42 protein-coding genes (2 of these 42 running past the window's edge) are annotated in these 57,671 nt (G+C 55.3%); 27 read left to right on the top strand and 15 right to left on the bottom strand.

Annotated features, from left to right (window positions below; all coding sequences use genetic code 11):
- The 4 genes from NHH03_RS07135 to NHH03_RS07150 all read left to right on the top strand — a co-directional run.
- Window positions 1–148 carry the end of an arylsulfatase gene (locus tag NHH03_RS07135; protein ID WP_253155069.1) on the top strand. The gene continues 1,283 nt to the left of window position 1, outside the view, so 148 of the gene's 1,431 nt are visible here — the last part of the coding sequence; its start codon lies off the left edge, out of view; it ends in the stop codon at window positions 146–148.
- Between the two features lie 1,146 nt (window positions 149–1,294).
- Window positions 1,295–3,055 carry an amidohydrolase gene (locus NHH03_RS07140; protein ID WP_253155070.1) on the top strand — a complete coding sequence of 587 codons (1,761 nt, stop codon included), beginning with the start codon at window positions 1,295–1,297 and terminating at the stop codon, window positions 3,053–3,055.
- Between the two features lie 138 nt (window positions 3,056–3,193).
- Entirely contained in the window at window positions 3,194–3,613 is a 420-nt protein-coding gene (locus tag NHH03_RS07145; protein WP_253155071.1) for a hypothetical protein, read from the top strand.
- Between the two features lie 106 nt (window positions 3,614–3,719).
- A complete protein-coding gene (locus NHH03_RS07150; protein ID WP_253155072.1) occupies window positions 3,720–4,433 on the top strand; it encodes a hypothetical protein in 714 nt (237 codons plus the stop codon).
- 56 nt (window positions 4,434–4,489) lie between these two features.
- Here the strand turns inward: NHH03_RS07150 and NHH03_RS07155 are convergent, their stop codons facing one another.
- A complete protein-coding gene (locus NHH03_RS07155) occupies window positions 4,490–6,022 on the bottom strand; it encodes an arylsulfatase (protein ID WP_253155073.1) in 1,533 nt (510 codons plus the stop codon).
- Between the two features lie 742 nt (window positions 6,023–6,764).
- Window positions 6,765–8,222 carry a hypothetical protein gene (locus tag NHH03_RS07160; RefSeq protein ID WP_253155074.1) on the bottom strand — a complete coding sequence of 486 codons (1,458 nt, stop codon included), beginning with the start codon at window positions 8,220–8,222 and terminating at the stop codon, window positions 6,765–6,767.
- Between the two features lie 501 nt (window positions 8,223–8,723).
- Between NHH03_RS07160 and NHH03_RS07165 the strand changes: the two genes are divergently transcribed.
- Window positions 8,724–11,195, top strand: a complete 2,472-nt coding sequence (locus tag NHH03_RS07165) for a patatin-like phospholipase family protein (RefSeq protein ID WP_253155075.1) — start codon at window positions 8,724–8,726, stop codon at window positions 11,193–11,195.
- Window positions 11,196–11,341: 146 nt separating this feature from the next.
- A complete protein-coding gene (cls, locus tag NHH03_RS07170; protein ID WP_390895532.1) occupies window positions 11,342–12,862 on the top strand; it encodes a cardiolipin synthase in 1,521 nt (506 codons plus the stop codon).
- Window positions 12,863–13,365: 503 nt separating this feature from the next.
- Here the strand turns inward: cls and NHH03_RS07175 are convergent.
- Window positions 13,366–14,781 carry a sialidase family protein gene (locus NHH03_RS07175; RefSeq protein ID WP_253155077.1) on the bottom strand — a complete coding sequence of 472 codons (1,416 nt, stop codon included), beginning with the start codon at window positions 14,779–14,781 and terminating at the stop codon, window positions 13,366–13,368.
- 355 nt (window positions 14,782–15,136) lie between these two features.
- On the opposite strand from NHH03_RS07175, the gene NHH03_RS07180 reads away from it, so the two are divergent.
- The 3 genes from NHH03_RS07180 (at window position 15,137) to NHH03_RS07190 (ending at window position 20,372) form a co-directional block, all read left to right on the top strand.
- On the top strand, window positions 15,137–15,706 hold the full coding sequence (locus NHH03_RS07180) for an ECF-type sigma factor (RefSeq protein ID WP_253155078.1): 570 nt from the start codon (window positions 15,137–15,139) through the stop codon (window positions 15,704–15,706).
- A 129-nt stretch (window positions 15,707–15,835) separates the two neighbouring features.
- Complete coding sequence (locus tag NHH03_RS07185; RefSeq protein ID WP_253155079.1) at window positions 15,836–18,118, top strand: serine/threonine protein kinase; 2,283 nt, start codon at window positions 15,836–15,838, stop codon at window positions 18,116–18,118.
- A gap of 337 nt (window positions 18,119–18,455) precedes the next feature.
- A complete protein-coding gene (locus NHH03_RS07190; protein WP_253155080.1) occupies window positions 18,456–20,372 on the top strand; it encodes an outer membrane protein assembly factor BamB family protein in 1,917 nt (638 codons plus the stop codon).
- A gap of 82 nt (window positions 20,373–20,454) precedes the next feature.
- Here the strand turns inward: NHH03_RS07190 and NHH03_RS07195 are convergent, their stop codons facing one another.
- Window positions 20,455–21,324, bottom strand: a complete 870-nt coding sequence (locus NHH03_RS07195; protein ID WP_253155081.1) for a hypothetical protein — start codon at window positions 21,322–21,324, stop codon at window positions 20,455–20,457.
- A gap of 230 nt (window positions 21,325–21,554) precedes the next feature.
- Here NHH03_RS07195 and NHH03_RS07200 point away from each other — a divergent pair, with 230 nt between their 5' ends.
- The 5 genes from NHH03_RS07200 to NHH03_RS07220 all read left to right on the top strand — a co-directional run bounded on the left by NHH03_RS07200 (window position 21,555) and on the right by NHH03_RS07220 (window position 27,148).
- On the top strand, window positions 21,555–22,022 hold the full coding sequence (locus NHH03_RS07200; protein ID WP_253155082.1) for a hypothetical protein: 468 nt from the start codon (window positions 21,555–21,557) through the stop codon (window positions 22,020–22,022).
- A 45-nt stretch (window positions 22,023–22,067) separates the two neighbouring features.
- Window positions 22,068–23,075: a hypothetical protein gene (locus NHH03_RS07205; RefSeq protein ID WP_253155083.1), complete on the top strand. Its 1,008-nt coding sequence runs from the start codon at window positions 22,068–22,070 to the stop codon at window positions 23,073–23,075.
- 45 nt (window positions 23,076–23,120) lie between these two features.
- Window positions 23,121–24,863, top strand: coding sequence for a purine-cytosine permease family protein (locus NHH03_RS07210; protein ID WP_253155084.1), 1,743 nt, complete (start codon window positions 23,121–23,123; stop codon window positions 24,861–24,863).
- 17 nt (window positions 24,864–24,880) lie between these two features.
- The gene (locus NHH03_RS07215; protein WP_253155085.1) at window positions 24,881–26,365 is read left to right on the top strand and encodes a mannitol dehydrogenase family protein; all 1,485 of its coding nucleotides are present in this window, start codon (window positions 24,881–24,883) and stop codon (window positions 26,363–26,365) included.
- A gap of 102 nt (window positions 26,366–26,467) precedes the next feature.
- Window positions 26,468–27,148, top strand: coding sequence for a peroxiredoxin-like family protein (locus NHH03_RS07220; RefSeq protein ID WP_253155086.1), 681 nt, complete (start codon window positions 26,468–26,470; stop codon window positions 27,146–27,148).
- On the opposite strand, the gene NHH03_RS07225 is transcribed toward NHH03_RS07220, so the two are convergent.
- On the bottom strand, window positions 27,088–28,326 hold the full coding sequence (locus tag NHH03_RS07225) for a S1 family peptidase (RefSeq protein ID WP_253155087.1): 1,239 nt from the start codon (window positions 28,324–28,326) through the stop codon (window positions 27,088–27,090). The two genes, NHH03_RS07220 and NHH03_RS07225, sit on opposite strands and share 61 nt — an antisense overlap.
- A gap of 250 nt (window positions 28,327–28,576) precedes the next feature.
- On the opposite strand from NHH03_RS07225, the gene NHH03_RS07230 reads away from it, so the two are divergent.
- From NHH03_RS07230 to NHH03_RS07255, 6 genes are all read left to right on the top strand, one after another.
- Complete coding sequence (locus NHH03_RS07230; RefSeq protein ID WP_253155088.1) at window positions 28,577–30,970, top strand: alpha-L-fucosidase; 2,394 nt, start codon at window positions 28,577–28,579, stop codon at window positions 30,968–30,970.
- 242 nt (window positions 30,971–31,212) lie between these two features.
- Window positions 31,213–34,140, top strand: a complete 2,928-nt coding sequence (locus tag NHH03_RS07235) for a beta strand repeat-containing protein (RefSeq protein ID WP_253155089.1) — start codon at window positions 31,213–31,215, stop codon at window positions 34,138–34,140.
- 226 nt (window positions 34,141–34,366) lie between these two features.
- Window positions 34,367–34,756 (top strand): hypothetical protein, encoded by a 390-nt coding sequence (locus NHH03_RS07240; protein WP_253155090.1) that lies wholly within the window; start codon window positions 34,367–34,369, stop codon window positions 34,754–34,756.
- Between the two features lie 299 nt (window positions 34,757–35,055).
- Window positions 35,056–35,709 carry a DUF1559 domain-containing protein gene (locus NHH03_RS07245; RefSeq protein WP_253155091.1) on the top strand — a complete coding sequence of 218 codons (654 nt, stop codon included), beginning with the start codon at window positions 35,056–35,058 and terminating at the stop codon, window positions 35,707–35,709.
- Between the two features lie 466 nt (window positions 35,710–36,175).
- Window positions 36,176–36,283 (top strand): GxxExxY protein, encoded by a 108-nt coding sequence (locus tag NHH03_RS07250; protein ID WP_253155092.1) that lies wholly within the window; start codon window positions 36,176–36,178, stop codon window positions 36,281–36,283.
- Window positions 36,284–36,791: 508 nt separating this feature from the next.
- On the top strand, window positions 36,792–37,904 hold the full coding sequence (locus tag NHH03_RS07255) for a hypothetical protein (RefSeq protein WP_253155093.1): 1,113 nt from the start codon (window positions 36,792–36,794) through the stop codon (window positions 37,902–37,904).
- Between the two features lie 213 nt (window positions 37,905–38,117).
- Here the strand turns inward: NHH03_RS07255 and NHH03_RS07260 are convergent, their stop codons facing one another.
- Window positions 38,118–41,021, bottom strand: coding sequence for a carboxypeptidase regulatory-like domain-containing protein (locus tag NHH03_RS07260; RefSeq protein WP_253155094.1), 2,904 nt, complete (start codon window positions 41,019–41,021; stop codon window positions 38,118–38,120).
- Window positions 41,018–41,392, bottom strand: a complete 375-nt coding sequence (locus NHH03_RS07265) for a BlaI/MecI/CopY family transcriptional regulator (protein ID WP_253155095.1) — start codon at window positions 41,390–41,392, stop codon at window positions 41,018–41,020. Before NHH03_RS07265 ends, NHH03_RS07260 begins: the two co-directional genes overlap by 4 nt.
- A 277-nt stretch (window positions 41,393–41,669) precedes the next feature.
- Here NHH03_RS07265 and NHH03_RS07270 point away from each other — a divergent pair, with 277 nt between their 5' ends.
- Complete coding sequence (locus NHH03_RS07270) at window positions 41,670–42,224, top strand: FKBP-type peptidyl-prolyl cis-trans isomerase (protein WP_253155096.1); 555 nt, start codon at window positions 41,670–41,672, stop codon at window positions 42,222–42,224.
- Window positions 42,225–42,243: 19 nt separating this feature from the next.
- Here the strand turns inward: NHH03_RS07270 and NHH03_RS07275 are convergent, their stop codons facing one another.
- From NHH03_RS07275 to NHH03_RS07305, 7 genes are all read right to left on the bottom strand, one after another.
- On the bottom strand, window positions 42,244–42,558 hold the full coding sequence (locus tag NHH03_RS07275; RefSeq protein WP_253155097.1) for a TMEM14 family protein: 315 nt from the start codon (window positions 42,556–42,558) through the stop codon (window positions 42,244–42,246).
- A gap of 204 nt (window positions 42,559–42,762) precedes the next feature.
- Window positions 42,763–43,245: a hypothetical protein gene (locus NHH03_RS07280; RefSeq protein ID WP_253155098.1), complete on the bottom strand. Its 483-nt coding sequence runs from the start codon at window positions 43,243–43,245 to the stop codon at window positions 42,763–42,765.
- Between the two features lie 141 nt (window positions 43,246–43,386).
- Window positions 43,387–44,283, bottom strand: coding sequence for an FHA domain-containing protein (locus NHH03_RS07285; RefSeq protein WP_253155099.1), 897 nt, complete (start codon window positions 44,281–44,283; stop codon window positions 43,387–43,389).
- Between the two features lie 79 nt (window positions 44,284–44,362).
- Window positions 44,363–46,432: a type VI secretion system Vgr family protein gene (locus NHH03_RS07290; protein WP_253155100.1), complete on the bottom strand. Its 2,070-nt coding sequence runs from the start codon at window positions 46,430–46,432 to the stop codon at window positions 44,363–44,365.
- A 113-nt stretch (window positions 46,433–46,545) separates the two neighbouring features.
- On the bottom strand, window positions 46,546–47,880 hold the full coding sequence (locus NHH03_RS07295) for a tetratricopeptide repeat protein (RefSeq protein WP_253155101.1): 1,335 nt from the start codon (window positions 47,878–47,880) through the stop codon (window positions 46,546–46,548).
- Window positions 47,881–47,937: 57 nt separating this feature from the next.
- On the bottom strand, window positions 47,938–48,540 hold the full coding sequence (locus NHH03_RS07300) for a hypothetical protein (RefSeq protein WP_253155102.1): 603 nt from the start codon (window positions 48,538–48,540) through the stop codon (window positions 47,938–47,940).
- Window positions 48,537–49,127, bottom strand: a complete 591-nt coding sequence (locus tag NHH03_RS07305; protein WP_253155103.1) for a hypothetical protein — start codon at window positions 49,125–49,127, stop codon at window positions 48,537–48,539. The genes NHH03_RS07300 and NHH03_RS07305 overlap by 4 nt, the downstream gene beginning before the upstream one ends.
- Window positions 49,128–49,184: 57 nt before the next feature.
- On the opposite strand from NHH03_RS07305, the gene NHH03_RS07310 reads away from it, so the two are divergent.
- The 5 genes from NHH03_RS07310 (at window position 49,185) to NHH03_RS07330 (ending at window position 54,485) form a co-directional block, all read left to right on the top strand.
- Entirely contained in the window at window positions 49,185–49,523 is a 339-nt protein-coding gene (locus tag NHH03_RS07310) for a hypothetical protein (protein ID WP_253155104.1), read from the top strand.
- Between the two features lie 283 nt (window positions 49,524–49,806).
- Entirely contained in the window at window positions 49,807–51,168 is a 1,362-nt protein-coding gene (locus NHH03_RS07315) for a tetratricopeptide repeat protein (RefSeq protein WP_253155105.1), read from the top strand.
- 60 nt (window positions 51,169–51,228) lie between these two features.
- Window positions 51,229–52,755, top strand: coding sequence for a methyltransferase (locus NHH03_RS07320; RefSeq protein ID WP_253155106.1), 1,527 nt, complete (start codon window positions 51,229–51,231; stop codon window positions 52,753–52,755).
- 161 nt (window positions 52,756–52,916) lie between these two features.
- Window positions 52,917–53,303 (top strand): hypothetical protein, encoded by a 387-nt coding sequence (locus tag NHH03_RS07325; RefSeq protein ID WP_253155107.1) that lies wholly within the window; start codon window positions 52,917–52,919, stop codon window positions 53,301–53,303.
- 213 nt (window positions 53,304–53,516) lie between these two features.
- Window positions 53,517–54,485, top strand: a complete 969-nt coding sequence (locus NHH03_RS07330) for a glycerophosphodiester phosphodiesterase family protein (protein WP_253155108.1) — start codon at window positions 53,517–53,519, stop codon at window positions 54,483–54,485.
- A gap of 27 nt (window positions 54,486–54,512) precedes the next feature.
- On the opposite strand, the gene thrS is transcribed toward NHH03_RS07330, so the two are convergent.
- Window positions 54,513–56,738, bottom strand: a complete 2,226-nt coding sequence (gene thrS / locus NHH03_RS07335) for a threonine--tRNA ligase (protein WP_261364129.1) — start codon at window positions 56,736–56,738, stop codon at window positions 54,513–54,515.
- Window positions 56,739–56,980: 242 nt separating this feature from the next.
- On the opposite strand from thrS, the gene NHH03_RS07340 reads away from it, so the two are divergent.
- On the top strand, window positions 56,981–57,671 hold the 5' end (the start) of the coding sequence (locus tag NHH03_RS07340; RefSeq protein WP_253155109.1) for a serine/threonine-protein kinase. Its footprint extends 2,141 nt past the window's final position; only the first 691 of its 2,832 coding nucleotides appear in the window; the start codon lies at window positions 56,981–56,983; its stop codon lies beyond the right edge, outside the window.

Consider the following 57,671-nt stretch of genomic DNA (forward strand, 5'->3'; position numbering starts at 1 on the left):
CCTTGTTGAAAAGGGCGGAGAATGGGGTGAAAAGAATTTTTGGGTGATGCCGCCGATCAGCAAGCTCGTTAATGAACACGCAAAGAGCCTAATGGATGAACCACCAATTAAGCTCGGCACTCCTGAACCGTACAGACCTGGGAAGTAAGCTGACGATGCAAATCTGCTAGGCGTTTGTTACAAAGCAATTGACCGTAGCAGGACTTGCGTCCCTGATTGCGTTGTTCAAGTTGCGGCACTCGTTTTCTTTTGGGGAATTTTCAGGGTTTCCTTGCCAATCAAATTTGCTTTGCGACGCTGCTAGAAAAGCTGTCTGGTGAACCGCTTGAGCCCCGCTTTGAAAGGTGACTAGCGATTTACTTCAGCTGTTTGCGATATTCTCCGACCAGCCCGTTTAGCCCGGCAAAAGTCTCTGGATCGGATGTTTGCAGGTCAGAAAGAGCAGAGAAAAAAGTTCTAACCGTGTCCTGTCGCCCCGCCTTTGTTAATGGCAAGGTTCTTACGGGTTATCAACGCATCGTAAATCGTTGGTTTCCCCGTCGTTATGCAAGCTAATGTCGTCGATGGGACTTGCCTGAGGATGCCATAAGCAGTAGGCCTCGCAGCCTCGATTTGTCTTTTCAGCGATCTACGATCACGGCTTGGAACGCGGCGCAGAAAGCTGTTTGGCGAACCATCTTGCAGGCATCGCGCCTGGTATTTGGAACTACTAAAAACGCAACTCCCTGTGATCAGGAAGATTGCTGGATCATTCCAGTCGCCAGATCGCTAAAGCGCGTCGCTAGCGAGTATCAAAAGCGGTTCTGTGCCGCACTTCGTGATTGCATTTCATCAGGCAGTAACAGAAAATATGGTCTCGCAATTGGTGAAGGTACAGGCCGTCGTCCTCAGCCCTTGTCTGCGATCGAATTGAATGATTCGAAGGAAAGGCCCATGTGCAGGTTAGTTGGCGGCGTGATCAAAGCTTAGGGTACAAACAGTGCCAGCGAGGGACTGACGACTCGTGACGACCGATCCAGCACTTGATGGCCGCACATGTAATCATGCTGACGGATTACCCACCGATGCAGAAGGCTGCAACCCTTGATTCAGCGCCCTGATGCAACAGCTTATGCCCGACAAGCAGTAAGCCCTCAACTATTCACAAGGAAAACGACCTATGTGCCTGCAACGATCGCCTGAGAAATCTGCATTGTTACTTGCGGCAATCCTTTCCATTCTCGTATCCAATAACGTACCAAATGCCGCGGCTCAGACAGCAGACTCCGTCTACCACAACGGTACCATCGTCACTATGAACGACACTCAACCAACCGCTGAAGCCGTGGCGGTCAAGGACGGCAAGATTCTCGCCGTCGGCACAATGGACGAGGTCCTTGAGACCAGGGGCGACGCCACCAAACTGATCGATCTCGGCGGCAAGACGATGCTGCCCGGTTTCATCGACTCGCACGGCCACACCTACATGGTCGGAATCCAGGCGAGCACGGCCAATGTGCTTCCGCCGCCCGACGGAAACGGCAGTGATATTCCCAGCATTCAGACGCTCCTCTCCGACTGGGCAGAGAACAACCAGGAAGCCGTTAAGAAGGTGGGTTGGATTGCCGGCTTCGGCTACGACGACTCGCAACTCGCCGAGAAACGCCATCCCGCCAAGGAGGACCTCGACAAGGTCTCGACGGAGCTTCCGGTGCTGATCATCCACCAATCCGGACACCTCGGGGTGGCCAACAGCAAGGCGCTGGAACTCGCCGGCATTGACGCGAGCACTGAAAACCCGAACGGCGGCGTCTTCCGCCGCAAGGAAGGCACGAATGAGCCCAACGGAGTGTGTGAGGAATACGCTTTCTTCATGCTCGTCGGCAAGCTGGTCGGGACCTTCGACAATAATATTAACGACGCGTTGGTGGTCGAGGGCGCGAAGCTCCAGGCCTCCTACGGCTACACCACCGCCCAGGAAGGCCGGGCGATCGGTTCCGGTCTTGCCGCCATGGAGCGGGTAGCCGATTCGGGAGAGCTTCCGATCGACCTTGTCTCCTATCCCGACGTACTGGAGGTGGAGAATCCAAAGCCGACAATGGAATACAAGAACCATTACCGCGTGGGCGGCGTTAAGCTGACTATCGATGGCTCGCCGCAGGGCAAAACGGCATGGTTAACGAAGCCCTACTTTGTTCCACCCGACGGGCAGGACAAGGACTACGTGGGCTACTCGGCCATCGACCAGGAGACTACTCTTGCCGCGGTTGAAAAGGCCTATGCCAATGGCTGGCAGATCCTCTGCCACTGCAATGGTGATGCAGCCTCCGACCGCTACATTGCCGCGATCGGCAAGGCGAAGGAGAAGCACCCGGACGTGGACAACCGCCCGGTCCTCATCCACGGCCAGGTCCTGAGGGAGGAGCAGGTCGAGTCGCTCCACAAGCTCGACATCTTCCCGTCACTGTTCCCCATGCACACCTACTACTGGGGTGACTTTCACCGTGACTCGGTGCTGGGCCCCGAGCGTGCAACCAACATCTCACCGACCGGATGGGTGCTGGAACGCGGCATGATGTTCGGCAGCCACCATGACGCCCCTGTCGCGTTGCCCGACTCGATGAGAATCCTATCGGCTACCGTCACTCGCAAGACCCGCACTGGAAAAGTGCTCGGTCCAGAGCATCGAGTGCCTGTTGCGACCGCGCTTAAGGCACTTACGATTTGGGCGGCCTGGCAGCACTTCGAGGAGAAGACTAAAGGCAGCATCGAAGTCGGCAAGCTTGCCGATTTTGCTGTGCTTTCCGATAACCCGCTAGAGATCGACGAGGACAAGCTCGCTGACATCAAGGTCTTGGAGACCATCAAGGAAGGGAAAAGCGTTTACAAACGTCCGGTCGGAAACGCTTCGCTTTCCAATCCCGCCGTCTTCGGGATCACTCTCGACCACTCGGGCGATAGGCATTGTGAAGGAAGCCAAATCCCGGGCTTCAAACCTGTCTGCGGCGACGGCTGTTTCAACCACGGCCTCAGCGTCATGCTCCGCGCGATTGAAAGCGCGGCCGTTGCAAAATGAATATTCTTAAAGTCCTAGACTTCAATCAAGCGAGAGCCTGATTTAGAGAAACAAAAGGAACTCGAAAACCCTCAGCGTTTTGCGGGTGTATTGGAGGTTACCAAGCTTCCGATCTGCTCACTCAACGGAGGGTTTCGAGTGAACGCCAAAGTACGCCAGCAGCTGCGAAAACGCAAACAGAAATTTTTACGTCGAATCTCAGTCGAACATGGCAAGTGGCAATCGCCCCTAATCCGTCCGGCGACAACCAAGCTCGAGTTGGCCGAGAAGCAGCAGGCTGTCGCTTGCGGTGGTCTCGCGGCGATCGTCGAGCTCATCAAAACGCTCGGGCTTCGAAAGGAGCTGAATCGGTCGGCCAGCGTCTTAAAACTTCATCTGCCCTATGACGAAGCGGATCACATCCTCAACATTGCCCTTCACTTGCTCGCCGGTGGAACATGCCTTGATCACATCGAACATCGACGCAATGACGAAGCCTATCTCGATGCCCTTGGATCCGAACGCATCCCCGACCCGACGACAGCGGGTGACTTTTGTCGACGATTCAGCCACATGTAGCTGATCCTGGTGATGCAGGCGATCGATCGTGTTCGACAAATGGTCTGGAGACAGCAGGAAGACAGTTTCTTCGACCGAGCACTTGGATCGCTGGGATGATTCGGGCGTGAAGTTTGTCCTCGGCTACTCGGCGCATCAAAACCTCTGCCAAATAGCCGATTCCTTGCCAAAAACCGCATGGAAACGCCTCGATCGATCCTCAGCGAGTGCGACAGATAAGGCGACACGTGCGAAACGTCCCAAAGTCAAGGAAGCCATCGTGGTAGCGGGTGGGTACAAGAACAAACGGCTGGCCGGTGAGAGCTACGCCGAATTCGAGTATCGTCCCACGGCATGCGAGAAGTCGTACCGGATGGTCGTCGTACGCAAAGACATCGATGTGACCAGTGGCCAGCAACTATTGTTCTCCGAAGAAAAGTACTTCTTTTACGTCACCAATGAATCGGCAGGCGATGTCCCCACTCGCGAAGTGATTCGTGCGAGCAACAAACGTTGCGACCAAGAAAACACGATCAGCCAGCTGAATGCCAGCGGCGCACTGAGCGCACCGCTAGACAACCTCGAAAGCAACATGGCGTACATGGTGTTCGCGTCATTGGCTTGGACGTTGAAAACGTGGAGCGGAATGTTGATCCGGATCAAAGGCTACGAAGGTCAACGACGAGTGCGTCGGGAAGCACGCAACCGCATCGTTCGGATGGAATTTTGGACCTACTTGAACTCACTGATACTCCTTCCGGCACAGGTCATTCGTTCATCACGTCGGCGAATCTTCCGCCCGCAAAAAGCTCAAAATCTCAATCAATGCTCGCTTGATTGAGGACTAGCCCTCAGAATAATCGTGTGCCTAGTTGGTTTGAGATTGGATCGAGCTAATTATTTGCCTGGTGCCATTGGTGAACTGAGAGCCTCCAAAGCATCGCCGACCGTGAAGCTGGCAGGCTTTTGACGCGGTGGGAACTCTTTGAACGTCTCCATCACCTTCGCGACCTGCTCTTGGACCGGTACGAGGACGTAGGCGCGGCGATACCACCAATCGTTGTAGTTCATCCCCTCCTGAGCTCGCTCGCCCGGATCGATCTTGAGATCGAAGATGATCGGTGCTCGGAGGATGGTGAAAGGGTGCCGCCATACGTCAAGACCGGTGGCCTCCTGGATCATGAAGTGAGCCTTAATTCGCTTGCCTCGAACCGCGAGCAGGTCACCGTCGTCACTGAAGTAGAAGAACCCGGGACGGGCACTCTTCCCGCTCTCGCCAGAGAGGTAATCCGACTGGTCGAATCCATCCAAGTGAACTTTGAAAGTTTTATCGCCCGCCTGATGTCCCTCGAGGAGCTTTTCCTTGATGCCCGACTCGCCGGCAGCAGCAAGCAAGGTCGGCAGCCAATCTTCCCCCGAAACGAGGTCGTCGAACTTGCTGCCGGGTTTGACGGTTCCGGGCCAGCGGATCACGGCGGGGACACGCCAGCCGCCGTCCCAGTTGGTGTTCTTCTCGCCGCGAAACGGCGTCGATCCTGCATCCGGAAACAAACAGACCATCGGTCCGTTGTCGGTGGTGTAGACAACGATGGTGTTTTCAGTGATGCCGAGTTTGTCAACGTAGTCAAGCAGCTGGCCGATGACGGCGTCGTGCTCGACCATCCCGTCGGCGTAGAAGCCAAGCCCCGTCTTTCCTGAATTCTCTTTCTTTACATGAGTGAAATTATGCATCCGAGTGGTGTTGAACCAACAGAAGAACGGTTTGTCTGCCTTGGTCGCTCGGTCTAAAAAGTCCTTGGCGACGCCTAGCACTTCTTCATCGATGGTTTCCATGCGGTTCTTGGTTAGCGGCCCTGTGTCCTCGACCTTGCCGTCGGCGAAGCTGTGAATCACACCGCGCGGACCGTATTTCTTTTTAAATTCAGGATCTTTCGGGTAGTCATCGTTCTCGGGTTCTTCTTCAGCGTTCAGGTGATAGAGGTTGCCGTAGAACTCGTCGAAACCATGGTTGGTTGGCAGAAATTCGTCTTTGTCGCCCAGGTGATTCTTGCCGAATTGACCGGTCATGTAGCCGAGTGGTTTGAGCAACTCGGCGATGGTCGGATCTTCCTTCTGCAGTCCCAAGTCAGCCCCGGGGAGCCCTACCTTCGACAGGCCCGTTCGGAACGGCATCTGACCAGTGATGAACGCCGAGCGTCCGGCAGTGCAACTCTGTTGGGCATAGTAGGCCGTGAATTGACCGCCTTCTCTGGCGAGGCGGTCAATGTTTGGCGTGCTGTACCCCATGAGGCCCTGATTGTATGCGCTGATATTCCAATACCCCACATCGTCTCCCATGATAAACAAGATGTTTGGTTTGGCTTGAGCGAAGGTCTGTACCGACCCCAGTAGGACCAGGGTGACGACCAGAAACCGGCGGATGTGGACCATGGTGACTCCAAAACAATTGAGAGAATTAGTCCGTCCGTGAAAGCAATCGTCCGAAGTCTTCCTTGAAGTCGCATATTCTAAAGCCCCGGCAGGTGATGCGCAGCTATCTACCCACCGAAATCCAGAAATTTCCATCCGCCCCTGTCCAAACGCGACTTCGAGTGACGCGTGTCCAGTGGATTGGAGCAAGAGTCAGGAACGAATCTTAAACGATTGTGCTGATTTTGGTGGCATCACGACTTCGCACTTGATAACTCATTTGGTCGATGACGTTCGAGAGTCTGATTGAGTCGACGGGCGATACGAAGCGGCGCGAAATCAGATGTCGAATGTCCAGATTCCCCCTGTTATCGCACAATGGGTTGTCTGTGGGCAATCAACGAACGATTGATGGTGAGGGTCGAGGGTGGAATGGGAGGACGAAGTGATGTCATTACGGGGTTTACGTTACGACACTAACACCAAAGTTGAGTTGATCGCGCCGATGCAATGCAATCATGTTTCGTCATCGAGGTACTTGTTCGATGGGCAACCGCTAGACGCGTTCTTTACACATCGAGTTGCCGATTGATCGGACAGGCTTGAACCACAGCGCATCAACAGATGGCACAAACATTGCGTCCCACTTTCAGTGCCGTGAGCCGAGGCGAATCAATAGTTCCTAAAACGACGTGGTAAAAATCAAGCGACATTCGTCGCATCGACTTCGACAGACTGCAGGCATGATAAACTCGCCATTCGGCTAGAATGACCACTGCAGCTGAGTGTGGAAGCCTGCGCCTTGATTGTCGCGAAGGAGCGTTGACTTGTACTCGGTGTCGCGATAGGCGAACTCGAACCCGATGCGGAATGTCTGATTCACGTCCCACAGCAGGTTAGTGTAATACGTCTGGTTTTTCGTTCTCGCCGCGGCAGCCAAGGTGTCTGGTAGGTCATCGTCGTTCGGGTCATCGATACCGTATCCGATGTGCGTATGCAATCGCCGGGACAGGTAAAGATAAGTCTCGATGAATCCGCCGCTTGAACGGACGCCTTCCAGCGTGACGCTATTGATATTCTGCAAAATCGCGCCGTTGTAGGTACCCAACGCCTTTCCGGTGTAAACTTCGCCCAACACGCCAAAGCTCTTGTTGAACGCCGCACGGAAGTCGACCGCTCCGCCCCAGACATCGGCAAACACTGGTGGATTTGGCACAGCGGTTGAGCGGAGTTCCCCGACGACTCCTGACAAACCCATTTCGAAGGGACGCAGACTCAGCGCTCCCGAACGCTCTCCCAGGCCCAACGCAATTCGTCCCTCCACGTTTGGCCAGCCATTGTCTTCCAGCAACCGGAATGTCGGGTCGATGGTCGAGTTAACCGGCTCACTCAACGCCATCTGTGCGGTCCACTGAACTTCGCTGGACGGATTGAAGAATCGCTCCAGCCGCAATTGTCCTCGGAAGCTGTTGCCGACGTTTCCCGACGCTGCAAGTGCTGAGAATGGCAGCACGGTTGGAATACCGGGAGCGAAGACATCGAACTGAAGACCGGCCGAAAATCGCCACTGTTCGTTTTTTAATTCACCGTAGGCTTGCAAAGGAAGAAATCCGTAAGTGTCTTGAATCACATTGTCGTTGAAGAACATCGCGATCATTTGGCCGCCCGATTGAAAGCCACCGAACTCGGGTCCGGAAAAGGCTGCCCCGATCGTGCTCTGCCGAGCATGGATGCTGACGGTGCTCTCCTCGTAACCACTCGCGGACGTCGGAGCGAGGAAGAACGGAACGCTCTCCGAAACGGAACGAGGGTTACTGAAAATCATGTCCAACTTCAATGCTCCGAAAACGTTGATGTTGAAGTAGGGACTGAGCATGGTGACGCGAGGACAATCGACACACGGGGCGGGGCAGATCGGTCGCACGCAACCGTGGCAAAGGCATCCACAAAGGCCGCCTTGGGAATCGCAGTCCGCCATGCGGCATGCGTCGCAAGCAACGCAAGGACTGTCGCAGGTGGCAGATTCGCAGCCGACATGACACGGCGAGTCTAGAAACGATGCAACGGTTAGCGGCGTGTTCTCGCGAGTCGAGCGTTCGGCTTCCTTCTCCCTGAGGTACGCAAGTTCCTGTTGGATTTGTCTCAACTGCTCACTCGGCACTGCGACCAGCGTGTCACCTTCCGCGGCGACCGTCAGCGGAGCGATCGATACGGCGAGCATGAGAATCGCGACGGAGGCCAAAAATCGACCTCGATGCATTGAAGGTTTTGTAGGTGACACGACTCTATTTCTCCATCGCTTGTCAGCGCAGATTGAAACAATTGTGCGGACGGATTTTTCGTCAGAATACGGTTGACGAGGATGCTCGGACGAATCGACACAAAGGGTGCAATCGATCCGCCGTTCCCACTTCGATGAGGGTTCTCAGAAAAGGTCCGGTTATTCCGGCCGCGCAACGGGAAAAATCGTCAAGCTTTACCAGGGGAATCAAGCTGTGGTGACGGTTCCGTTCGCGCACTCATCAACCGGCGGCACCCAGGCTTGTCCGCTGGTTCATCGTGATGACCGGTCCGCTTGTCGCGAAACAGCCGAAATCAAGCGTTTGGATCGCGTTAATTGGGCATTGGTGTGGTCGCGGCCTGAGAAATCCGGGATTGACTCAAATTACACTGGGGGCGGGGAGGGATCGACCGAGGCATTCGCAACGATAGCAGACACAAGATGAACCGAATTGGACTAGCACTTTCCGGAGGCGGATTCCGCGCCACGCTTTACCATCTGGGCGTGCTCCGCTTTCTTCGCGACGCCGGTCGTCTGACCCAAGTGAGCCATATCACATCGGTTTCAGGAGGGAGCATCGTCGCGGCGCACCTGGTGCTCAACTGGGATCAATACACCGGCTCGGACGAGGACTTTGACCAGGCTGCGAATGACTTGCTGGATTTCATTCGCATGGATATCCGCAATCGCGTGGTGCGACGTTTCCCGATGGCTGCAGTGACCAACGCGGTTCGAGTCGTGATACGCGCGGGGAGATCTCGCCGACTCACGCGGCCGGGGCTGTTGGAATCACATTACGAGAAGTTCTTGTACGGTGACAAATGTCTCTACGAACTACCCACCGTTCCTCAGTTGCACATTCTTGCCACCAATGTGAATGAGGGCTGCCTTTGTTCGTTTACACGGCAAGGGTTGTTGGTTCAGCATCGCCAGCCCGATGGAACGACACGGTTCCAGCCTGTTCCCAGCGCGTTGGCGACCGTTCCGATGGCCGTAACCGCGTCGAGCGCGTTTCCCGGCTTCTTCCCACCCCTGCTGCTGAACGCGTCTGATGTTGGTGCGGATGATAGCCAGTTTCCTCCGCATTTGTTCACCGATGGAGGCGTCTACGACAACTTGGGTGTTCGCATGTTTCGGTACATCCAGGATTCTTGGATGGGCCAGGACAGCCCGCTTCACCGAGACGATTTTATCGATATAACACTGGCGGCACAGTCCATCGATCAGGCGAGCGACGAGGGGGCACCCGGCCTTGCAAAACTCGCTCGAATGATTCGCATGCGAACCGAAAGCAAGGGTTCCGAGATCTCGAGCGAAACGCTTTCCGATGCGCTTTGGAATGTAATTGTCTTGGATAAACTCTACAAAGAACCAATGTTCGACTCGGTGCTGACGGATCATCCGAAGGCGGGCGATTTGCATCGCTTGGTTCGACACGGCCGAGAATTAGATCGTGGCGACCACTTGTGGCTGAATCGCTATCTTGCCAACGACGTCTACAAGGCAGCGACAGGCTCGGATCTATTTCACTCGCTGGAACCCAGTTTTGATGCCGTGCTCGTTAGCGATGCCGGAAAGCAATTCACGGTATCGCGTCGCACCAAGGGAGGTGGGCTTGTCGGTACGGCGATGCGTGCCTCAGACATTGTGATGAATCGTGTGTGGGAACTTGAGTGCGACCACTTTCAAAGCGAACCCGACTTCATCTTTGCGCCGATGAAGACGATGGTCCATCTGGCGGATGACCCGCATGCATTACATCCCGAGCTCCAACGTCAGGTCACGAATACTCGCACCGATCTTGATCGCTTCAGCGAATTGGAGATCAGTGGACTGATTCAGCACGGATACGGCGTGATGCGAAAGATCAGCCGATCCCGGCCCGATCTGTTTGGCGACGATCTGCCGACGGGGCCGCCCTGGGATCCAACTTCGTCGCGCGACGGAAAGTCAGCGACCTCGAAGGGGCCAAGTCAAACGACCCGTGACGCACGTCAGCTCCAAAGCTCGTCGCAACGACAGATCATGGGACACTTATTCAACCTTCGGGACTGGCCGACGTACGTTTACGTTCCACTGCTTTTGTTCTTGTTGCTCGGTGTGCCTATTTTTTTCTACCAGCAATACAAGGTATCTCATCGGTCCGAATTGATCGTGGACGCAATCACGTTCAGCAATCCTGACTTTCAATTGGTGCTTCAGTTGGCCCGCCAAAATCCCGTTCCCGGTCAATGGGAGTCGTTGATTGCAGATGAAGTACCGGCATTGGAACCCGAGGAGTTCTCGGGCTTTCGCATGATTACGGACACACGAGTTTTGGATGCTCGTGCTTGGCGTCCTGGATCGACTTCTCCGCAGAATCGGATTGTGACGTATCGGCGAATGTTGGTGCGTCGAATCAAGAAGGAGATCGATGTGGAGGCAATTCGCAACCAAGATCCGGGGCGTTTCCGCATCCAGCAGTTCACTCCTGCATCAATAGTTTCCGTGCGCAGCAGTTCCGGCCAACTGAATCCGACCCTGAGGTTCACGCCTCAATCCGTAGCAGGCGAAGTTGGCTTCATGTACGAAGCGGAGTTTGATCTATCGACAGTCCCTACCGGCGAGGACTTTGAGATCGGGTTCGAGGTCACCAGTCCAGGCATTCAAGGCCGCGAGGACCAGCGGGCAAGACTCACCTTTCCCATCATTGCACCGACGGACGTCGCAACGATGTGGGTTTTGCTTCCGCCGAAAATGCCCTACCGCAACGTGGAAATCGTTGCCTACGAGCAGGCGAAGCCTAGTTTAGTCGAAGCGATCGAGCCGACCTATCGTTTTGACATGGCCGATGGATCCCTGTTTGGCTGGATGCTGGTCGCACCAAGGGAAGACTACATCTATGAAAGCCGCGTGAGCTGGTTGGACGATTAGAGATTTGCCGAACTCGGCAATTCTTTGGTTTTCGGGCGTGTGTTTGCCAGCGAAACTCATTGGCCTTATGGTTACAGATTGCTGGGCGAATCGCGTGCTCTTTGCCAACCGCAAACTCTTTATCCGAAATGGAAACGGTGACACAGATGGCCTCACAGGAGTCCAAAGACGACCCTCAGCAAGCCGATCCTGACGGTTCGCCTGGCAAGAGAACCAAGCCCACCAGGAAGCGAACTCGAAGAATCAGGCTGATTGCTTTCTTTGTGGCACACACACTCGGTGCAATCACATCCGTCCAAGCAATCATGTCAACGCGGACTGCACAGGGATCCATCGCCTGGGCCATCTCGCTAAACACGGTTCCCTACGTTGCCGTACCTGCCTATTGGATCTTTGGCCGATCCAAGTTTGACGGATACCACTTGAAACGACACACATCCGTCTTGGCCGAAAGCAAGGTCGAACAAAATGCGATCCGATTGCTTCGCGAAGGTGGCATGCTGTTTGAGGCACAAACACCGGCTGCGCAAAACCGCAAGAGACTCTTGGAAAATCTGGCTCAGATGCCAGTCACCCGATACAACGACGCAGACCTGTTGATCGATGGCGAGGAAACCTTTGACGCCATAATCGCAAGCATCAATCGAGCGACCGAATATGTGCTGGTTCAGTTTTACATCATTCACGCCGATGGTCTGGGAAACCGCTTGAAAGATGCGTTGATTGCCAAGGCAAATGAGGGCGTGCGAGTTTGTCTGATGTTCGATGCGCTGGGAAGTCACAGTTTGCCCGCCGCGTATCTCCGACAACTAACCGATGCTGGGGTCAAGACTGCGGCTTTCAGTACAACCAAAGGGCTACAGAATCGCTTTCGTATCAATTTTCGCAATCACCGCAAGATTGTGGTGCTCGATGGCAAGGAGGCTTTTGTCGGCGGGCACAATGTCGGCGACGAATATCTAGGAAAAGATGATGTCTTTACGCCATGGCGCGACACCCATGTCTGTGTACGTGGTCCAGTCGCGATGGAGGCGCAAGTGGCATTCAATGAAGACTGGAATTGGGCGACTGGAGAGCACTTGGAATTGAATTGGACTCCTCAACGCGCAAGTGAAGGAGACGTGCTCGCACTCTGTCTGCCAACTGGCCCTGCCGACACTTTTGAGACTGGGACATTGCTGCTGCTGGACCTGATCAACTCGGCGAACAAAAGCGTTTGGATCGCAACACCCTATTTTGTCCCCGACCAGCAGTTCGTTTCCGCTCTGCAACTTGCATCGCTTCGAGGCGTCGACGTTCGCATCCTTGTTCCCGAACAATACGACAACATCGTCGTGGGATTGACGACCTACTCGTACCTGGAGGAGTTGGAGAGAGCAGGCATCAAATTTCACTGGTACACAGGTGGTTTTATGCACCAAAAGGTGATCTTGGTCGACGAACTCACCGCCGCGATTGGGACAGCCAACTTCGACAATCGTTCGATGCGATTAAACTTTGAGGTAACCATGCTGCTGGAGGAAGAACAATTTGCTCAAGAAGTGAAACAGATGCTAGAGGCGGATTTGAAGAACAGCCGCCATGCCTCTGCCACCGAATACAGTGACCAAGCCTTACCATTCCGATTCGCAGTCCGATTCAGCCGACTGTTTGCGCCCATTCAATGAATGGGTGACGCTTGCTTTCTCCTCAAACTTAGGCGGCGATGTCCGTTATAACATTAAGCAATCGACATTGCACATCATGGCAGTCCGCTGTAATTCTTTAACCCCTATCGCATGTAGGTCAGTCTGGAGATTTGCTCGGTCTGCAAACCTGGCAACGGTCGATGAGACTGGCAATCTTCATCTTCCCGCAGCATTGCGTGCACTCCAGTACATCGACCTTGCAAGCCCACTTATATCCATCGGGTCATTTTGAAATCGCCCTTTGACTCTTGCTTTATCGCCCTAATTAACGATAGATCGACTGTCCTTCGACGAGCCCTAGAACCCTGATGCTTCGGTCACGGGGGGCAACAATCCAATGTTCCCTGATGCCCGCCGTTGCGTCGACATCGGCTTGGTCTTCCGTGGCATTTCAGGCTCCTTGAGTTCCTTTCATTTTTAGGACTCGCGTGGCCCCCAAAACCCAGGCCACCTCAGTCCTATCGCCAACCGATGCGGCGATCTTAGAGCTTGTCGCCTTCGCGGCGCCCGCCGCCCTGGTCGCTGGGACGGCTGACGATGTTGTTCAAGAAACTCTCACCGTTGACAGGTTTGCCTGCCAGGATGTCCGCTTCGGTTATCTTCGACAAGAAGATCGTGTGCTGGCCGATCACGCCGCGCCCCTGGTCGTAAACGATGTAGATGGACCCGTCATTGCTGAGTGTCGCCGAAGGGTAACTGATTTGACCATCGTCACACAAAAGCATTCGATGGGGAAAGGTCTTGCCATCATCGTCACTTAAGTAGGCCGTCATGCGAGTCCGCGCCGTCTTGTGTTTTTCCAGTTTGCGTTCCGTCCCGTTTTCGTCGGAATAGTAGTAGGTTTTCTTGCCGCTTTCCTCTTTCATCTGGACGTCATTTGCGACCAGCAAGACTCTTCCGGACGGGAGTGTTTTGAGGATGCACTTGGTGTTGATTGAGAATTGCATCGGGTAGTAACCGCCGAGATTCCAAGTCTTGCCGCCGTCGAAGGACTCGGCAAATTTTTGCCCCTTCTTGGCGCGATAGAACGTGAACAAGCTGCCGTCCCGGCGGATGATGGGCATTTGCTCGGCAAACACCGCATCGTTATCAGCGGGGAATTCGGAAACAAAAATCGGCTTGCCGTCGACGCCTTCTTTCAGGAAGCGAATTCGCACTTTGTCGGGGACGCCGACAAGCTTAAAGTCGTCCATGGAACGCATGATGGTTCCGTCAGGGAAGACCAGCGGCTTCATCACAGAGATGTTTTTGTTTCCCAGCAGACGAGGCGCGGTCCAACCGGTGTGCTCGTTTTCCGCATCGAGCATGGTGAATTCCCACGCGGAGGAGGCGAAGTCGTCTTTGCCTTTGAAATCGATATTTCTGAGGCCGATGAAGCGGATATTACCCTTGGGATCTTTCCACAACATCGGGTCCGATGCGCCTCCGCCAAGCAGTTCGCTGGGGTCAAAGACAAACACTTCTTTCCAGGTTTTGCCTCCGTCTGCGGAAGTCGAGATCACCGAGAATTGGCCTTTGTGGAACGGCGCTCGTTCGGCCTGGACGTTGGATCCGAACCAGGTTGCCCAGAGCCTGCCGCCCTCAGAGATTTCGACCTGCGGACAGCCTTGAAAGACCCTCAAATTGATACGGTGCTTGTGGTAGGGCACCTGTCCTTTGTAATTGATCTTAGTCAAAGACGGTGGCGTCTTTCCGCTGATTCCGTAGGGGAAATTTTGCGACACGTCTTCAGGGGACGGCATGGTTGTGTCGCCCAGTACCGATTCTGGGGACGCTGATTGCGGAGTCGCGGTTTGGGCATGGAGAACCCCAGCGAATCCAGGAAGCAGGCTGGCGATCAGTCCGCCGACAATCACGGACGCGGTTGCCCGGCGAACAAGCTGGACCTGGTTTAGCATGGCAATTCATTCTGGTTGAGGAAATGGTTTATCAATTCGGAGCTCTCAGCGTCGTTTGACAACACCGGGACGTTCAACAATAGACGAACGAAATGCGTTGAACACCCGAGTCATGCCAATGGAAATCTCAGTGGTTCAGGGGTTGCACTCGGAGCAGTGTGGGCGCCGCACCGAGCGATCATCAAAACGCTGTCTCGCTCATGTTGGGCGTTGTGGGGCAAACTCCGTTGTCAAATTGGGCAAAGGCTCTGGTTGGGGGTATCATGCTTCATTGCGGAAAGAAGATCTGGATCCGCGAGTCTGTGTCGTGCCGTTATGTGTCGTACACTAAAAATACAATGGGAGTTGCCAGCGAGTGTCCGAGGTCACGCAGATTCTGAATCAGATTCAGCAAGGGGACGCTGCTGCCGCGGCTGATTTGTTGCCGCTGGTTTATACCGAATTGCGCCGCTTGGCACGTCACAAGATGAAGAGCGAAGCGGCGGGGCAAGCCCTGCAGCCCACGGCACTCGTGCATGAAGCCTACGTGCGTCTGGTCGGTTCCGAGGATCTGCCAAAGTGGGACAATCGTGGGCACTTCTTTGCGGCGGCGGCTGAAGCGATGCGACGAATTTTGATTGAGAATGCTCGGCGACGGCAGAGCCTTAAACGTGGCGGAGACCGCAAGCGTTTTGAGGTGGCCGAAGACGATGCGATCATCGACGCCGGCGATGTGGACGAGTTGCTTGATCTAGATTCGGCATTGACGAAGCTAGCGCTGTGTGAGCCGGAAATGTCCAAGCTGGTTGAACTGAGATACTTCGCAGGGCTGTCGGTCGAGGAGTCGGCGGAGGTGCTCGGTGTGTCGCCGAGAACGGTCAAGCGAAACTGGGCTTTCGCGCGGGCATGGCTGGGTCGCGAACTCAATTCTGACGTGGAAGGTTGAATTTGTTGGCCCCGGTCGCATCCGAATCTCGCATTGCGTTTCGTCGGGGGTGAAAGTGTTGCCACTTGTGAATCGGATTGCCTTTGTCTCCGGCGAGCTCGCGGATTCCACCAGAAGTTATCGGGCACCATGGCTGTCGCATCAGAAAAATCGATCTTCTTTCAAGCACTCGACATAGCATCGCCCCGCGAGCGAGCGGCGTATGTCCAGCAAGCCTGTGCGGGAAACGAGGACCTGTTGACGGCAGTCTCCGCGTTGCTTCTGGAGAACGAGCGGGACGGCAACCCTGTCGACCGACCCTTGGCAGCGGCGTTCCTGCCGACGGGCGTTCAAATATTCGACGACGAGGCCTCAGCCTCACAGTTTCCTCCGGGCACGATGGTCGGCCCCTATCAGTTGATGGAACGAATTGGCGAAGGCGGATTTGGGTGGGTCTTTGTTGCCCAGCAACAGTCACCGATCCAGCGGCGTGTTGCCCTAAAGATCATCAAACCGGGGATGGAATCCCGCGAAGTCATCGCTCGCTTTGAGGCGGAGCGGCAGGCGATTGCCTTGATGGATCATCCCAACATCGCTCGCGTATTTGACGCCAGTGTGACCCAGTCGGCTCAGCCGTATTTTGTGATGGAGCTGGTACGAGGTGTTCCACTGACCGAGTTTTGCGACAGCCACCAACTTGACATGTCGGAGCGACTTGAATTGTTCATGACCATCTGTCATGCCGTTCAGCACGCTCATCAGAAAGGAATCATTCATCGCGATCTGAAGCCGTCCAATATCCTTGTGACGCTACAGGACGGAAAGCCACTGGCAAAGGTCATCGATTTTGGTGTGGCCAAGGCGATCGGCCAGAGTTTGACGATCAAGACAATCTACACGCGGTTTACGTCAATGGTCGGCACTCCGGCGTACATGAGTCCCGAGCAGGCTGCGATGAGTACCGATGACGTCGATACGCGAAGCGACATTTATTCACTCGGTGTCTTGCTTTACGAAGTGTTGACCGGTTCAACACCGTTAGCCCCAGACCGCTTGCAGGGTGCCGGATTTGATGAACTTCGTCGGATCATTCGTGAGGAGGAACCCCCGCGCCCAAGCGCTCGTCTGAGCACACTGGACAATGATCTCGCGAGAACTGTTGCTGTCAATCGTCGGTTGGTACCGGAAACGCTTTCGACAGCCATGAAACGCGATCTCGATTGGATCGTGATGAAGGCATTGGACAAGGATCGAAATCGACGTTATTCGACGGCGGGGGCGATGGCCGAGGACGTTTCGCGGTTTCTTTCCGATCAGCCGATCAACGCGCGTCCGCCATCGACCAGGTATCGATTCGCCAAATTTATACGTCGAAACAAGGTGGCCATCTCCACCGTATCGTTGGTCGCCCTCGCGTTGATTCTTGGAACTGCGATGAGCGTTTGGCAGGCGCGAGAAGCAATCAAAGAACGTGACGAGAAGGTGATCGCATTGAGAGAGGCACGCGCCGCCGAGCACGCTGCCAACGAAGCACGGACTGAGCTAGAGAAGTTCAATGATCGGCTTAATTCGACGACGGTGCTGTTGGCAGCGGGACGAGCCAATGCCGACGCTCAGCGATGGGCTGATGCATACGCTGCGTACACCGAAGCGACGCAAGTGCTGCCGAAGTACTTTCTCGTGTGGCTCGAGCGAGGTGGGTTGAACGCCAAACTGGGACGCTGGGGTGTTGCCGCGACGGATTTTTCCAAAGCGGTTGAAATCGGTTTTCCGATCGAACAGGCAGAACTGTCAGGCGTTGCACAGGTCTTGCGATACGCGGGTGAATTGGACGCCTACGACACACTGTGCGACAAATTTCGGCGTTCGGACGTGAATGATCCAATGGCCGTCGCTGCGCGGGGGCGACTAGTAGGCGAACTGTCGTCACCCGAGGCTGCTACGTTGGCCGATCGGGCGGAAAGGATGCTTTCGGGGATGGATGACGAAAGCAATCCAACGGCAATTCACCAGCCCAAAGCGAAATTCCACAGATATGCCAAAATGTTCTACGGCGTGAACCTGTACGTGGCTGGCTGGGCACATTTGAAGGCTGGAAACTATGAGCGCGCCATCCAACGTTTGGAGGAGTCGAATCGGGCGGTTTGGTTCGGACGCGGCATTGCGGATCCTCTCATTGCGATTGCTCACCATAAAATGGGCAATGCCGAAGATGCCGTTCGTTGCTTTGATCAATCGCAGTCGATGCTGTTCCGGTTGCTGGATGAAAGCATCGAGCAATCCAAAGGGTCGCCGTCCATCCCATGGGTCGACTGGGTCGAGTTTCTGATCAATCATCGCGAGGCCAGCATCGTCGTGAAGGGACATACGCCAGCAGTCGACCCACGACTACGACAGGTACAGAAGCTCGCTGAAGCGACCATCGCAGATTGACAGGCTCTTCCCCCAGTTCGGTTTGCTCTGCCGGTTCGTCGATCGGTTCCGCAAATTTTTTGGCCCCGGCGATGAGCGGATTTCGCATTGCAGATGAAGGCCTAATCATCGACGAAGTCTCGCTACGTTTAGATCGTTGATTGCTTTGAAATGATTTGGCCTACGGGTGCGTCAATATTTCGAAGTGGGGTAAGCTTCTAGCTTGCCATCACCACACCGGGTGAATCGCAAGCTGGAAACTTACCCCACGAATTGTCGACCCAAAATTCGAATCCGGACGCACCACTAGTTGAAGTCACCAGTCCTACTCAAACCGCCACTAACGGAATTCAGTTCGATGCCAAGAGCTTCCTTTTTCTGTGTTTTTCCACTTTTGTTTAGTACATCGCTGATTGCCGACGACTGGCCGCAGTGGCAGGGACAGGACCGAAATGCCGTCTCGAAAGAAACGGGGTTGTTACAGCAATGGCCCGAAGCCGGGCCTCCGCTTGCTTGGCGAGTCGACGGACTGGGTGGCGGAGAGAGTGCTCCTGCCGTTGCTGACGGCAGACTGTTTGGAATGAGCAATCGCGATGGTCAAGAAATCGTTTGGGCACGCTCCGAAGATGATGGAAACGAGATCTGGTTCGCGTCGTTGGGTGACGCCGTGGACCAACGAGTGCCTCAATCCAAGGAAGGACCGGGTTGTACTCCGTCGGTTGATGGCGATCGCTTGTATGTGATCGGGATGAGCGGACGAGTGGCATGCCTGAACGTCAAAGACGGCGAAATTGTTTGGCAGAAAAGCCTGGTCGATGACTTCGGTGGCGTCGCCCCGATGTGGAGTTTCCGCGAATCGCCACTGGTTGACGGCGAACAAGTGATTTGCACTCCGGGAGCGTCCGACGCGATGCTCGTCGCACTGAACAAGCAAACGGGCGAAACGATTTGGAAAACCAACATGCCGGGCGAGTCCACCGAGGCAGATAGCGGTCGAGCAAGTCGTCAGGAAAACACGCCTCGCAGCGAACCACCGCGTCGCGAACCAAGTGATCGTTCCGCTCCGACAATCAACGGCACCAAATATCCGGAGTTGTTCGTCAGTGAACATTGGGGGATGACGGGTTTTTCTCACAAGGTCCCCGCCGGAAAGTATCTCGCCAAGCTGTATTTCGCCGAAACGTACAACGGAATCACCGATGAAGGGCAGCGAGTCTTCGACTTCAACGTAGAGGGCGAGGAATTCAAAGACTTTGACATTTGGAAAAAGGCGGGCGGACCACGAAAAGCATACGTTGAATCGGTCCCGGTTGAGGTGACCGATGGGGAGTTGAGCATTGTCTTTACCGGGAAGGTGCAGAGCCCAGCCATCAAAGCGATCGAGATCATTCCACAGGGTGATGATGCGAAAGATGTAGACTCAATCCGGATCAAGGCCGGCGAATCGAATTCGTTCAAAGATTCCGATGGGAATGTTTGGCTGGCAGATCAAGGTTTCACTGGAGGGGCGACAAGCACGGGAGTCTTCAACTTCGGAGGTGGCAGCGCCCGTGGATCAGGTGGCCGAGGAGGATTTGGCGGACGCGGTGGATTTGGCGGACGCGGTGGATTCGGCGGACGCGGTGGTGCTCGATCGGGAGCGGCATACGCTTCGGTGATCGCCATCGATTTCGAAGGGCAGCGTCAATACGTGCAATTCACAGCGAATGCGCTTGTCGGTGTTTCAGCCAGCGATGGCAAGTTGCTTTGGCAGTACAAAGCACCGGCAAACGCGATGGGCATCAACTGTTCCACACCGATCTCTCAAGACGGTTTGTTGTTTGCAGCTTCGGCCTACGGGGCCGGTGGAGGAGCCGTCAAATTAGTGAAGGGCGAAGACGGAGGAATCACGGCGGAAGAAGTCTATTTCACACCCAGAATGCAAAACCACCATGGTGGGATGATCGCGGTTGATGGCTGTCTGTATGGAGCCAACGGCGGAAATGGTGGCGGGATCATGACCTGTCTGGATTTTCAAACCGGCGACACGCTATGGCGAGATCGCAAGGGGCCGAAAGGATCGTTAATGCTGGCAGACGGTCGACTCTATCTGCGTGGTGAAGAAGGAGAGATCCTGCTTGTTGAACCATCGCGAGAGGGATTCGTTGAGCATGGCCGTTTCGAGCAACCCGACCGCACCGACGTCCCCGCATGGGCGCATCCGATTGTTGCCAACGGAAAGCTTTACATCCGTGATCAGGGATTGCTGCTCTGCTACGACGTAAGCGCCAAATGATTCCCAGCTGGCAGGGGCAGCGCACGGGAGAATGACTTGATCCAGTAACGCTTGAATCGAAAGCATACGAACCGTGGCTGTTTCATGCTGGCGGGGCGAGCGTTCGATTGCGTTGAAAGCTCAATCTCCACACGGCCGCTGCCAAAACGGTCAGTTGAATCCAGTAAGCTGCCCACACGTAGCTTGGGACGTGAAAAGAAACTGAGAATTCTGATTGTTGGTGAAAGGATGGCCGAGACGCGATGAACGCGGCGACGAATAGTTGCAGCAGGGCAAAAGCTCGGTAGCGATTCGGAACGGCCAGTCCAAGGAACACCTGCATCCAAAATGCAATCGTGATCGCATCCGGAATGACAATCTGGTTTCCGCCACCAAAGATTTCATTGGGGAAAAACCGGGTCGGCCAGGAAAGTGCGGTGATCGCCCACCAACAAAGGCACTGAACGACTGCCCACACAAACAGAAAAAGACAGCCTTGGCCTAAACGTCGCAGCGGTTGTGGCGCTGTCGACCCGTGCGAGGCCAGCGGACCGGTTGTGTCGTTGTTGTTCTGCGGACCTGTCTTTTTCGTGGGGCCTGGACGCAGCAGGAAATAGCTGGTGCCCAGGGCGATCGTTAAGAGGACCAGGCCAGCCAGCAAGATAAGCTTGGTGTTGTAGTCAATCCCGATGTTTGACAGCACGCGAAACGGCAGCAAACCAACCACCGTTATAACGCCAATCACATACCCAGCACGCAAAAGCCCGGCAAGGTTTTGTTTGCGATCAGGCCGGGCAGTTTCGCCGGAGGCGACATTTCGAGTCGCGACGGCAGGGGGATTTGGTTCAGGCGATTCCAGTTTCGGTTCATCGGAATCGTTCACTGTTTTCTCTCGGTTTCCAGATTGCATGTCACCGTGCTGCAATTTGTAGCGGTGCGTGGGCCGTGGAAAGCAGCCCTGCCGAGATGACATGGCCTAGCTCCGGTGAGTTCCCTAACGATCCTAGATCCCTTTGGGTGACGCATCGTGCGCCAAAACACTGGGAGAAATTCACCGACCGCTCTTGAGCCCGTCAATCGCCGCAATCATTGGAAGGCAGGCGTCGGATAGCCGCCTCGCTACAGTATTTCCCACGCGTTGCCCATTGCCATTCCGACGGGCATTTGAAGAAGAAAGAAGAACATGAACGTGATTGAAACAAAATGAACGATCCATTGAATCAGTCTGCTTCGACAAGCAGCGAACTTCAAAAGCCACTGGCAACAACGCTCTTGCTGCTACGCCTCGGAGTGGCACTCGTATTCTTCATGTGGACGTTGGACAAGCTGCTTAACCCGGAGCATGCCGCAAGTATCTTCGAGCGATATTATCAAATGCCCGGACTTGGATCCGCCCTGATGGTCGGTCTCGGTGTCGCTCAAATGATCTTGGTCGTGGCTTTCGCAACAGGCACGTTTCGCACCGTTTCCTACGGGCTGATAACGATTCTTCATGCGATTTCAACCGCGAGTTGCTACCAGCAATACATGAATCCTTGGGAGAAACCGAACCTCCTCTTCTTTGCCGCATTCCCGATGCTCGCGGCCTGTATTGGACTTTGGCTGCTCCGGCGATGGGACGTCTGGACAGTCGATGGATTGCGCGGACGCGTGAAAAACGCTCCGCACTAACGGGAAATCAGTCCTCTAATCTTCTTTTGTCAATTCGAAGAAACCATGAACGGCAAACTCATTCACGTTCTCACGTCGACCGCTACTCTGCTCGCCATCATCGCAGCAGTCTCCTCGAAAGCTCACTCGCAATCTCCGGACGGAAAATCTGACCGGGAACCGTCGTTCACCCAAGGTGAAGTGCGAACGGGTATTACGAAACTGTACCAATGGACTGGAAACAACCCACGCACCGCCAATGTTGGCTCGATCCAAGCGGCAGACGGCACCAAATGGACCGTGCCTGCCAAGACGCATTTTCAATCCGCGACCAAAGCGGCAGATCTGTACAATGAAGCCAATGGAGTCAAACCTGGCGGAATCGGCGATGTTGATCTGGAAGCGATTCCGGTGATCGACGCCGGTGGGGACGAACTGTTCACTGCATACGTTTTTGGGGATAACTATTTCGAGTTCTATGTGAACGGCAAACTGTTGGCAGTTGATCCGGTACCGATGACGCCGTTTAACAGCACTGTCATTCGCTTCAAGTCGCAGCGCCCGTTCACCGTGGGAATCATGGGCGTCGATTGGGAAGAACGACTCGGGCTGGGCTTTGAACAGTTCCGCGGCGCGCCGTTTCATCAAGGAGACGCGGGATTGGTCGCAGTGATCAAAGACGCTGCTGACGAAACGGTTGCGATAACCGATCGGAGTTGGAAGGCCCAAACGTTTTACATCGCACCACTGAAGACGAAGGAGTGCTTGGTTGTCAGTGGAGCCATCCGTGACAGCTCGAAATGTAGTACGGAGGACACCGCAGACGGAACAGCTTACTTCGCGGCTCACTGGCCCATTCCGGCAAACTGGGCCGCTACCGACTTTGACGATAGCGATTGGCCGAACGCAGTCACATTCACCAACGATTATGTTGGTGTTGACAACAAACCGGCATACACCAACTTCACAGACTTGTTTGACGCACCTGATTCGGATGCGCAATTCATCTGGTCATCGAGTCTGGTGCATGACAATCTGGTGCTGATGCGAACCACCGTTGACATCAGTAGGTAGCATCTTTCAGCTCAAATTTGCCGTCGAGGCGGACGTCCGGACGAAATGAAGACTGATACAACGCAGGCGATCATCGCCCGAATGAAGCCGGAACAGTTGCCCGTTGCTGAGCACCGACTGCACGGCTGGACCCATTTTGCTGGTTTGTATGCTGGCGAGCACGTCGCGGCGACGGAGTTTGTGATTGGTGCGACATTCGTTGCATTGGGTGCCACAACGACAGACATCTTGATTGGCCTGTTGATTGGAAACATCCTAGCCGTGTTGAGCTGGACGTTGATCACCGCGCCGATTGCGGTTCAGACGCGACTGAGTCTTTACACCTATCTTGAAAAGATCGCTGGCGACTCGATGACCAGTCTTTTCAACTGGGCCAACGTGTTGATCTTCACCGTCATCTCAGCGGCGATGATCACCGTTTCCAGCACGGCGGTGCGGTTGTTATTCAATATCCCTGCTCAACTGCAATGGTATCCCACCAACAGTTTGTTCGTCGCAGTGGTTTTAGCCGTTGGCGCGATCGTTGTTGTCGTTGCCATGTACGGTTTTGATGCGGTTGCTGAGTTTTCCGGGCTGTGTGGCCCCTGGTTGGTTGTGATGTTTGTCAGCGGTGCGTTGGTGCTGTTCCCCGCGTTGGCGGAATCGGTACTCGGCCGAACGCGACTGGACAGTCTGGCTGAGTTCATCACCATCGGGGACCGTTCGATCTGGACGGGTGTGAACAGCCAGGGCGAACCGGGCATCGGGCTATTGGAAGTCATCGGATTTGCGTGGGCGGCCAATACACTGACTCACTTTGGATTGATCGACATGGCCCTGCTTCGCTACGCCAAGCGATCGATTTACGGGCTGTGTACCAGTGCGGGAATGTTGTTCGGTCATTACATCGCCTGGATCGCCGCCGGCATCATGGGGGCGGGAACAGCGGTTTTGCTCAAGTCGACCATCGCCGAGCTCGATCCGGGTGATGTCGCATTTCGAGCCCTCGGATACTCCGGCTACGTCATCGTGATCGTGGCCGGTTGGACGACCGCCAACGCGAACCTGTATCGCGCTGGTCTGGCGGCTCAAGCGATTTTCCACAACCATTCGCGCATGAAGGTAACGGCCACCGTGGGCGTCATCACTGTGCTGGTTGCCTGTTTCCCGTTCGTGTTCAGCCAGATGTTACCGCTGCTGACGTATGCGGGGTTGTTGGTGGTTCCCGTCGGTGCGATCGTGTTTGCCGAACACTTCATCTTTCCACGCATCGGATTGACACGTTACTGGGCACACTACCGCAACCTGACGCATAGCACACCAGCCGTGGCTTCTTGGGCCGCCGGCTTGCTGTTTGGATTTGGATTGCAGGCGCTGAACGTGATCTCGTTCTTCTACCTATTCTTGCCCACTTGGGCATTCACGATCGTGCTCTACACGCTGCTGGCTCGCAGCTACGGCGCCGCTGAAACGTACCCCGCCGAAGAAGCCGCCGATCGAGAACTATCCGGCGCGGTCAAGAAAATGCAGGATCGGCAAGCGATTTCCGACGGCCAGCCAGTCGTTGATACGACCATGCTATCGAAGGTGCTCGGCGGTCTCGCGTGGACCAGTTTAGGGCTGACACTGATTCTGGCTTTGGTGGTGATGTTCTCAAGCCCGGACATGATCACCTATGACAAGAACGTCGCCATTTTTCACCGCTGGGGATTCGTCTTCACGATCATCTACTTCGCGTCTTCCTACTGGGCACTTCGCCGAGGCAAATCCGCCCGCGGCGCCGGGGTCAATTCCGCCATCGCGTCGTGAACCTACAGAGCACTCCCATGCAATTGAATCAATCCAACTTGACTCAGCTTCCTGCGGAACTGAATTCGCCCCGCTATGATCGCTCGCGAATCAAGCCCGGTATCGTTCACGTTGGCGTCGGCGGATTCCATCGGTCGCACCAAGCGTACTACACCGATGAACTGATGCGGTCGAACGATCCCAGCGACGCATCGACCTGGGGCATCTGTGGGGTTGGGCTGCGTCAGGCCGATCGGAAAATGGCCAACGTGCTGCAAGACCAAGATTGTCTTTACACACTGATCGTCAAAGAGCCCAGTGGCGGTGTGCAAAATCGAGTCATTGGCTCGCTGGTGGATTTTTTGCTCGCTTGCGACCATCCGACAACGGTCATCGAGCAAATGGCAAGCCCCGACACCAAGATCGTTTCGTTGACGATCACAGAGGGTGGCTACAACGTCGATCCGGTCAGTGGCGATTTTGATGCAGCGAACGCCGACGCCATTTACGATTTGGAAAACCCCGGTCACCCTCGGTTGGTGTTTGGCTACCTGACTGCAGCGCTTCGATTGCGGCGTGAGCGAGGGCTGCCGGCGTTCACCGTGCAATCCTGTGACAACATTCAGCACAACGGTGACCTGACTCGCAAAATGCTGCTCGGCTTTGCTCGGCAACAAGATGCCGAACTTGCGAAATGGATCGAAGCCGAGGTCTGTTTTCCCAACGCGATGGTGGATCGAATCACTCCGGTCACCACTTCCGAGGACATCGAGTATTTGAACAATCAATTTGGATTGGAAGATGCCTGGCCGGTGACCTGCGAACCGTTCTGCCAGTGGATCATCGAAGACACCTTCTCAAACGGACGCCCTGAATGGGAGAAGGTCGGTGTTCAATTTGTCACCGACGTCACGCCCTACGAGACGATGAAATTGCGGCTGCTCAACGCCGGCCATTCGGTACTTGGTCTGCTTGGTTCCGTATTCGGCTATCAAACCATTGACCAAACCGTCGGCGACGATCTGTTCGCAACGTTTTTGCAAGGGTTTTTTGATGACGAGGCCTCGCCGGTGTTGGATGCGGTCGAAGGCATCGATTTGCGCCAATACAAAGCCACGCTGATCGAACGTTTTAGTAACCCTAACATCAAAGACAATTTGGCACGCATCTGTCTGGAAAGTTCAAGCAAGTTGCCGGTCTTTTTGCTGCCAACCATTCACAAGAACTTGGAACAAGGCGGCCCGATCGATCATGCGGCACTTGTGATCGCCGCTTGGTGCTACTACAGCGATCATCACACCGACCGCCATGGAAACGCCCTCGACGTAATTGACGAACAACGGGCCGCATTGCAAGAAGCTGCTAAAAAGACGTCCAGCGACCCACTTGCCTTCATCAAACTTGATTCTGTGTTCGGAAATCTTGCCAACAACGCACGTTTCGCGGAAACCTATAAACGGCTATTGACGCAACTGTATCGTGACCCTGACGTAACAATCCTGATGCGTCAGGTTTCGGCTTAGTCGCTGCTGTCGGAATACGATCGGAATTTACACTCACTCCTTGAAAGGTCTGACCAACCAATGTTTAAAACGTTAACACGCTCCTTCCTTCTGACATCCCTGATGGCAATTCCTACGATGGCACAAGAAACGTCGACCGCTTCCACACTCTCAGAACAGTTGGCTGAAAAAGCTGCCGGCTTCGCCAAACGCGCGCCAGCCGATCGTCTGGAGACCTTCGCCAAAGGGATCTCTGATGTTCGCGACAGCGGCATCGAAAAGTCGGCCAAGCAAGTCGGTGATGACGCCGTTGATGGAACATTAAAGGGATGGAAGGGGGATTCTGTCACGCTCAGCAAGTTGTGGAGCGAAGGCCCGGTGGTCTTGATGTGGTATCGCGGCGGTTGGTGCCCGTACTGCAACATTCAGCTGCGTGCCATGCAGCAATCGCTGGACAAGATTGAAAACGCGGGCGCAAAGCTGGTAGTTTTGACGCCTGAACTGCCCGAGAAGGCAAAGGAGACCGCTGAAGCAAGCGGCATTTCAATCGTGGCTCTCCACGACAAAGATTTGAAACTTGCCAAACAGTACGGGATCGTTTTTGAGCTGCCCGATGCGATTGCACCGATGTATCAGGCGCGATTGCCGCAATACAACGGCAGCGACGCAATGGAACTACCATTATCCGCGACCTACGTTATCAATTCCTCCGGCACAATCACCTACGCATTCCTGGACGCCGACTACAAGAAGCGAGCAGAACCCAGCGAAGTCATTGCCGCTGTGAAGGCTGCAGCGAAGTAGACGACAAGAAGGTGAAGCACCAGGGGAGATCCACGACCCAAAAACCAAGGTGTGGACAGAGCACTTGGAACAGGAAAACTCAACCTGGCCAGCCAGTGGTGATGCTGGATCTCAATCGATCTCGCCTGAATGGTTAATGCCGCAGTGCTTGTCACGCGACGAACGATGTGACTTGGCAGAACCGACGTCGGACCACGTTGTGTCTCGTTGCGCCCTCGACTGGTGATGGCGACACCGCGAATGCGGGCCCCGCGGTCGATCACGGGACAGCCGACTTCAGGCCCGAGAAGTTTGATGTCCGTACCAAAGATTTCAGCGAAGGCAGAGTGTCTGGGCGTCGCATGATCATTGACCGGCTGGTCGGGCAAACGACAGCTCAGCTTTCCGTCCAGAACGCTGGCCTTGGTGAGAATCCATCCGCCAGTGTCGACGATGGTTCCGATGCCGACCGATTTAGAATCAACCAACCATTCCACGACCGATTGAGCAATCCCCTGACTTGGAGCGACGAATGCCATTCGCAGTGGATGTGGGATTCCAGTCGCAGTGTCGATCGACTCGATTTGCTTCAGGTCATTCCATTGCAGATTGGCAACTTCCGATCGGTGGTGGGTTTCTCCCATGAAAGCGGCGACGTAGCGTCCCTGCCGGTTGAATACGCCGCCGCCCGACATGCCGCCATAAAAGTGAATGAATTTGGTGTCGAAGGTGTGGTGCCACAACAGGTTCAGAGGATGTTTGACAGTCGCTGCAGCGATCTTCGGTGTGCGTTCCATCAACCACTGCCCCTTGTCGATGGCCGGATATCCAGCGAGGACGACCGGATCGCCCGGTTTCAAGGTTGACGATTCGGCAATCTCCGCGAAGGGCCAGGAGCCGGGTGTTGTGATTTTCACGAGGGCAATGTCTGTGATCGGATTCGTACCCAGCGCGACTGCGTCAGCATCCCGGCCATCCGCCAGACGAACCGTCAACCGTTCCCCCGGCAAATGTTCCGTGTGGGCACAAGTCAGGAGATAGCCGTCTTCCGAAACAATGACGCCGCTCCAGCGGTCAAAATCTTTTCCGTCAAATCCAAGTCGATGTGTTTGGTATCGTCCGCGTAGACGCACTCCGTCGTGAGAATGGTTGGGGGATAGGCCTCGCGGTCCCCGGCGAGGACGTTCGCGGTGGGACATGCCCATGAAGGTGCGCGAGCGGTCTGGAATTGTCTAAGCTTCTGCACTGAATTGACGGGTGATGTGGACCCCAATAGCTGTTCCATCTGCCGAATCGCTTATGATGCTTGTTGGTAGACAGATCCTTTATCGGCGAGGTCATTCGATCTCGCAGCTTTCTCGTTTGCTGCAGACATTTCTCTCCATTTCATCCAAACACACCGCTCGCGAGTCACTGGCGGATCTTTTTTACTCAAGCGCACCAGGCCCCATGAAATCAATTCAGTCATCGATCGTTGCAGGGATTTGTATCGTTTGTGCAAGCACCGTGTTTGCACAGCCTGGCAAACAGATCGAACCTTATGCCGTCACCGCAAAGACGGTGACGCTGGCAGAGCCAGCCGTTTTGAAACTCGATCCCGATGCGATCAACATCCTGGTTCCCAATCTGGGACAGCTTAGCGCCGAGCTTCAGCCGGTGGTGAGAAACTTTATGATTTTGTGGTGCGAGGCGAAAAAGGATGGGCCTTGTCACGTTCAATGGACGGTGGCAGCGCCAGCTGAAGGCCAGTACGAAGTCACAGTGTCCGTCGACGGAGTGGGATCTCGTCTGGTCGTTAGCTGCAACGATCAACAGCAGGAGGCAACTGTTACTGAGAAGGGTTGGCACCGAATGGTACTCGGGAATCTTTCATTGAAAGCCGGGGAGAACATCGTGCGGCTGGATGTAAACGCCGCTGCAGTGAAGGCGGGCAAACGCACCAAACGTTTCTTGCTAAGCGCCTTGGAACTAGCGCAGCCGGTCGTCAAGGCAGCAATTGCGAAAGAGGCTGCGGCGATCAGACAGCAACCAGACTGGTTCAAGGATGCGGGATACGGGTTGATGTTCCAATGGACGAATCGCGCGACGCCTCCGGAAGGCCCGATTAAACCATGGGAAGAAAAAGTCGATGATTTTGACCTGGATCAATTTATCCAGTTGGTCGACGACTCCGGCGCGGCCTATGTGATCTGGTCGGCAACCTGGGGTAATCAGTATCTCTCTGCACCGGTGAAGTCACTTGACGAAATCATTTCCGGTCGCACCACGCGTCGAGATCTCTTGGGTGAGATGGCGGATCGACTTCATCAGAAAGGCGTCAAGCTAATTTTCTATTATCACTATGGCTACGAATGCTATCACTCGCAGGACACCGCATGGCTAGAAGCCGCCGGAGGATACAAAGCGGATAAGACTCAGCTCTATGCAAACGTCATGAAGATTGTTTCGGAACTGGGAGCTCGTTACGCGGACAAGTTGGATGGCTGGTGGTTTGATGGAGGTGCCCGGTATCTGAATTGTCATTTTGATGGATCTTCGGGTGCGGAAGGAATTCTGACTGCTCCGCTGAAAGACATCACTGCCGCAGCCAGGACAGGGAATCCCAACCGAGTGGTTGCGTACAACTCTTGGATCAAGCCCCAGATCACGGACTATCAAGACTACTATGGTGGCGAAGGCCAGACGGGATTCAACCCAGACGAGTTAACGGAGGGCGTTTTCAAGGAGGGCCGTCAGCAGGGACTGCAGGCACACGGCTGTTTTATTTTGGAAAAGCGTTGGGGGCACATTGAGACCGACACGCCGATCGCAAAGCCAAAGTTTAGTCTCCAGCAATTGACGCAGTTTGTGACAAGGGCTCGACAAGGCCGCTACCCGTTGTCAATCAATTTGGAAATGTATGAAGACGGGTCTGTGTCCGCCGAATCAGCGGCTTTGCTGAAGGAACTAAAGGCCACAGTTCAACGTCCCAACGTCCGTGCACAGAACGTTCGCGTCCAATTGCCGGGTGAGACTGCGACCGCTGCCGCTGGCGCAGATGCTCCAACTGATGACGGCCAGAATGCATTCCCAGGCGTGAAAACGGATTTCCATGGATATGATCGCTACGATGGAGTGAAAACCTCCAGCGGCCAACTCTCGGTGATCTGCCCCAAGCAAGCTGCGGCGGGCAAGCCGTGGCTGTGGCGCAGTTTGTTTTGGGAGAGGCTTCCCAAAGTCTATCAGGCAGATTTGAAACTCGTGGACCAGGGCTACCACGTGGTCCTGGCTTTCGGTGATGTGCATGGCCACCCCAAAGGAAATGGGGCGATTGATGCGGCATATGAATTGCTGACCACCGAGTATGGATTCTCGAAGCAATGTTCGATGGCATCCATCAGTCGCGGAACTCTATCGCTGTTCACGTGGGCGTCGGTCAATCCGGAAAAGGTGAGCAGCATCTATGTCGACAACGGGGTCTGCAATGTGGACAGCTGGCCGGGCGGCAAAGTCGTGCCTGGCAGTGGCTCGGACGCCAATGGCGCTCCAAAGTCATGGCAAGGGATGAAGGAGGTTTACGGTTTCACCACCGACCAGGAACTTCTCGATGCCAAGGTCAGCCCGATTGATAAGTTGGAGTCGCTGGCGAAGGCAGGGGTTCCAATTTTGATGGTTTGCGGCAGCAATGACAGCACGGTTCCTTACGAAGAAAACGACGCCCTGTTGGAAGAGCGGTACAAGAAACTAGGTGGGTCGATCGAAGTGATTGTGGAGGACAAGGGGCACACCCACGGCATGGACGACCCAACACCCATCCTGGAATTCATTCAGAAGCACACGCCACAACAAGTGCCGGCGAAATAACCGGGGAAGTCAGCTTCATCAAGAACCGGACGATAGTATCGTATCGATGGTTCTCATGAAAAACCTGGCATCTATAATGCACGCCATTATCTGTTCGGGCATTGTGTTAAAAATTGATTTAAATTGTGAGCGACCCCATGTTAGAAAATGAGCGGAGCGACCGAAACGTTGGTGTCGTCAACGTGTCGCGACGACAAACGACTTCTGGGCGTCGTTCGTACTACCTTGGTCGATGTCTGACCATGACCGCCCTGCTTGGCTGCTGGGCCAGTTTGGATGTCGGCGCTGCCATCGTGACGAACATCGGTACGACCGGGGTTGCAGGCACCAGCGGCGCCGATGGCGATCCTGGTCAGGATGGCGGTGATGGTGGTGTCGGCGAGCATGTCAACCAAGACTACACCAGTTCTGACGCGGACAATCGACTGACCGTCCGCGGAGGTGCCGGTGGAACCGGGGGCAACGGTGGCTCCGCTCTCTCTGGTGGCTTTGATGGCGGCACTGCAGGTAACGGGGGCGACGGTGGCAATGCCACTGGTTCTGTTTCAACGTCTGGCTCCGGGCTGGTTCGCAGCTGGGCATCGATCTTGGGTGGCAACGGTGGGGACAGCGGTTCTGCTGGGATTGGGGGCGCTCCCGGAAATGCCGGGGCAATTGGTAGTGGAGGTAACGGAGGGACCGCAGCTGTCACGAGCATTGTGACAGCCGTTTCATCCGATGGTGATACCGACGCGCGCGTGCAGCTCAGTGGGGGCGATGGTGGGAATGCATATTCTTCTGGAGGATCCGGAGGCAATGGCGCAGCCGTCAGTGTCTCTTCAGTCGTCGCCCAATCAATGAGCAATACTGAAAGTCAAGCGGAGACGCTCGTTTTCGGCGGCCAGGGAGGCCATGCTGCAGGAACTGGGAATGCAGGCAACGGCGGCAATGCATCGGTGGTGAATGCAGTCACCACAAGCGGAAGCCAACAACGAGACGTTCAACTCTTTCAGGAAGCGTACGCAGGCAGTGCCGGTAATTCGACAGACGGAGCGGTCGGTCTTGCGGGAACGGCAACCAATGATTTGACAACTTCAGTCGATAGTGCCTCGACCTACGGAGGGTTCCGCACCGAGGGTGGTTATGGAGGAAACCGGCAGTCCAGCTCGGGTATCGCCGGCGGTGGCGGAAGTGCCGAGTCGACTGTGGATTTGACCAATACCGGGGATAGCTATGCAGATAGTGAGGTGAGGGGCGGACAGGGTGGTGACGCGACCGGCGGTGCTTCGGGCGGAGACGGAGCCAATGGCACTGCGAATCTCACGTTGCGATCGATGACTGGCATTGCGGATGGTTTTGTCGTGGCGTTTGGCGGCGATGGAGGCGCGGGAATCGAGGGGGCAGGGAACGGTGGCGGTGGCGGTATCGGTACTGTGAACGTTGTCGTCCAAGGCGAAGACGATGCAACGGCGTTTGGCAACGCGATCGGCGGCGTCGGTGGTTATACCGACGGCACCGGTATCGGAGGAAATGGTGGAACTGCAACCGGATCGGTGTCAGCGATCTCCAATACAGGAACCGCGTCCGCCGAAGGAAACTTTCTGGGCGGTTACGGCGGTCAATCTGGACTCGGTGGGCAAGGAGGTCACGGCGCTGCGGTGTCCATCGACAACGCGGTGACCGCCACAAGCGGTCTACTCGGGGTCACCGACGTTTATCAGGTCGCCGAAGGGGGCGAAGGCAGCCGAAATTCGGGTGTCGGGGGCGCTGGCAATGGAGGTGACGCCGATGGACGACTCTTCGCGCAAAACGCCAATGCTTTTTCCAGCCTGATCGGAGAGACCTACGGTGGCCAAGGCGGGCGTAGGGAGTATTCGACGGGCACTGCCGGCATGGGAGGGATCAGCGAGAACCAAGTCGCTCTCGAAAACACAGGCACTGCGAATGCCGAGGGCTATGCGTATGGCGGTTTTGGTGGCACCGGTGCCAATGGGGCGGGCGGGGGAAACGGTGCAAACGCATCCTCAACTGTCACGTCCCTGTCAACGACAGCCACATCGGCGGCGGTTGGCGAAGCGTATGGCGGCGACGGTGGAGAAAGCCTGGGCGTCAACCTTCAGGGAGGCTTGGGCGGTGACGCTGTCGCATCCGCCCAATCCGAAACTCAAGGGGGATCAACGGCAACAAGTTCCGGCGTTGCGATTGCCGGGTATGGCATCGACGTATCCGGAAACTTTGCGTCAAAACGCAGTGGCGTGGCGGTGGCGTCGGCAAGCAGTCGGTCGATCTCCGGTGTTGCAAACGCTGACGCTACGGCTGACGGGCGAGTCGCCAGCGCAACCGCAAGCGGTGTGGGGTCCAGCGGCCAAATCCAAGCCCGCAGTACATCGACAGGCGTTGTCTTTGACGCCAGTGCATCGGACTCGATTCGAGTTTCGAATTCCGTTTCCGCTAACGTGGGCAGTTCCGTACAAGTAAATTCGTTCATCGCGACCGATGGGACCATGTGGACATCAGCGGCCAACCCCGCGAGTGATGGAGTTTCGCTGCTAACACTCAATCCCTCAGCCAGCGATATCCAGTCGGCGTTGGCTGGGCAAAGCAATACGCTTGCTGCCTACGGGTCAGGATATCAGGTCGCCGGCTTGGGAAGGATTGGCAGCAGCTATCCCGCGGACGGAACCGGTAACCACGCGGTTTCCATCGACACTCAGTTGTCCTTCAATGACATCAATTTTGATGGACGCGAAGCGACGATCAGTTTTTTCAACTTCCAATCGACAGGTAATGCATTCTCCAATTTGATGCTTTCGTTGACGACAACCAACTACGCTCAAAACTGGAGTTTCAACTCATCCGCCGAGGCCAGCACGTTCTTTTCGGATAATCCAATCAATCTCGGAACATTGGTTGGTGCTTCGGATGAATTGCGGCTGCAGCTCGATTGGAATTCCGGTTCGACAGCAGATTCCTTCAACGCCGAATACTCTCTGGGGATCACCGCCGTACCGGAACCCGGATTCGGAATTCTGCTCGGCATTGGACTTCTATTGAGTCTATTTCGCGTGCGAACACCCAGGCAAACACGTCAGCAAAAAGAAGCCCAGAGGAAACGTCCGGTGGATGTCATCCAACACGCTCCGGATTTCCTTGTCGATCCGTCAGGACCTTCTGAAGCGTTCAGCCGTTGATAGTCGGCTTCTATGTTCCGGTGGCTGACACTGGAACGTTACCCGGTCGATGAAACCGGCGCCCGTTGGAAAGGGCCCGTTTCGTCGCTTCGCTCACCAGCCAGGTGGTACCTCGCGCCATCGCTACATCGACAATGCTACAATTTAGGGCGACGAGAAAGAACGCCGACGCAATTTTTTCTATCAGGATCAACCTTTTCTTCAGCATTGGCGGGACTGATTTTAAATGCGTTTGGCAAAGCAACTTCTCCTGCTCATATCTTTGTACGTTATTGGTGCATCGCCCGCTCCTGCCGGGATGCCAGCGGCGTTACCGGAAGACATTGATACGATCCTTCGACTCTCCGGTCCGGCCGAAGCGAGATTGCAATCAATCTCGTTTTTCCTGGTGGGAATCTGCATTGCGTCCGTGGTTGTGAAATTTCTTTGGAACGTCATTGCCAAGGACTCAAGTTGGCTGCCGCATCTTTCTTGGTCGAAGGCGCTCGCGGTTGTCTTGTTATGGGGAGCTTTGTTCGTCCTCGTGCTGACGATGGTCTCGGGAGCTCGCGAGTTGCTCACGCCGGGAGCATGGAAGAAAGATGGCATTACCTATACTCTGGAGGATGAGCAATGACTCGACGAGTGCAAGGGGCGGTGGTGTTTTGTGTCATTTTGCTGATCGGTTTCCTGTGTGTTCCCGTTCCGGTTTCCATGGCACTTCTAACAGGTTGGCTTTCTTTCGCGTTCAGCGAATTGCCACAAGTCGATCTAAAACCCGGAGGGGTTGCCGTTTTCGTCTGCAGCTTTGGTTTTGCTGTCGGGTGTAGTCACTATCTACTTCGGTGGCTGGTGTTCGAGATTAATGCGAAGCGACCATCCGATGCACAGATTCGCTGGAGACTCCGATCAAGTGTTTCTCTTGTTCTGTTGTGCATGATGTTGTTCGTGGTTGGCATCGGGGTATCTGGCGTCACGCATCAAGTTGGCTGGCTGATCACATCGCCCGAATCCCTGTTCGTCAGTAAGACCCAAGCAGTTCATGACAGCGACTTGTCGACTTATCGTCCGAATACCGTGTCAAAGTCCAGCGATCAAAGTTGGTTGTATTCAGTGGGAACTTACATGCTTTACCAACGGCCTGAAATCGATGATTCGAAGCCGTGGAATTCTCCCGAAAACGCGGACAACTTTCGAACCCTCGTTTACGAAGCCATATGTCCGTCACAGGGGAATCCGATCTGGTCGCCCGACGGATTTGGTCTGAGCCACAGGGCAGGGAACCCGGATGTATTCGGCAACGATTCGATTCTCCGTTTCAATGACTTTGACGGTCTAGGTAACACGATCTTCGCAGGGGATGTAAACGCGGCATTTGCTCCTTGGGCCGATCCGGATGCACTGCGTTCACTGAAGCTTGGCGTCCGCGACAACTGGACGAGTTCGAAACGCGGCGAAGTTGGATACGGAAGCATGCATCCGTCCGGAGCTCTGATGCTGATGGGCGACGGTTCGATCAGGTTTGTTGACTACAAAATGGACGGGAAGGTGTTCAAGCAACTAGGGCGACATCGAAAGGAAGGTTCATAGGTCGTTTTGCAATGTCGCAGTTTAAAGTCCGAGTCAAGGCCGATCGCACGTCAACACAGAATGCTCAGGACGTCGGTTTGGAAAGCCCCGGGGGCGGGTATTGCCAAACGCTCATCGGTGCCGGCAATCGAAGCATTTTCCTGCCGGCTCTTGCGGTGCTCCGGTGGCCGACGCCTGAGCAAGTACGCATCAGGAAGGAAACATCAAGGTGCCCTGTCGCTGAAGGCTTGCTGGCTGCCATCGCCGTTGCAAGCGCAGGGATCGCTTGCCACTTTGCCCGATGGGTGAGATCTTCATCCGCAGCGGACTGACAATGTCACGCAGTCCCCAGTGCGAGTGGGTATGGCGAATCAACGACCTGATGCAGCCCATATGGCGGAAGTCTGGAAGACTTCTGCAATGAGCTTCGCAAAAGCACCGGGCCGGTCTTGCGGGTGTAGCCACAGATGAACACGGATTAACACAGATGAACGATGACGAGTTGAACGCGCTGACGAAGAAGGTCATCGGCTGTGCGTTTCAGTTGTCAAATACATTGGGTTCTGGTTTTTTGGAGAAGGTCTACGGTCTCTAGCGATCTGTGTTTATCGGTGTTGATCTGTGGCCAAACCACTCCCAGGTTTTGCCACGGATAGCGGGAGAAAAGGTGCGCGGACTCTTGCATGATGCCGTTTACGTCCGTCTTTCACTTCGGTGGCTGAATTCGGTAAAACTGACTCTGTTTCTCCGGTCGATGTTACCGGCGCCGGCTTGGCTGCGAGCCTGATGTGACTGATAGGGCAATCCGTGTATCCCGTAGTATTTCCCGGACGACAATTGATTGGCACGCGGAAGTTCAACTTATCGCATCAACTGTCAGAGCCGTCACTGTCCGCTTCGGTGTTTCACGCGAAGCGTCTTGGTCGACATGTTTGCTGGACGGTTTGTGACTGCGGCTGAGTTTACTTGAGCTGGAGGCTAATCGAGTTTCGAGGTCAGCAAAGTTCGGAGGTCTGCCCAGCGAGCAACGCTATGAATGCGTAGAATGCAATGGCAGCTCGGGCCTGGCCATTTGGACTCGCAAGGTGAAATGGGGGAATCGCATGATCCGCATCATTGCATTGGTAATGCTCGTCTTGGTTTCGTGTGAGGTTCACGCGCAAAACGATGAGAAACCGAAGGACCCGGTTGAACTTATCTTGATCGCTGAAGACTTAGGCAATGCGACTCGTCTGATGGCTGTGTACGATTTGGACGAAGACGGGTTCGTCGACCGAAGCGAATTGAAACGGGTTTCGTGGCGGGAACAGGTCAAAGACTTTGATTTCAACCGCGACGGCAAGCTCTGTCATCTCGAAGTCGCCGTTCACGAGGCCAAATTGCGATTCGATGTGGGCATCACTGAGCAGGATGTGAACAGCGCGAAAGCCAAGCTTCGTCGCCGCGACAAAAATAAGAATGGGCAGTGGGATCCAGAAGAAATCGACAGCGGCTTGCCGAATGGTTCTCCGTCAGATTACGACCGAAACCACGACGGAATCGTGACGCTGACTGAGTTGACGCATCACTTCGCGTATGCCCGCGGTTTGCGTCGCGAGTTGGGAATCGAGGCGGTCGATCATTCTGGCGCCGGATACTATTTCCAGAAGTTTGACGCCAACAAAGATGGCAAGCTAGATTCGGACGAGGCGGCGAAGACGTTGTTGCCAATGAAGCGGGATGACTTCGACGAAGACTCTGACGGCATGCTGACAATCGTCGAGTTAGAAACGATGTTGTCCAAACACCGCCGTACACTTGGCTTGACCAAGACGGATCAACAACAAGTGAACGGACTGTTCCGGATGTACGACATGGATGCCGATGGGCGGATTCCCGGGCGTGAAATGCAACTCTCGTTCGGCGGTCGCAATCCGAAACAGCTGACCGAGTATGACGCTGATAAGGATGGCACGGTGACTAGAAGCGAGGTCGAGAAGGTGTTTGCCGAGCAGCGGAGGATCAAGGGCTATGACGAACAGGACTATTCAAAAGCATCCAAAATGATGCTCCGTCACGATACCAACCGCAGCAACACATTGGAGATCGGCGAGTTGTTTTTGTCGCCCGAGACAGGTCAGTTGCCCCAAACGGTGATGGGGCGAGCCGACCTGAACCAGGATCGGCAGATCTCGATGGACGAATTGGCAAAGTACTACGCGGCGCAGCGCCGCTGATCATCAGGCGGCAGGCACTCGATCGCTTGTTTATCGATCCGTTGACCGACAGGTACCGCCGCAGTCCGCCAGTGCGCTAACCGGCAAACATCGAGATTTTCCAAGTGATCGCCAACTCGCACCAGTTGCATCGGTCGGTGACCCGTGCGGTGACCCGAACGATGGTTGTCACATTCGTTGGCGAGCTGGCTCGGCACGCAAAACTTCATCCCACTACTGCTGATTCGGCAGCGCACTGGGAGCTAGTTTTTCGATCATTTGCACGGTTCCGTCCACGGCGGAATTGATCGCGTCAACGACGGCTGAAACAGACTTGAGCGTCATCACAACTTCTTTGGTTTCCCCTTCGACGAATTTCAACTTCTCCGACGTCGGCTCATAACCGACTGCGGACGCAGTGAATGTGATCTCCTCGTCGGGCAGCATCTGCGAAGTGCGATAGCGTCCATCATTTTGGTGCTCCAGCGAAACATCACTGCGAAGCCCGCCACCGAGAATAAGGCGTTGATCTCCAAAGGGATACTTTGCCGTGACACGAAAGTGTCTGACCGGCCGACCTTCTGAATCAACTGCCTGAATCAAAGCAATCGGCGCCTTGTAGCGAATGATCTCAAACCCATTGACGTCGTCGTTGAGCGTCCCCAGTTGAACATCGTGAAGCTGGTTTTCAATGGGCTTCCCACGACCCTTGCGGTGTCGCAACGCGCTGTGTTCATTCGTGATCAGTCCGATGTTGACGTTCTGCAGACCACGTGGCAGCAGCACGGTAGCGGTCCCCTCTTGGTCCGGACGGGCTCTCGTTGACCAGAATCCATCATTCCATTGTCCTGAGACGAAAAATTCATGCCCGCTCCGTTTTGCGCCCTGACTGTCCAGGTACTGCGCATGAAAGTTGATGTGCGGTACCGCTTGGAATTTCAGCTCCCCCGGAATCTGGCCCTCTTTGAGCGTTGTGGTCTGGGCAGCAAAGACGCCGGGCAGCGGATGCAAGTCCCGATCTCGCCGTGGATCCAGCAGTTCGTCCTGTGGCACAACCCTGTACTCGCCGGGAGGCAACGGGTCGAATGTGAACTGACCTTCGGCGTCGGTGATCGTGCCACGGCGAATACCTGACAGGACAGAGTACGGCCGAAGCGACTCGTCTTTGCCCTGTCGATAGGCATTCAAGACGACGCCCGCCAGCGGCTGACCTTCCGCACTGATCACGCGTCCGTTGATGCGGATTCCCTCTGGAACACGGATTTCGCCCAGATCGCCGGGCTGGTCACTCACCGACCTCTGCACAATCGAGTAGTCATCCGGCATGACCCAGAAGAATGCGACACCGCCTTTCATCGCGTTCAAAGAAAATGATCCGTTCGACGCGGTGCTTGTCTCCAGCCAGCGGATACTGTTGGGCTTTCGCTCTTTAGGTGACGTGAATCCAAAAATCTTGACGTCTGCGAGTGGCTTGCCGGATGGCGAGGCAACTGTCCCTGAGACACGGTCGGCAGGTTGTAACTTCAGACTCTCAAAGAATGGCCGCTCACCTGTTGTTTCGTTCTTGCGGATCATGTCAAACGAGTAACCGATCCCTGGAATACGCACGTAGTCGTCATGCTCGACGTAAACTTGGATGTATAGCGAATTGTAACCTGACTGCGCCGGCGGGATCGCGACGGTGAACCTGCCCTCGGCATCGGATACGTGTGTCGTTTTCGCAATGGACTTGTAGGGCCAATGACCACCCTTGGAATCGAGCCGATCAACGGTAACGGTGGCATTGGAAACCCCTTTTCCAGTTTCCTGGTCGAGCACCTTGCATTCATACACCAGATCGGTCGGTTGTTCGCCGAGCGGTCTCGGTTGGTCGTCTTCTTTGGGGCGTTCTGGGGATACGGTATTGTTGCTGTCTGGCGGTGAAGCATCCTCGGCAACTGCAGGCTCTGACGTTTCTTGACTTTCCTGGTTCGCCACTTGGTTGTCGGCGTTTGCACGATCGAGGTGCACACTGCTGATCAAAATCGCAGCCATTGCCGCCAACGCCGCGGTGGTTGTCGAGAACTTCCATGAGCACTGAAAACGCAGTGGGATTGGTCGCACGAGTAACATGGTGACTCTCCGCATGAGTTGGCTAGGTTGATCGAACATGGCAAGCGCACTCGCACGCGCGAGCTTCTGAGGATTCCGATTCAAGCTGACGAGTAACTCTGAATAAGCAATCGCGGCGTCGCGGTCAGCGGCCGAAGCACGGTCGGCGATCATGTCTTGGCAAATCCTCAGCTCTCGCCATAGTCGCCAGAGCAGCGGCTGATGCCAAAGCAGAAGCTGGCAAGCACACATTCCATGCATAGACAGAATGTCGGACCGCTGGACGTGGCACCACTCATGCGACAGGCAGTATCGCAAAGTGTCACCATCGAGCGAGGCGACGTTGCGGGGGATGATGACCACAGGCCTAAACCAGCCGAACGTCAGCGGCGTATTGAGACGAGACGACACGACAAGTCGGACATGATCGCCACGACCCTGTGTGATTGAATGCCAAAGGTCCAACAGATGACGTGGCGGCGATTTTCCCGATCGGACCATCCGCCGAAGTTGATAGGCACCAATCGACCATTCCGTTAAAAAATAGACAAACGCGATTGCGTGCAGCAGCCCGATCGACAACGCGATCCAAGTCCAGCCATCAAAGGAATCTTTGAGTGATCCAACAACGTTCTTTCCTGATTCTTCCAGGTTGAAAATGTTGGATGATGACAAGTTACCGCTGGGCGGCAGACTGTCCTTTACTCGATCTGCCAAGGCAAACGCATCGGCCGCTTCCCGAGGTGGCAAGGACGCTCGTTGGGTATTCGCCCTGGGCCAGGTGGAATCGTGAACGTCGTTCTCAGGGGGGCGTGTTGCCTCAGCCGCGGTCGCAGGCTTAAAAATAACCAGTCTCGCAACATGCCAGGGGGCGACTACCATCAGCACCGGAACCGTAACCGCTGCCAATGCAGCAATGTGAATCAGCCACAGGCGATCCACTGGTTGCTTCACCCAGGCAATCGCTATCCGTGTCATCAACAACAACACAAACGCGGCAACTGCGAACTGTGCCCACAACACCACAAACGATTGTGACCAAGTCATCTTTCGCTCCCCTTTTGACGTTTACGACGGGCTTTCGCGATCAGCTTTTCTAGCTCTCGCATCTCGTCTGCCGAAACATCCTCAGCGGAGAGCATATTGAGCACAAATTTATCGAGCGATCCATCAAAGACTCGGTGCAAAAATCGAGAGCTGAGCTGCTCTCGCGAATAGACAGGCCAATAGAACAAAGTCCGCCCCACCGTGCGGTGCTTTACCAATCCCTTGTCCGCCATGATTCGAAGCAGGGTCTGCACGGTGGTGAAGGCGCACATGTCTTCTTCGCACATCGCTGAGTGGACATCCCGTACTTTCGCTTCACCGATCCTCCAGAGAACTTTCAGCACATCCAGTTCGCGTTCACTGGGACCCATCTCTGACATTCGAATTTACCTCCGCATCAGCAAGGACAAGTAAACTAACCTATTAGTTTAGTTGTAATGTCGTGACTTTGGCGCCGGATGTCAACCTTGTTTGAACCAAATTGCATCACAATGTTCAGAGCACGCCGACGCAGATCCGATCCGAGCCTGCATGGGGCGTCGCCGATCCCGCTAACGCGTTTCATCAAATCTGACTTTCGGTCAATGCCGTAATTCGCTAGGCTCCCGCTAAAACAACGAGAGGCAAAGCAGGAGTGTGAGTATGGCCATGAAGAGTCGGTTTTTGTGGTGTTTCTTATCGGGCTGTGTGTTCATCGTGTTGGGTTGTCATTCGACCGCGAAACGCAGTTCGGACAATGCTTCAGAGCTTGCAGCTTCGGATGTCGTAGCGGCCGATGAGCCTGCAGCGCCATGGGAAACCGTTACATTTTTCCATCAGCCTGAGTTTCAAGAAGGAACTGGGCCAGTCGATGCCGGTGACGTGCCTGAATTCACCGCGACCGATTCCGGGCTGAGGTATCGCGTCCTGAGAAATTCCAGCGGCAAGAAACCCACGGCCGACAACACCGTGTCGGTCAACTATCGCGGTTGGCTCCATAGCGGCAAAGTCTTCGATAGCTCATACGAGCGTGGCAAACCAACGACTTTTCCGTTGGAAAATGTGATCGCCGGCTGGACAGAAGGAATGCAACTCGTTGGCGAAGGGGGAATGATCGAACTGTGGATTCCTTCCAGTCTCGGCTATGGCGCAGGCGGTTCGCCGGGCTCTATCCCGCCTCATTCGCACCTCCATTTCATCGTCGAACTCGTCGACGTCGAATAGCCGATTTGATTCCCGAAACCTAGTTGAAAAAACTGAAGAGGAGTGTGCCCACGGTGATGGAACCCAGGACGACCATCAGCAGGTTTGGCATCAACTTGAACTTCTTGCGCAACGAAGGACCAAACTGGCTGATCAACACTAGCGATACAACAATCCCTAGAATTGCCCCTGCTGTCATGCCTCTGGAAATCAGAAACGCAGCGAGTAGAAGTAGTCCGCCAGTGATGCTGCCCGCGATCAAAGAAGCCTTGCTTGCAGCTTTGACATAGCCCATCACTCCTCCAAAGACGACAAACGCTCCAAAGACTGCTGTCACGATTACGGGAAAGTCCACACAAGTCTCTTTAATTTAGATTGCCAAGATTTGGCAGCAACGATTCAGCGGATTCGAACACGGATCCATCCACCCAAGCTGCCTTTGGCTGGATTGTAGTGGGTCGCTCCCGAGGTGCCAGGCACCAACGCCAGCTTTGGTTGCCCGCCATTTATTCACGCGATGTCAGATTCATCGTGACTGGGCGTCAGTATCCGTGCACAGTCAGTATCCGTACACAGTGGCGGAGACGAGTCGGTCTTCAGCGTCAAGATTTAGGAACAGAAAGGCGTCATCGTAACCGATCCATGAACAGGGGCCGACCCAGTACGAGACGGTCCGGACACCGGGCATTTGGTCGCCATCAACAAAGTGTGATCGGTCACGCTGCTCGTAGGAATCGCCAAGCAAGTCAGAGATGCTCGAAAGCGTCATGCCAGGCGTCAGTTGCCGCCCGATGATGTCCGCACACATCGCCGCTCGTTGATCGCCGCCAGGGTCAGCCTTCCAAATGACGGGGTCAAAGTGCAGTCCGTCGTACGGATCGAGCCATCGTTTCGTCTCAACTGCGGCATAAGCGAGTAGCCCCGACGCAAAGACCAGTGCTAGCACGACACAGACGTGGCGAAGAGATGAAGGCCACAGCCGAATTCTCGTCGCTCGGGCCAAGAACGAGTCTGCTGCGCTGTTTGCTTTCGTTTTTGGCATTGATGACGCGGTTCGGTTAGTGGTGCGTCAACATTTAAAAGTGGGGTAAGCTTCCAGCTTGCCATCACCACACCGGGTGAATCGCAAGCTGGAAGCGTACGCCACGAATTGTCGACCCTAAATTTAATGATGGCCGCACCACTAGTCGTCTTTCTCGGCCAACACTTCTTGGCCGATCTTTAGGATCTCTTGGTAGCGGGCGGGAATGGTTGCCGGTTGGCCTTCGGTCGCCGTCATCATCAGCGCGGCGGCGACCATCTTGCCACTCAACGTTTCCTCCGGCAGGACTTCATCGAATTCCTCCGGCAACATACTTCCCTCGCTCCAAAACGCTGCGGCAGCGACACAGCTGGCGGCGTTGTCAAAATCCATTGCTTCGGCGATGGCCATCGCGGCGCGACGGTTTTTGTCACTCGAATCCTGCAACCATTCCAAGGTGATGTCCAGTGCCGATTGTTCATCGACACTTAGTTCACGTGGAAACACGCCGTCGACGGCGCGAGCCGCCCACAAGATCGCCTGGCGTTTGCTCAGGTACAGCGACAGGATTCGTACCGCGTCGGCAAACTGTTTGTTTTCGATCAAGACGCGAACGAATTCTTCCGGGCTGTGACTCGGCCGAAACAGTTCCAGCGAACGCTCTTCCAAGTCCGTCAACTGGCACAACTCGGCCGCACTCAATTTGGGCGGCTCCGGATCGGGCACAGGATCTTTCACTGCGCCGGGCGTTTGCACGAACTGACCTTCGAATGAGGTCAGCAATTGGGTCTGCCCGGCGACAATCTGGTCCCCATCGGCAACGGCCGCTTCGGACACTGCAACGGAATTTAGGAATGTGGCATCGACCGCATTAAGATCGCGAACGATGCAATGATCACCATGGCATTGCAATTCGAAATGCACATCCGCCATCTCCAGATCATCCGGGAAACAGACGTCGGCGGTATCGCTGCGGCCGAACCGTGCCCGTTCTCCCGATTGAAGCGGGATACGGCGACCTTGGGATGGTCCAGACGTGACCTGAAGAATGACTCTCATGAATGAGATCCGGAAAAGTATTGGGGGAGCTCAGCGGCGAACGGAGTGCAAATGGGACCAATGGAAATCCAATCAGCGATCAATTGATTTTGGTCAGTCCCCCTTTCAAGGTCAGGATTCCACTTGCTTTAACTTCGGTCATCGGTGCCTTCACCGAAACCTTCGTATCGCCTTGAATCGACACCTTCATCCCCTTGATGGTGATGCCCTTTTGGTCAATCGTGATGCTGTTTCCACCGACCTTCAACGAGATCGATTTCGCGGCCTCGGTGGACTGTTTGCCGGCATCAATGCTGATCGTTCGGTCGCCACTTTTCAGCGTCAGTGCATCATCGCCCTCGATCGTGGACGTGCGACTTCCGCTCTTCAGACGGAGGTCTTCGTCGTTTTCGATGGTGGTTATGCGACTTCCTTTTTCGATGGCGATGGTGGCATCGCCTTCCATGAGTGTTTGGTTGAAGTCTTTCCAGATCGTCACGGTCTGGCTTCCGTCATCGCATCGACCATTGCCGATGATGACGTTTTGGTTGTTGAAGATCTCAATCGTCTGATCGCCGGCATCCTTCTTTTCGAAGCCGACTTTTAAGGTGTCGTTATTTTCGACGACTCGGTTGAAATCTTTCTCGGCATGAAAGTAGACGTGTTCTTCGCCTTTCTTGTCCTCGAATCGCAGCTCGTTGAAATTCTGGTTCGTCGCTTTCGTGGTGCTCTGTGTTTTGATGCCACTTTGCGTCGCATTGTCGGGCAATTTATACGGCGGCATCTCGTCGGCGTTGTAGACGCGACCGGTGATGATTGGTCGATCCGGGTCGCCTTCCAAATGCTCGACGATCACTTCTTGACCGATCCGAGGGATGTGGATGGTCCCCCATGATTTGCCAGCCCATGACTGGGCCACACGTACCCAGCAGGAGCTGTTTTCGTCGAACTCCCCAAGCCGATCCCAGTGAAACTGGACTTTGACACGACCAAATTTATCGGTCCAGATTTCTTCCCCTGATTTGCCAACCACCACTGCGGTTTGCGGTCCCCGGATCATCGGTAGCGGTGTTTGACGTGCCGCGCGAAAGGGTTTGTCGCTGCTGATTGCGGTGAAGTGGTTTTCCAATTTCACACCGCTACCACTGCCGCCGCTTTCGTACTCGCTGTTGTGAACGGTCAACTTGGTTGACACCAACAGATATTCTGCGTTCTGGTCTGACCGCGGGTAGCCGTCCAGTGTGAACAGGGAACCACAGGCGATCCCCAGTGCATTCGATTTGCCGTTGACCCGTTCGAAACCCGCCTGCTGTTCTTGGATCCGGTACTTCACGTAGTTGTCGCCATCAGCCAACTCGGTGTACTCACCGGGATAATCGAACACTTCGAATTTGGCATGCTCGTGGGATTGCGGATCCGCTGCATTGGACAGCAGCGCGGCTCTTGGCTTTTGAAAGTCAAAGTCGTTCAGAACGTACGTGCCGGTCTGGACCTCGCGAGCCATCGACCAGTCGTAGATATGATCGCGATTGCGCTGGGCGTTGGGGTCGGGCGGATAATAGGGGATGGTTGCATAGTTGTCGGTCGGACTGTGTGCCGCGGAACTGTCGACCATCTGCAGCCGATGCTCGCCATCACTGTGCTTGAAGTAGTAGTAAATCCCTTCCTGTTCCATCAGCCGACTGACGAAATTGAAAGCCGACTCACGGTACTGAACACAGTATTCCCATTCTCGATAGCTATTGCTCAGCTGTTTATCAAACCCGGAAAACCCATGATCGCCAAACAGTTCCGTGATGATGTCGGGAACCAGTTTTTCCTGGAAAATCCGGCAGTCGGCGGTGCGGGTCAGAAACCATAGCCAGGGGACCACAGATGCACGGTATTTGGAAAAGTGCTGACGGTCCGACTCGTGATCGCCGACCCACGAGATTCGATTGACCATTCCGTTGAAAAACCGCGAGCCACCGGCCAAGTGGTCGATTTTAACCGTGATCGACTGACCCAAAACCGCATCCAAGTCGATGTTGCTGTCAGTCGATAGCAGTTCCAGATCAAAATGGAACGGCCGGCCGAGTTCCTCGACCGCTTCCATTCGGTACAGCAGCAGTTTGTCAGTCCCCAGCGGTGTGACGACTTGGATTCCACGGTTTTGTTGAACTGAATTCATCGTGTAGCCAACCTAGTGCACCAATTCACGGGGACAATCCTGGAGTCGGCCAAATTGTACATCATCAAACTTGGCCAGCCCAGAGAGCCAAGAGGCACGCCGACAGGACCGATTCAATTCGCTGCGGCCGGTGGCTTGACGACCGTTATAACCAGACCATTGACCGATTGCTTCAGTTCCAGCCGTAACTCGGCAATGTCACAAGCTTGGACCGAAAACCCGATTTGCTGCAACAATCCCAGGGTATGATCTTTGCAATGGCTATACCTGCCATGATGATTCAGTCGGTAACCCTGCGGTGCCGATTCGGATTCGGCATGTTCGAGCGTGAAGACAAGCACGCCGCCGGGGCGTAGGGCGGTGAAGGCTGTTTCGAAGACAGGATCGAGTTTGCCGAAGTAGTTCAGCGTGTCGGCGGAAACGATCACATCGAACTGCGCCGCGTGCTCGCTCATGTATTGCGTCAGCTCGACTTCGCATAAATCGTCGTAAATTCCTTGTGAGTTTGCTTTGATGATCATGTTCGGCGACAAATCGATTCCGACCAAATGATTGGCGTAGGGTCGCAGTGCAGAACCGCATAGCCCAGTCCCGCAGCCGGCGTCCAGGATCGCAAACTGGGCCGCTGGTGATGGCAACGCTGCTGCAACGGCGGCAGCCACCAGAGCCGGAGCTTTGTATTCCAATCGTTCCAGCACTTCGTCGAAGCTGCTTGCGAAGGCATCAAAGGACTGTTTGACAAAATCAGTGGAGCAGCGATCTGGCGTATTGTCGCCTAAGCAAGACACAAGCATGTGCTGGGCGATGGGGTTGTCGGGTTCGATCGACAGCCATTGGCGATAAACCACAACCGCTTCGTCAATCCGATTGCAACTGTACAGAGCCCGTCCCAGGCTCAGGTGAGCTCGGGTGTGATGGGGATCAATCTCGACAGCCCTGCGAAACTCGGTCAACGCCTCTTCGAATTCGCCGACGGCGCGCAACGCATTGCCCAGGTTTTGGTGGGCATCGGCATGTTGCGGGGCTGCCGCGGTGGCTTGGCGAAACGAGTCAATCGCAGCCTGGTTCTGCTGTTGTGCTCGCAAGACGACACCTAGGTTATTCAGCGCATCAGCATTGTTCGGCAGAGCTTGGACCACCTTTCGGTACTCATTCTCGGCTTCCGTGAAACGCTCGGACTCTTTGAGCACATTGCCCAGGTTGATTCGCGCGCCCCAGTAACTGGGGTTTCCTAGTAATGCCGCACGGATCAACCGAATTGCCTCGGGCGAATTGCCCTGACGATGACGCAGCACGCCAAGGAAGTGCAGGGCATCAACCTGTCTGGGGTCACGCTGCAACGCCCGTTCATACAGTTCCTCGGCTTCGTCCAAATGTCCCCCTTGATGCAGCGTCACAGCCAGCGCAACGACATCGGCTAGCGGGGGATGATTGGGTGATGCGGGCATGTGAGTGAATGGGGTTGTCGGTCGATACGTTAGCAATGTGAACGTGCGCCACGGCGCTTATGCCACGGTGGAAAGACGCCAGAATCCCACGGCGACTAGGTGGGGGCGAATCAGTGGTTTCCAGCGATTGTCGACAAAGGCCCGCTGCGCCGCTGTCAACTGACCGCCGGGCAGATTTTCCAGGGGCGTGCGATCCGGGCAATACGATTGCTGCAACAATGCGATTTTAGAATCGGTCCCAGCGTTCAATTGTTGAGCGATCGAATCAAACAAGTATTTCGCTGGCAAGACCGCCGCCGGATGTGAAGCGGAACGTTCTTGCGGGTTGAATTGATCGGAGTCCACTTCTAGCGCGGCATCGGTCTGCTGTACCGGTGCAACCGGCGAGGGGCGTCGCAACGGATCCACCGCACGGGAAAGTCGCATGTCTTTAGGGGAAATCATCCCCAGCATGCTGATCTGCGCCGGGGCGCCGACGACGCAAAACAGATCGTGCATTGCAATGGCGGCATCCGCCCGAGGCTGCAGCCGATATTCGCGAATCAGATACAACAGTAGCGCGTCGGTGTTGATCGCCAGCACACAATGTTCGAGCAGGTCGATCAGTTCGCGCCCGCCACGGTCAAAAATCTGCTGGATGTCCATCGACACGCTGCTCATGCCTCCGCCTGATTGCTCGTGGTTTGGTCGTCACTGGAAAGTTCGGCGCAGTCATACAGTTGATGCCCTGCCGGGTCAATCACGCCCGCACGCAGGACGTGGTTCTGATCGGTTGCGACCACGAACGCCGTTGACGACTCGTTCTCCTGCAGTTGCGATAAAACGCTGTACAACCCTTTGCACAGGTAACCGTTGCAAACTTTCGAACGCATTTCTCGCGGCAGTTCGCAACCATTTTGGGAATGGTAGACGCAGGAATCAGCGTACGTCCGCGAACCGATCCGCGAAACATACGCCTGTAAAACATCACGCGGTCGTGCTGTGGGGTTTGCGTTTAGATACTTTAAAATGGTATCGACACTGATAAATGCATGCCCCTTGCCTTGCGAACAACAATGCCCTCGACAGACCGCACAGCCGTTCCCCAGCACTGCCAATTGCCGGGGTGTCGCGTCGGTCGGTTTGTCGTATTCGTCTGTTAGATCCTCAGCCGGGACCGATCCGAAATGGATCTGTGCCGCGTGACTGATCACCTGCGTCAGCCGATCGACAAACTCGCCGATTTGTCGTTTCGATGGTTGTTTCAAAGGCCGGTCATTTGACGGCAGAATTCCGAACGCATCGTCGCGACTCAGATCAAGTGAATGTTCTCGACGGATCCTATCGCGGGTGGCCAGGCTTCGTTGTCTCAACGCGGCTTGGCGGCGGTGTTCGGCCTGGATCTCGACGCGCAAATAGCTCGTTTTACACTCGCCGCGAGAACAGGTTTTGCCATTGACTTGTTCGTGCACCGAGAGCGGCGAATGGCAAATGACACAGCGCGGCGCGTCGAACGGGCGAAAGGGCTGCGCGTGATGCTCGGTGGGGCGATGCTCGGTGGGGCGATGTTTCGCGTCAAGCTGATGATTCACGTCGGCCGATGCATCCTCTGCACGCTGAAATTCGGGTTGACAATTGAGGTGTGGTTCTTGCATCTCAGTTAGCGATCAATGCCGTCTGCAAAGCACGTGAACATCTTAATCGTTTTTTAGCGGAACAGCGTCACTTTGATCAGCGAAAGACGTTGTGGGCTCGTCCAAACCGGCGCTGTCGAGAAACCGACGTTGTCCGGCTCGTGAGAACGAATGTTAGATGTTTCCGCGACAGATTGCTACTTGGGACATGCGAATCGATGCCAGTAGCGCCTGATGGCCAGTGCTGGAAGAAACCGGTAATCTGATCGGCCACCCACTACACCACAAATGCCTCAGCGACAGGATTTGAGACATGGAGAGCGAGTCAACAACCGAGATCCAAGCTCTGTTGGATAAAGCGATCGAATCACATCGCCAAGGTCAGTTGACCCATGCAGAATGGGGCTACGAGGAGGTTCTGGAAAAGGATCCTCAGCAACCCGATGCCCTGCAATTGCTGGGCGTCATCGCTGCCCAAATGGGCAACACCGCCTTGGCGATTGAGCGAGTCAATCAATCCATCGCGGTGAACCCAAATCAACCCGGTGCGCTGAACAACCTCGGCAACATGCTGGCCGAGGAAGAACGCAACGAAGAAGCAATGGATGCGTATCGACGGGCGATTGAATTGAAACCCGAATACGCCCAGGCCTATCACAATCTCGGCAACGTTTTGTCGGAATGCGATCAGATGGATGCGGCAATCGATGCGTATTCCCAGGCGACCCAACTGCAACCCGACGATGCTCAATACTGGTCGGCGCTGGGGACCGCCCAGGAACAAGCCGCTGACTGGGACAACGCGATCGTTGCCTATCAACGTGCACTGGCGATCGATCCCCAGCGCGTTGCCGTGCTCAGCCGAATGGGAGCCACGTATCGCAAAATGCAGCGACTCGATGACGCCCGTAAAATCTATCAGCAATGGTTGGAACTGGTCCCCGAGGATCCGGTCGCGACGCACTTGATGTTGGCCTGCAGTGCCACAGACCAATCGCCAGATCGGGCATCGGTGGAATATGTTCAGCGGACGTTTGATCAGTTTGCCCACCACTTCGATGAACAATTATCAAAGCTCGACTATCAAACGCCGCAACGGATCGGTGAGATCATCAGCCAACAGGTCGCTGAAACAAAACTCAAACTGCTGAGTGTTGCCGATCTTGGTTGTGGCACCGGGTTGTGCGGTCCATACCTGCGGCCGATGGCTCAACAGTTGATCGGCATCGACCTGTCGGAGAACATGCTGGCTGAGGCTCGGCAGCGTGAACTGTACGACGAATTATTGCAGCGCGACCTGACCGAATACTTGACGGACTGTCCGGACCAGCACGATCTGTTGGTTTCGGCGGACACGCTGATTTATGTCGGCGAGCTACTGTCGACCTTTGCCGCGGCGGCAAAATCGTTGCGCCCCGGCGGTCTGTTTGTATTTAGCATCGAAACGCCCGAAACCGATGCGCCCTATCGGCTGGCACCCTCCGGTCGCTACCAACACAGCCAAACCTATGTCAAAGAGTCGCTGCGAGAGAGCGGTTTGGAAGTCCGGCAGTGCGTCGAAGCGGATATCCGCATGGAGGGGCATGAGACCGTCAATGGTTTCATTGTCGTCGCACAGCGCCCCATTTCGCCGGCCTTGCCGTCGGCACAGCGCCAGGATGCAGAGAACCAGTAAGCTCACCGCCGAACTCCGATCCGTCGCACTCAAGTTCATCGCCCAATCGAGACGTTGCCAATGCCGCTACCGCATTTAACCCCGCTATCCCAACCTGATGCCCTGCGGTTTCGTGACGTGTGCCGCGCCGCTGACTACCGCGATGCTCGACTGGACGAAATTCTGGGCACGAGCATCCCACCGCCGCTGCATCACCAACATTCACAATTGATCGCAAGCTTGGCCGCTGGAGAATCAGCGTTCAGCGTTCTCGCCCGGTTGTTCTTCTTGGGATTTGCTGTTGAACGGCGACAGGCCGACGAAGCATTGCCCAGTGCATTTCTGGAATCCTGTGTCAATTGTGGTCTGTTAACGATCGATGGCGACCGGTTCCAGCCACTCGCGTTGGTGGTTCCGGTCGACGATCTGTTGATGGCAGCCGATTTACACCTGACGGTCTCGCGCGATGACGGGCACTATGTTGCCACCATCAGCGATCCGGCACAGCACCTGAGCCGGATGGCGATGCGTGCGCCGGTTGAGCGGGCGCTCGATCTGTGCGGTGGTTTCGGCTTGCACGGAGTGATCGCGGGTCAATTCAGTGACCAGGTGATCACATCCGATTTAAATCCGCGCGCCAAGGAGTTCGTCGATTTCAACGCGGCGCTCAACGACTGCTCGAACTTAACCGCTGTCAGCGGCGATCTATTTTGTCCTGTCAAAGGGCAAACGTTTAATTTGATCTTGTCCAACCCACCCTTTGTGATTTCGCCAGAAACCGTGGCGACGTTTCGCGACAGCCCGTACCAGTTGGACGGATTCACTCGCCAAATGATCTTGGAAGCCCCCGAGTATTTGAATGAGGGCGGCAACCTGCAAACGATTTTTGAGTGGGTCGAATTGGAGGGCCAGAATTGGCAAGACCGTTTAAGAGAATGGGTCCAGGGCAGCGGATGTGACGCTTGGGTCCTCACGGCCAATTGTCAGAAACCAGCCACTTACGCACGCAGTCGTCTGCGTGAAACGACCGCGGACGAGCGCGAGTTGGAGAAACGCCAATCCCACTGGGAACAGAGTTTTCGTCAGCACAACGTGCGTGCAATCCATGGCGGGTTTCTGTTCCTGCGTCGACGCCAAGGGAACAATTGGTTCGACGTGACTGAGATCACGCGCCCGATCGAACAGCCGATCGGCACTGCGGTCGCCCGCGGTTTCGCCAGCCGTGATTTGTTGTTTGCCGACCAACCAGACCAAGCCCTGCTCGCGGCGCGGCTGGCAATCGCCCCGGGGCTGCGCAAAATTTCCGATGCTAGTTGGAACGGGGATCACTGGGAAAATCAGACGATCACGCTGCGTCTGGACGAAGGACTGCCGGTCTCGATCTGTGTTGACCAAGTGATCGAACAACTGATCATCACTTTTGATGGTGAACGACCCGTCGCCCAAATACTCGATTCGTTTGCCGACAAAATCGGGCTGTCCGCGGAAACGGCCCAGACGCAGGGACTGCCGATGGTGCGTGCGATGCTGCACAACGGTGTGTTGGTGATCGCGCCGGAAGCCGGTCCTGTTGATGATTCGCGCATCAATGCCTCGTCGATTGCCTGAATTCCGGGCGTCTGCCAAACCGCGTTTGGGGCTTGTGTCCTGGTTCCCGCCATAGCGAGTGCTGTAGGGAAAGCTACTGGCCCGGCGAAGTAGGGCCGGCAATTGGCACAGCGCCTGCATCTCGACGCCAATCAATCCAGCATCCGAGAGGGGAGTGATTGATGGCTATTCGAGCAAAGCGAATTGATGTCAGCAGCAATCGTGTACCGTCGTGGTTTCGCGTCCACCCGGGGCAGGCGTTTGAAGGCGTGTTCAAAGTCTGTGACAGCCAAAACGGCCAACCGGTCAATTGGTCCGAGCAACGCCCGTTGTTTCGCGTCTACAGCCAATTCGTCGATCGATCCGTGGTCGTCGAAGTTGCCGATCCGGCGCGATGCCGCTTTGAACCCAATGGGATCTGGAAACTGCGACTGACGGCGGAAGAAACCCAGGCCATGCCACACGGTGGGATGCGGTTTACCGTCGAGCATCAGCAACCGTCGGGGGATTCACGAATCTTGATGCAGGGCGGAATCAGTTGCTGTAAAAAACGCTCCCGCAGACGCTAATGCAGTCGACGGTCAACACGAGGGCATCAAGTTCCGTTAGCTTTTTGTCTGCCGGATTGATTTGTAAGGCGTGTTGGAACATCAATTGGCAGTGTTTCCCGTAGCTGCGCCCGCCAGGGCCGTGGACCGACTGAACCTTCGCCGGCCCAGCTTCGGCACTTCCTGGTCCAACGATCCTTGGATATCCGCCGCTGCCCCTGACGGAACCTTGCCATGACGTGTCTGCATCCATTTCGATTGTTGTTGTTTTTTTTGCTGCCCTTTGCGGGGCTGACCGTGTCGGCCGACGAACCGTCTGTTGCAACCGCCCGTCAATATCGAATCGCCCCCCAGACGCCGCAACAACTTCGTGCCCTGCTGCATTTCAGCGACCATGCCCTGCCGATTGTCAGCGCTCATCGCGGTGGTGCCGGACCGGGCTACCCGGAGAACTGTATCGCGACGTTCGAGCACACTGTGTCCACGACGTTTTCAATGTTGGAAATCGATCCGCGCATGACCAAAGACGGTGAAATCGTTTTGCACCACGATGCCACATTGGACCGGACGACAACGGGAACCGGAAAATTGTCGGATAAAACACTGCGGGAACTCAAACAATTGAGACTCAAAGACAGTGAGGGCAACGTCACCGAGTATCAGATACCGACACTCGATGAAGCCTTGCAGTGGGCCAAGGGCAAAACCGTGCTGGTGCTGGATCAAAAAGATGTCTCGTTGGAACAACGCGTGGCAAAGATCACCCAGCATCATGCCGAAGCCTATGCGATGTTGATCGTCAGTCGCTTCGCCGATGTCCAGACCTGCTACTCGCTCAACAAGGACATCATGATGGAAGTGATGATCCCAAACCACGAAAAAATTGCTGCGTTTGAAACCATCGGCGTTCCATGGGAAAACGTGATCGCGTTTGTGGGACATGTTCCGCCGCAGGATCGCTCGCTGTATGACGCGGTGCATAGCAAGGGTGCGTTGACCATGGTCGGCACCTCTCGCAACTTGGATCAACAATTCGCTGAACGGGCGCAAGCAGATTCGAATTCACTGCAATTCGACTACCAAACGCTGCTCCAGCGCGGTGCGGACATCATCGAAACCGATCTGCCACGGCAGGTCGGTCCGCTGTTGTTCGAATCAAATCTGCAAAGCGATCCGGGGTTAACGTCCTTGCAGATTGATTAGTCACATCCGGGCTCGGGGACAGGCCGGCTACAGTTGACTGGTGACGGCTTGGCGGACGACTCGGTTTTCGACTTCTTCGGTCAGCCGGGCAATGGCTTGTGCCACCGGCATAGACCCGAGGTCTCCATCGATTCGGTCTCGCAGCGCGATCTGCCCGGTTTCGGCTTCTTTGGGGCCGACGACGGCCATGTAGTTGACCAAATCCAATTGGGCGTTGCGGATTTTTGCCTGCACCTTGCCGCCACTGGAATCCACCGTGACTTTCAATCCGGCTTCGTCGAGTTGCTTGGCGACCGCAACGGCGTAGTCCAGTGATTTGTCGCTTAGCGGCAGCACACGAACCTGTTCCGGCGACAACCACATTGGGAACGCGCCGGCGAAGTGTTCGATCAGCATGCCGACAAAACGTTCGAGTGAACCGAACGGTGCACGGTGAATCATGACCGGGCGATGCGCCGCGTTGTCTTTGCCGTTGTATTCCAGTTTGAATCGCTCGGGCAGGTTGTAATCCAATTGCACTGTTCCCAGTTGCCAGGAACGACCGATGCAATCGCGAACCATGAAGTCGGCTTTGGGGCCATAAAATGCGGCCTCGCCCGGTTCTTCATTAAAGTCCATCCCGCTTTGTTCCAAGACGCCACGCAGTGAACCTTCGGCGCTGTCCCATTGTTGTTCGCTGCCGACATACTTGCTGCTATCGGGATCGCGCAGCGACAGTTGCACGCGATAGTCATCCAGACCCACGCTCTTGAGCACGAACTGGGTCAATTCGATGGTGGCACGGAATTCCTGTTCAACCTGGTCTTGAGTACAGAAAATGTGCGCGTCGTCTTGGGTCAATCCTCGGACCCGCAGCATGCCGTTGAGTTCGCCGGTTTGCTCGTGCCGATAGACAGTTCCGAATTCGAACAATCGCAGTGGCAATTGGCGATAGGAGCGCGCCTGGGCTTTGAAAATATGGCAGTGATGGGGACAGTTCATCGGTCGTAGCAAATAGCGCTCGTTAACCATTTGCCAGTCGTGCAGGACCTCGCGTTTTTGGTCTGCCGACATCGACGGTTTGTAGTTTGGCAATTCGACGCCCAGAACTTCGACCGCCGCCATCAACTTGTCTTCGCCATCGGCGTCGATCGTGCCGGTTTCGAGACGGTTGCTCCAGCTATCCAAAAGAGCGCCGACCTCGCTGCCGAACAAGGGCGGGAATTGGCTGTCGCGGTAATAGGGAAAGTGGCCACTGGTTTCGTACAATTCCACCCGCCCGATATGCGGGCTGTAGACCGGGTCGTACCCGCGGCTGAGCAACTCGCGCCGCAAGAAGTCTTCCAATGTGACACGTACGCGTGCCCCTTTGGGTAACCACAGGCACAGGCCTTGCCCGACTTCGGGGTTGATTGCAAACAACCCATGTTGTTTGCCCAACACACGATGATCCCGCCGTTTGGCTTCTTCGATTTGTTCCAAATAGGCCTTTAGTTCTTTCTTGTCAAAGAACGCGGTGCCGTACAGCCGTTGCAGCGGCCGATTGGCGGTGTCACCTTTCCAATGCGACCCGGCGATACTCATCAGTTTGATCGCTTTGATCTTGCCGGCATCGGGGATGTGTGGGCCACGGCACAGGTCAACGAATTCGCCTTGGCGATAGAAACTGACCGTGGATTGATCCGCCAGCCCGGTGTCGATGTGTTCGACCTTTAGATCTTGGTCCAGGTCATCGCACAGCTTTCTGGCTTCGTTGCGGTCGAGCAGAAAGCGTTCGAACGGTTCTTTCTGTTTGATAATCGATTTGATTTCCGCTTCGATTTTAGGGAAATCGTCTTCGCTGATCGGGGTATCCAGATCGAAATCGTAATAGAACCCGCCTTCGGTGGTGGGGCCAAAGGCGAGGGAAACGCCGTCATACAGTCGCATCACCGCCCGCGCCATCACGTGGGCCGCAGAGTGCCGCAGCACGTCCAACGCCTCGCCATCGCGGCTGGTCAACAATCGCAGCGAGAGCGCCGCGTCGCCGTCGTCACTTTCGGTCGCGTTTGCCAATTCGCCCAGCGGTCGGTCGGCGTCGACGACACGCCCATCGACCTCCGCGGCAATCACGCTGCGGGCCAGCCCTTCGCTGATTCCGCTGGCAATGTCCATCGACGTGATGTGCCCGGGGTGTTGGTGCAGGGTGCCGTCAGGCAATCGCACGGTGACGGGGTGCAGCGGGCTGGCGTCAGACGCGTCGGAAGAAACCGGGCCGGGAGGCGATTGGCTCATTATCGTTCAGTTTGAAATCCAAGGGTTCGGCGGCACCCTCCAAACGAAAGAGGGCGACCAGAGCGAAAGAATGATGGCGACCAGGATACAGCGTCAATCCCTTTTTGCACTTCCCCAGTGTCTGGACGCAACAATCTGCCCGTTCCGATCGCACAAACTGGCAACAACCTCGCTGGGCAGACGTGATATACTGGACACACCTCTTCTTTTTTCGTTCACCCTCTGTGTCGTAATTTCCAGCGATGGCGTCCGCCGACACCAAACACGACTTTCTCGATCCACCAACAGTCGCTGACGGTGATCAGCAACAGTTGGGAACGCTGGGCCATTATCGGGTGATCCGAGAACTGGGCAAAGGCGGCATGGGATTCGTGTTTTTAGCCGAAGACACGCGACTCAAGCGTGCCGTCGCCCTCAAGGTGATGAACCAGAAAATCGCTGCGACCCCCGGCAGCCGCAAACGGTTCATTAGCGAAGCCCGCTCGATGGCTGCCGTGCACCACGACAACGTGGCGACGATTTTCGAAGTCGGTGAGCATAAGGGCACTCCCTACATGGCCATGGAGCTGCTCGAGGGTGCCACATTGGAGGATTTGAAGGATCGCAAGGAAAAGCCGGAATTCCAGGAATTGATCGGCTACGCCCGCGATATCGCACGCGGTTTGGCCGCCGCCCACGCTCAAGGCATCGTTCACCGCGATATCAAACCCGCCAACATTTGGTTGGATACGAAAACCAACCGGATCAAAATTCTCGATTTTGGACTGGCTCTGGCGCAAACTCCTGTCGACCAACTGTCCGGCCGTGGTGCCGTGGTCGGTACCCCCGGCTACCTGTCGCCCGAACAAGCACGCAGCGAACCGCTGGACGATCGCAGCGATTTGTATTCGGCCGGCGTCGTGCTGTACGAACTGGCCACCGGCGCATTGCCGC

The sequence above is a fragment of the Stieleria tagensis genome (assembly GCF_024129865.1).
Lineage (GTDB): Bacteria > Planctomycetota > Planctomycetia > Pirellulales > Pirellulaceae > Stieleria > Stieleria tagensis.

Excerpts from the sequence above, each read along its gene's own strand:
- NHH03_RS07265 (WP_253155095.1), bottom strand. The coding sequence starts at position 41,392 with ATGGGTCCCAGTGAACGCGAACTGGATGTGCTGAAAGTTCTCTGGAGG.
- NHH03_RS07200 (WP_253155082.1), top strand. The coding sequence starts at position 21,555 with ATGAACGATCCATTGAATCAGTCTGCTTCGACAAGCAGCGAACTTCAA.
- NHH03_RS07285 (WP_253155099.1), bottom strand. The coding sequence starts at position 44,283 with ATGAGAGTCATTCTTCAGGTCACGTCTGGACCATCCCAAGGTCGCCGT.
- NHH03_RS07290 (WP_253155100.1), bottom strand. The coding sequence starts at position 46,432 with ATGAATTCAGTTCAACAAAACCGTGGAATCCAAGTCGTCACACCGCTG.
- NHH03_RS07240 (WP_253155090.1), top strand. The coding sequence starts at position 34,367 with ATGCGTTTGGCAAAGCAACTTCTCCTGCTCATATCTTTGTACGTTATT.
- NHH03_RS07315 (WP_253155105.1), top strand. The coding sequence starts at position 49,807 with ATGGAGAGCGAGTCAACAACCGAGATCCAAGCTCTGTTGGATAAAGCG.
- NHH03_RS07210 (WP_253155084.1), top strand. The coding sequence starts at position 23,121 with ATGAAGACTGATACAACGCAGGCGATCATCGCCCGAATGAAGCCGGAA.
- NHH03_RS07270 (WP_253155096.1), top strand. The coding sequence starts at position 41,670 with ATGAAGAGTCGGTTTTTGTGGTGTTTCTTATCGGGCTGTGTGTTCATC.
- cls (WP_390895532.1), top strand. The coding sequence starts at position 11,342 with ATGGCCTCACAGGAGTCCAAAGACGACCCTCAGCAAGCCGATCCTGAC.
- NHH03_RS07330 (WP_253155108.1), top strand. The coding sequence starts at position 53,517 with ATGACGTGTCTGCATCCATTTCGATTGTTGTTGTTTTTTTTGCTGCCC.
- NHH03_RS07300 (WP_253155102.1), bottom strand. The coding sequence starts at position 48,540 with ATGAGCAGCGTGTCGATGGACATCCAGCAGATTTTTGACCGTGGCGGG.
- NHH03_RS07230 (WP_253155088.1), top strand. The coding sequence starts at position 28,577 with ATGAAATCAATTCAGTCATCGATCGTTGCAGGGATTTGTATCGTTTGT.
- NHH03_RS07245 (WP_253155091.1), top strand. The coding sequence starts at position 35,056 with ATGATGTTGTTCGTGGTTGGCATCGGGGTATCTGGCGTCACGCATCAA.
- NHH03_RS07220 (WP_253155086.1), top strand. The coding sequence starts at position 26,468 with ATGGCAATTCCTACGATGGCACAAGAAACGTCGACCGCTTCCACACTC.
- NHH03_RS07225 (WP_253155087.1), bottom strand. The coding sequence starts at position 28,326 with ATGTCCCACCGCGAACGTCCTCGCCGGGGACCGCGAGGCCTATCCCCC.
- NHH03_RS07280 (WP_253155098.1), bottom strand. The coding sequence starts at position 43,245 with ATGCCAAAAACGAAAGCAAACAGCGCAGCAGACTCGTTCTTGGCCCGA.
- NHH03_RS07310 (WP_253155104.1), top strand. The coding sequence starts at position 49,185 with ATGTTCTCGACGGATCCTATCGCGGGTGGCCAGGCTTCGTTGTCTCAA.
- NHH03_RS07190 (WP_253155080.1), top strand. The coding sequence starts at position 18,456 with ATGCCAAGAGCTTCCTTTTTCTGTGTTTTTCCACTTTTGTTTAGTACA.
- thrS (WP_261364129.1), bottom strand. The coding sequence starts at position 56,738 with ATGAGCCAATCGCCTCCCGGCCCGGTTTCTTCCGACGCGTCTGACGCC.
- NHH03_RS07320 (WP_253155106.1), top strand. The coding sequence starts at position 51,229 with ATGCCGCTACCGCATTTAACCCCGCTATCCCAACCTGATGCCCTGCGG.
- NHH03_RS07175 (WP_253155077.1), bottom strand. The coding sequence starts at position 14,781 with ATGCTAAACCAGGTCCAGCTTGTTCGCCGGGCAACCGCGTCCGTGATT.
- NHH03_RS07205 (WP_253155083.1), top strand. The coding sequence starts at position 22,068 with ATGAACGGCAAACTCATTCACGTTCTCACGTCGACCGCTACTCTGCTC.
- NHH03_RS07140 (WP_253155070.1), top strand. The coding sequence starts at position 1,295 with ATGAACGACACTCAACCAACCGCTGAAGCCGTGGCGGTCAAGGACGGC.
- NHH03_RS07260 (WP_253155094.1), bottom strand. The coding sequence starts at position 41,021 with ATGACTTGGTCACAATCGTTTGTGGTGTTGTGGGCACAGTTCGCAGTT.
- NHH03_RS07195 (WP_253155081.1), bottom strand. The coding sequence starts at position 21,324 with ATGTCATCTCGGCAGGGCTGCTTTCCACGGCCCACGCACCGCTACAAA.
- NHH03_RS07160 (WP_253155074.1), bottom strand. The coding sequence starts at position 8,222 with ATGCTCGCCGTATCGATCGCTCCGCTGACGGTCGCCGCGGAAGGTGAC.
- NHH03_RS07185 (WP_253155079.1), top strand. The coding sequence starts at position 15,836 with ATGGCTGTCGCATCAGAAAAATCGATCTTCTTTCAAGCACTCGACATA.
- NHH03_RS07250 (WP_253155092.1), top strand. The coding sequence starts at position 36,176 with ATGAACGATGACGAGTTGAACGCGCTGACGAAGAAGGTCATCGGCTGT.
- NHH03_RS07235 (WP_253155089.1), top strand. The coding sequence starts at position 31,213 with ATGACCGCCCTGCTTGGCTGCTGGGCCAGTTTGGATGTCGGCGCTGCC.
- NHH03_RS07295 (WP_253155101.1), bottom strand. The coding sequence starts at position 47,880 with ATGCCCGCATCACCCAATCATCCCCCGCTAGCCGATGTCGTTGCGCTG.
- NHH03_RS07215 (WP_253155085.1), top strand. The coding sequence starts at position 24,881 with ATGCAATTGAATCAATCCAACTTGACTCAGCTTCCTGCGGAACTGAAT.
- NHH03_RS07165 (WP_253155075.1), top strand. The coding sequence starts at position 8,724 with ATGAACCGAATTGGACTAGCACTTTCCGGAGGCGGATTCCGCGCCACG.
- NHH03_RS07255 (WP_253155093.1), top strand. The coding sequence starts at position 36,792 with ATGATCCGCATCATTGCATTGGTAATGCTCGTCTTGGTTTCGTGTGAG.
- NHH03_RS07155 (WP_253155073.1), bottom strand. The coding sequence starts at position 6,022 with ATGGTCCACATCCGCCGGTTTCTGGTCGTCACCCTGGTCCTACTGGGG.
- NHH03_RS07325 (WP_253155107.1), top strand. The coding sequence starts at position 52,917 with ATGGCTATTCGAGCAAAGCGAATTGATGTCAGCAGCAATCGTGTACCG.